Below are 55,788 nucleotides of genomic sequence, written 5' to 3' on the forward strand. Positions count from 1 at the left end.
ATCCGTGCGCGCGGCACGACACACGGCGCAGCCGCAATTCCACTGCGGCACTCCACCGCCTGCGGCGGCGCCCAGGACGACGAGGCGAAGCATGAGCCGTCTCCTGGAATTCAGCTGTGGTGGCGCACGCGATTACCAGCGGCAGGATGACCGACAGGCAAGCTGACCAACGGCCAGGATCGCCCGCAGGGAAGGTGACGAGGGTGGGACATCCGACCCGCGTACGGGCTGGCACATACGCGGTCGCTGATCCCCACCCTCAAGCGTCGACGTCCTGATCGCCGAGACCTGGACGTCACACCCGCGAATTATTTGCGGGCCGCGCAGGCGTACATGTTGATTTCCATGCCGACCGGCACTTCAACGATCTTCGGTGCTTTCCAGGCCATTGTCCTCTCCTTCAAGACGGGACGGTTATCGTCCTCAGCATTAAACTACCGTGCTACGAAAAGTTCGCCAGTGGAATCTTTTTGTTTGAGCCTCTCAGGCCTGTTTATTGCAGTGCGAAGTTGCAGATGCGAGTTGCTGCCGTTTTCGTCGGATTGAGCCGCGAAAACAACGAATTCGTGATCGATGGCTTCGCAACGCCGTACAATTCGGTCCCTAGCTTGAGGGGCTGAGCTGGCCGGATGAAGCAGTCGTGAGATGTTCGAGACTTCAAAACCCAAGCGCGCGACCCCATTGGAAGCTGATGATGCCTAGATATTTCTTCAACACACGGATCGGCGAGGAACTGGTCTCCGATACCGACGGCGAGGTGCTGCGCAGTCCCGACCGCGCCTGGGAAGTCGCGCGCGACATGATCAAGGAACTGCTGCGCACCGAAGGCGGCAATGCGGCGCTGATGACGGCCGTCATCGAGGTCACCGACGAGGACGGCGAGATCGTGCTGGAGTTCCCGTTCTCCGAAGCGATCTTCAGCATGCCGGCGCAATCGATGACGCGCCATTGAGCGCAGAGCGGCCGCATCGCCGCTCCTCGAACGCTCGCATGTTTGCAGCCGAGGTCAGACCGAATGGCGCGGGCGCACGATGTCGCCGCGCGTGCTGGCGATGCCCATCTCGAAGCTGTCGGCGATGCGGCGGGCGCGGACGATGAAGAGCTCCGCGAGTTCCGGCGCGAGCAGGTCCTTCGCCGTCGCCTCGAACAGTTGCAGCCAGCGCTCGAAATGCGGCCCCTGCAACGACAGCAACAGATGCGGCCGCATCGGCGCGCCGGTGTAGCGGCCCGTCTTCAGGAACATCGACGACCAGAAATCGCTGATCCTGCCGATATGTTCGTCCCAATCCTCCACCGCACGGTTGAAGATCGGGCCGATCAGCTCGTCCTCCCGTGCGCGCCCGTAGAAGGTCTCGACCAGCAGGCGGATCGATGCGTCGTCGAGTTCCGGATGTTGAACGGCGAGGGGATGGCGGTCGGGCTGGGCGGCAGGCATGGTCATGCGCTGTATATAGGGGATGATAGCGCCGGTGGAAACGCCGGGGCCGCCACTCACGATCTCGCGCGGCCCTGGCGTTCGGTCACGGCAGGCTGACGAACTCCACCCAGTTCGGCTTCTTGCCGACCGCGTAGGACTTCAGCTTTTCCAGCGCGCCGCTGGCGGCATCGATCCGATACACCGTCATGCCGTTCGACAGCTCGCCGACGGCGGCGAGATAGCGCCCGGTGGGATCGATGGCGAAACCGCGCGGCTGGGTCTCGGTCGGCACGCTGCCGATCAAGGTCAGGCGCCCGCTGGCCGCATCGACCTTGAACCCGGCAATCGTGTTCGAGCCGCGTTCCGAGGCGTAGAGGAACTTGCCATCAGGCGTCACGTGAAGATCGGCCGCCCAGGGTTTGCCGGTGAAGCCGGCGGGCAGGGCGGTGGTGCGCTGCTGCTCGCTCCAGCTGCCTTTCTCGGCATCATAGGCGTAGACGGCGAGATCGGCGTTGAGCTCGTGCAGGAGATAGATGAACTTGCCGTTCGGGTGGAAGATGAAGTGGCGCGGCCCTGACTTCTCCGGCGTCTTCACCGTCAGCGCCTCTTTGGTCGAGAGCGCGCCGGTGGCGGCGTCGAAGGCGAAGCCGAGCACCTGGTCGGAGCCGAGATTGGTCGCGAACACGAAGCGGTTGTCGGGCGAGGGCAGGAAGGCATGGGCGTTCAGCCCGGTCGGGATCACCTGGCTCGGCGCGGCGACGACGCCGTTGGCCTGCACCGGATTCGCCGCGACCTTGTTGCCGCCATAGGAGGCGCTGAACAGCACCTTGCCGGTGCGGTCGAAGGCGATGTTGGCCATGCTGTCGGCGAGCGGCCCGTTGCCGATGTGGGTGAGCTGGCCGTTCCGGGCATCGATCGCAAAGCTCTCGGCCTGGAACGGCTGCGAGCGGATTCCGGCGATCAGCACCCGCTTGTCCGGGCTGACGGCGAGCGGGGTCGACGAGCCCGGCTTGTCGACGCCGACGAAGGCCGCCGTCTGCACCGGCGTCATCTCGCCGCTGGAAGCATCGAGCTTGAAGACGGTGATGTCGTTGCTGTCGGCGTTGCCGACATAGGCGTAGGTCTCGGCGTGGCCTGCGCGCGGCGCCAGCGTTGCTGCAGCGGCGAGAACGAATGTAGCGGCCATGATGGTGCCCGGTCTGATCATGTGGTTTCCCCCTTTGTGATGTTGTTGCTTGAGGTCTTAAAGTCGTTTGTGAAGCTTGACCAAGCTTGTTTCCGGATCGATCGATGCAGGATCGGCATTGATCGTCCCCTCGGTCCCGATCGGCGAGCGGGGGGCAAGACCCATGCGCGTTGCTGCATGGGCTATCCCGGAGTGCCGCGCCTGGACGGCTTTCTCCCATCCAGCCCGCGCGCTAGAACAGCCATCCGTCACCACGGAGCTCCCCATGACCGAACTCTGGCGCCTGCCGGCTGCCGACCTCGCCGCCCTCATCAAGTCGAAACAGGTCTCCGCCCGCGATGCCGCGACCGCAGCGCTGGCGCGGCTCGATGCGGTCAATCCCGCGATCAACGCCGTGATCGACCATCGCCCCGAGGACGTGCTGCAACAGGCCGACGCCATCGACGCCCGCCTGGCGCGCGGTGAGGACCCGGGGCCGCTCGCCGGCGTGCCGGTGACGATCAAGGTCAATGTCGACCAGGCCGGCTTCGCCACCACCAACGGCCTCAATCTGCAGAAGGACGCGATCGCGTCGGCACACAATCCGGTCGTCAACAATCTGGTCAAGGCCGGTGCCGTGCTGCTCGGCCGCACCAACACCCCGGCGGTGTCCTATCGCTGGTTCACCAGCAACCTCATCCACGGCCATACCAAAAATCCGCGCGACCCCGGCATCACGCCGGGCGGCTCCTCGGGCGGCGCAGGATCGGCCACTGCGGCGGGCATCGGCCATATCGGTCATGGCACCGACATCGCCGGCTCCGTCCGCTATCCCGCCTATGCCTGCGGCATCCACGGCCTGCGCCCCACGGTCGGGCGCATCCCCGCCTTCAATACACAGTTCCCCGAGCGCCCGATCGGACCGCAGATCAGCGCCGTCTCCGGCCCGCTCGCCCGCACGGTCAACGACGTCAGGATCGCGCTGGCCGCGATGTCGGCGCGCGACGTTCGCGATGTCTGGTGGATGCCGGTGCCGCTTGAGGGCCCGCCGCTGCCGAAGCGCGTCACGCTGTGCGTCAACCCGGACGGGCTGAACCCGGTGCCGGAGGTCGTGGCCGCCTTGCGCGATGCCACCAGGCGGCTGGAAGCCGCCGGCTGGACCGTCGAGGAGATCGCGGACACGCCGCCGATGCAGGAGGCCGCGCTGCTGCAGACCCGTCTCTGGCTCGGCGACGGCTACGAGGCGCAGCTCGCAGCGGCCGAGAAGGAGGGCGACCCGGGCGCGCTGGCCTGCCTGCGCGGCGTCAGTGACAAGGTGCATCCGTTCGACCTGTCGCAGACGCTCGCGCGCCGCGCCGCGCTGACCCGGCAATGGCTCCTGTTCATGGAGCAGCATCCGCTGCTGCTGATGCCGGTGTCGGGCATGCTGCCGTTCGCCGATCAGCTCGACCGCAAGGACGAGGAGTCGTTCCAGCAGGTCTGGCACGCCCAGCTCACGCAGATCGCGATTCCGTTCTTCGGCCTGCCGGGCCTGACGGTCTCGACCGGCATGGTCGGCCGCGTGCCGGTCGGCGTCCAGCTCGTCGGCCAGCGCTTTCGCGAGGACGCGTGCCTTCTCGCTGGCGAAGCGATCGAGGCCGGCGGTACGCCGCCGTCGCCGATCGATCCGGTGCTGGGCTGATGGCCGGTATCTACGATTTCACGGCGACCTCGCTGTCCGGCGAGGAGGTGCCGCTGAAGCGCTTCGAGGGCCAGGTGCTGCTGATCGTCAACACCGCCAGCGCCTGCGGCTTCACGCCGCAATATCGCGGCCTCGAGGCGCTGCACCGCGCCTATGCTGACAGGGGCTTTGCCGTGCTCGGATTTCCCTGTAACCAGTTCGGCGCCCAGGAGCCCGGCACGGCCGAGGAGATCGGCGCGTTCTGCGCCGGCAAGTACGACGTCACCTTCCCGCTGTTTGCGAAGATCGACGTCAACGGTGCGGACGCGCATCCGCTATACCGGTTCCTGAAGGGCGAGAAGACGGGCCTGCTTGGCTCAGCGATCAAGTGGAATTTCACCAAATTCCTGGTCGATCGCACCGGTCACGTGGTGTCGCGCCATGCGCCGACCACCACGCCCGAGGCGTTGAAGAAAGAGATCGAGGCACTGCTGTGAGCGACAACGAGACGACTGCGACCCCATTTCCTGACCGGCTGTCGGTCGATCCGAAGAGCCCCTATTACAATGCGGAGATCCTGTCGCGCGACGTCGGCATCCGCTTCAAGGGCGCCGAGAAGACCAATGTCGAGGAATACTGCATCAGCGAAGGCTGGATCCGCGTCGCCGCAGGGAACGCCAAGGACCGCCACGGCAACCCACTGACCATCAAGGTCCACGGCCCGGTCGAGCCGTATTTCAAGGATTGAAGGGGCGGGGGTAACACAAGCACCTCCCCATCCTCGTCCCGACGTTCGCGCTTACACCTCAGCTACCGCCGTCATCCCGGCGAACGCCGGGATCCATAACCACAGGCAGACGTTTGAGGCAGCCTCGTCGTTAGATCTCGCGCCCCACACCGGCCGCAGAGTCTGGGTCCCGGGTCGGCGCCGCGCCGCGCTACGCGCGTCACGGCTTGCCCGGGACGACACCGGAGCGAATGGGTCCGGGAGCTCGCAATGAGCGCAAGGTCTGGTCCAGCCAGCGGCCGAATTTTTTGAGCGTCGTTCAAAATATTCTTGAACGTTGCTCAGGTTCCGCTACACTCACCCATATCCGCCCCGTCGGCTCCGGGTCCCGACGCGCGACGCCGCAGGCGTTCGCGCGATCGATCCCTGCATGCCGCCGCGACGGATCACGAGAGGTGACCACCATGTCCTATTCCGACCACGACCTCCGCGCCGCGGCGAGCGCCGGCGCCATCGGTCCCGAGGAGCTGCAACGGCTGCTCGCCTATCTCCAGCAGCGCGCGCCATCCAAGGACACACCCCGCGCCAAATTCGATGCCGCGCATCTGCTCTGGTACGCCGGCGCGCTGATCGTCATCGGCGCCATGGGCCTGTTCTCGACGGTGGCCTTCTCGCAGATGGGTGGCCGCGCCCTGACGGCCTGCGCGCTCGCCTATGCCGCCGCCTTCAGCTTCGCCGGCGACCACCTCTGGCGCCGCGACCTGCGCGTCCCCGGCGGCCTGCTGATCGCCATCGCCGTGTCGATGGCACCGCTCGCCGTCTACGGCGTCCAGGCCGAATTCGGCTGGTGGGGCAAGTTCGGCAAGCCCGGCACGGTCCACGACTTCTACGTCTGGATCAAGGGCAGTTGGCTGTTCATGGAGATCGCCACCATCGCGGCGGGCGCGATCGCGCTGCGCTTCTATCGCGTGCCCTTCATCGTCGCGATCATGTCGGTCGCGCTGTGGTTCATGTCGATGGACCTCACGCCCTGGATCTTCAATGTCAGCCATTTCGACTGGGAGATGCGCCGCATCGTCTCGATCTGGTTCGGCCTCGGCATTCTCGCGGTGGCGTGGATCGTCGACTACAACAGCCACAGCCGCGACTTCGGCTTCTGGATGCACTTGTTCGGCCTGCTGGCCTTCTGGGGCGGCGTCAGCGCCACGGAAGGCGCCACCGAGCTCGGCAAGGCGATCTACTGCCTGCTGAACGTCGGCCTGCTCGCGACCGCCGTCATCATCGTCCGCCGCGCCTACGCCGTCTTCGGCGCTATCGGCATCACGATGTATCTCGGCCACCTCGCCGACGTCGTCTTCAAGGACTCGCTGCTGTTCCCGTTCGCGCTGTCGCTGATCGGCATCGCGGTGGTCGCGGTGGGGCTGGCGTATCACCGCAAGCAGAAGGTGATCTCGGAGTGGCTGGCGGTGAATCTGCCAACGGCGGTGCTGCGTTTGCGGCCGCAGGGCGCGGTGGGGTGAGGCGTCGAAGCCAGTGAATGCTACAGCCATCCTTCGAGACGCCCACCTCCGGCGGGCTCTTCAGAACGGGGTCTGAATTCGCGGCGAGATCTAAGACCCTCATGGGTGAGGAGCGCCCCGCGCGGCGCGTCTCCAACCATGAGGCCCTGTGCAACATGGGCCACAAGCCGACATCGGCAGGCAGGGGGCTCACCTCGCTCTCGTCACAATAAACCCCTCGCTCCATGCGTCTTTTTCGACTTCATACTCGTCAATATGGAAACAATCCGGATAGTCGCGAAAACCTTCAAATTGTAGCTTGTGCTTTTTCGCCTCATTCGCTTCGGCAGCGCTGCTGTAGATCCCGATCAGTTTGTCATCAGTGTCCCTCTCATCGAGACTGTCCGTGGTTGGCCGCATATGCCAAAGCAGGAAAACCCTGCGCATTTAGTGGCTTGTCCGCGCGTTCCACCCGCATCGCGCGGCATCCTCCGAGCTGGGATTGCATTCGAAATTCACCCGCCGTGCCCAGCGATCTGGAGTTGGCCAATGCTATGGAGCCACAGGCCGTACACCAGGGCCGGAGCCGAGCACCAAAGGAAAAAATAGAAGATGAGTCTGAGAAGGTCGTTGTCATTGCGCCGGTAAAAGGAACGGTCCCTATTGGATATCTGCGTCACCTCTCGACGCAACCTGCGGAACCTCCATGCAAACACCAACGTTCCGACCGAAATCCAAATTTGCGACAGAGTGGAGAACCAGTAGGTCATCTTCGTTTCCTGCGTATCGCAGAGCGCACCGCAGTCGAAATTCCATCGGCTTTGACAACGATGTTTTGCCGCCAACAGTACCAACTTGACGCCCGGTTGAATAAGGCAAACTTGTTTAGTCAAGCGCCGAATAAGAGTTCAAACTTGAATCAAAAAGGCGTCCTGAGATGGGCCTTGGGCCAATCGCAGTCCTTTCATTTCAAACCTGCGTTCAAAGTCGAATTTCTTCGTCCTATGAAATTTCGGCGAGTGTGTACAAAACGTCCCTTTGAGATCGATGATGTGGTGCGACGAGTGTTGGGCAGCGCCCGTGAGTGTGGGGCAGCGATGCTTCAATTCGAATGCCGATCCATACAACGCTAAGCGACGCTCGCCAGAACGATTTCCCGGAGCACGCGCGTCGGCGGAATCCACTGGTCGTCGCTGCCGTAGTTTCCTGCCGTCAGGGCGATGACGAGCTGCAGCGCAGGAACGATGAACAGGCGTTGGCCGCCTTCCCCCTGCGCCATCCACATGCGCTCGAGACGCCCCGGTGCCCATCCCCTGGGCTTGCCGAAAGCCACGTCGAGAACGAACCATTGATAGCCGTAACGGCGCAGCTCGTCGGAGCTGACTATCGGCGTGGTGCACCGCTTGATCCACTCCGCGGGAACGATCTGTCGGCCATCGCGCTGCCCGCCGGAGAGCATCAACGCGCCGATCCGTGAGAGGTCACGCACCGACATCCGGGCACCTGATGCCGCGAACGGCTCGCCGTCTGCTCCGGTGGCCCATTGCGTCGGCCCCATGCCGAGCGGATCGAACAACGACTCGCGTGCGAACTCATGCAGTGACTTGCCGGCCCCCTTTGCGATCAGGCGGGCGAGCAACGCGGTGGCTCCGCCACAATAGGTCCAGTGGGCGCCGGGCGTGTCGACAATTGGTCGCTCCAGGATGTAGCGAAAGCGATCGGGAGCGTTGTCCATGGCGATTTCGCTGTTGCGAGGATCGCCGTAAGGCAGGCTGCTCTCGTCCCAATCCAGTCCCAAGGTCATGGAGAGCGCGTGATGCACGGTCACGCGCGAGCGTTCGTCGTTGGCGAGATCGCGATACTCCGGGAATCCGGACAGCAGGCTCGCCTCCGGCGCGGGGACCTTGCCTTGCTGCAGCGCGATTCCATAAAGCAAGGCTACGATGCTCTTGGAACAGGATCTTAGATCGTGGAGCGTCTGCGCCGTAAACTTGACCGTCCCGAGATCGCCAATGCCTCTCTCGCGATCCTGGCCTTCAAAATAGCGCTCGACGATCAGCGTGCCGTTCTGCAGAACGACAAGACCGTGGATGTTCCACACGCGCCGCTCAGCGAGCGCCTGATCGAGTCGTTGGGTGATTCCGGCTGCGAATGTGTCGGAATCGAATGCAGCCTGGTGCCCACGAGCCGGCATGATCGGCGATCCCATGGCGGCTGCTCCTATGGCTGACAGGATCTGGCGACGAGTGGGCACTGCGACAACGTCCTCATCGGGATGTCGGCTTATATCAGGCGGGCGCCTCCCGGTGAACGTCGGTCGACTGGTGCAGCGATGCATCGAACGCTAAGGCTTGTCGGGATCGGCCAGTCTGGATCGTCCTTGGGTGGACACAACTCCTGCACACCTGCAGTGGGATGTCAAAATCGAACCAGGAGCAATGTTTATGAGGATCACCGTCCAAACCACCGTCGCAGCCCCGATCGATCAGGTTTGGCGTGCCTATACGACGCCGGCCGACATCGTGAAGTGGAACGCGGCCTCCGACGACTGGCATACGACCAAGGCCACGGTCGACCTGAGAGAGGGCGGCGCTTTCTCGTCGCGGATGGAGGCCAAGGACGGCAGCATGGGCTTCGACTTCGCCGGCACCTACACGAAGATCGTCGACCACAAGCTGATCGAATACGCCTTCGGCGACCGGAAGGCCGAGGTCCACTTCGAGCCCGGCCCGAATGGCGTTGTCGTTCACGTCGCCTTCGATGCCGAAACGACTCATTCAGTCGAGCAGCAGCAGGGCGGCTGGCAGGCCATTCTCGACAGTTTTGCACGGCACGTGGAGGCGAAGAAGGCGTCATGAGGGCGAGGGGGCCGAGGTCCCGACGGGCGCCGCGAGCGGCGCCCGAATCTTTCACCTTGACAAATTCCGAAAATCAGCAATGATGCGCGTGTCCTGTCCTTTTCGCAGAGGGGCGTACGCGTCGTCACGAACGTCGGGGCAGGGATGCGGTGGCCGTGGAGGTGCTGGTAGACGACCGGCGCCGTCGCGGACGGAGAAGTCGTGTGGTCCTGGCCTCTCGACGCTGAGGTCAAGTCCGCAAGCGTTGCTTGACGGCACGCGCGGGCGATGGGGGCAAGAGCGCCGATCCCCAGGGAGAGCACGAAGGACACCGTTCAAACCATCGCGCAGGGAAGGCCGGAATGCACCGGTCGTACCTGTGGTTCCTGCCCCGTGCACTTTCTCACGCACGGGGGCCATGGGTTGCGGCCAGCACCCGGTCTTCCCTGCGCCCTCTGTATTTGATGAGGGTGACGTGTTTCGCAGCACTCGGGCGTCAGGCGCCGCGAGGCCGCGGTCGCACGTCCTCCAGCTGTTTGAGATGTGAAAGCGGTTTTCCTATAGCGTCGTCCCGGCGAACGCCGGGACCCATACTCCGCGGCGGATGTGGGACGCGAGGTCTAACGACGAGTCCGCCCCAAATCACGTCCTGGGGTTATGGATCCCGGCGTTCGCCGGGATGACACTGACTTTGTGGTTAGCGTGGTTCGTCCCATGCGCCGTATAGGGGACCAATTACGACGACAGCCGCATATCCAGCAGCCGCCGGCCCTCGGCGCGCAGCAGCTTCTTGACCGCGCTGGAGGCGACGACCTCGCCGTCATTGGCATAGGCTTCGTGGTTCTTCTCGATGTCCTCGAGCCGATACAGGTAGTTCACCATCACGGTCGCGGATTCGCGCTGGCCCTTGGACGAGAGGTCGCCGAGCCAGTTGATGCGCTCGAGCCTCGCGCCGTTGCCAAGGTGGAAGCGGGCGACGGGATCGATCACCTTTCCCTTCGACGTGCGCGCCTTCAGGAAGTAGTGCGCGGCGAGCGGCTCGATCACGGGGCGCAGCTCGGCGGACATCTCGGCGTCCTCGACCCAGCGCGGCTCGTTCAGGAGCTTGAGCACGTTGCGATCCTCTTCGGTCGCATCGGCCGTCGACTTCAGCCAATTCATGAAGCCCGGCACCGGCGACAAGGTCACGAAGGTGTCGAGCTTCGGCAGCTCGCGCCTCAACTCCTCCACCACCTGCTTGATCAGGAAGTTGCCGAACGAGATGCCGCCGAGCCCGCGCTGGGTGTTGGAGATCGAATAGAACACGGCGGTGCGGGCGCGGTCGGCCGGCACCGGCGGACGGTCGACCGCGAGCAGCGGCGCGATGGCGCCGGGGATGGTCTCGGTCAGCGCGATCTCGACGAAGATCAGGGGCGCGTCGGGCATCGCCGGATGGAAGAAGGCGTAGCAGCGGCGATCGACCGGATCGATGCGGCGGCGCAGATCGTCCCAGTCGTGGATCTCATGCACCGCCTCGTAGCGGATGATCTGCTCCAGAATGTTCGCCGGCGTCGACCAGTCGATCTTACGCAGCACGAGAAACCCCCTGTTGAACCATGAGCTCAAGAGATGCACCACGTCACGGTCGAGCGCGGCGAGTTCCGGATTGGCCTTCAACAGATCCAGGAGATCGGTGCGCATCGCCACCAGCTCGGGCGTGCCGCCCGGCGCGCGGTTGAGCCGGCGGATCAGCTCCTGCCGGCGCGGCTCGGAGGCGAAATGCAGCGCGCTCGCGCCTTCGTCCGATGGCGCCGCACGCCAGTCGTCGATCGCCTTGGCGAGCCTGGCCTTGTCGGGCCCGAAATCATGGACCAGCGCGGTGAAGAACGCCTTGCGCCCCTCGGGGTCGAGATCGTGATAGCCGTCGAGCACGTCGCGGGCCATCGCCGTGCCCGAGGCCTCGCCGGCGCCGGACACCAGCGCCTCGCACAGCTCGGCCAGGCTCGTCGCATCGTGCTTCTCGACAGGGGCGCCGCCGCCGCGCAGCAGCGTCCGGCCTCGCTCGGAAATTGTGGTGATCAGGTCGGTGAAAAAGGCATTGGCCATCTGATGTCGGTCGAATCCCAGAGCGTGATGAAGGCGATGTTACATGGATTTATGGCAAAGCTGGCGACATTCAAACATAACAAATCGTCAACGCCGCCGTCGCGGTGCGCATATGCGGCCGGCGTGTCATGCACCTGTCTGCTCCGCGAATTCGGTCGGAGTGCGGCCGGTGACCTGTCTGAAGGCATGCGAAAACGCCGGCACGCTGGCATAGCCGAGATCGGCGGCGAGCTGCTTGACGGAGAGGTGACGGTCGGTGGACAGCCGCTCGATCGCGGCGACGATCCGGGCACGCTGGCACCACGCCTTGAAGCTCAGCCGCGTCTCCGCCGCGAACAGCCGCGACAGGGTGCGGGCCGAGCTGCCGACCTTGCCCGCCAGGGTCGCCAGGTCCTCCTCGCTCGCGGGAGAGGCGAGGACGAGCTGGGCGGCACGGCGCGCGCGCGGATCCTGCGGCAAGGGGATGAAGGTCGAGGAATCCTCGGCGCGGCGCAACTCGAGCAGAGCGAGCCGCACCAGGAGCGCCGTGCGCTCGGGCCCGCCGTCCGCCGCGAACAGCGCCAGGATCGCCTGGTGCAGCAGCGGCGAGACCTGCACCACGAACTCGCGGTCGAGCCGCGCGCCCCGCGTCTCCCGCTTCAGCCAGTCCAGCTCGAAATACAGCGTCCGCATCTGGCTGTCGGCCAGCATGTCGATAGCGTGGCCATGGCGCGCCGGCACCCAGACCGCGCGGTCGGGCGGCACCAGCCAGCGTCCCCGCGGCGTCGTCACCTGCATCGTGCCGCGCGAGGCGTAGATCAACTGGGATTCGCGGTGCATGTGCGGATCGAGCCGCGCGCCCTTGTGATAAAGGCGCGCGATCAGATGGACGCCGGGCTCGGTCGTCACCCGGTCGGCGCCGAGCGGCTTCAATGGCGTGTCCACGACGGTCATTGGCGGCTTCTCGTTGGTCGCGTCGACTATAACCGATCCGTCAGGAATCGAGGACAGCTCCCATGAACAGCGCCCGCCGCGTCATCGGCTTCGTCAACGCGGCCCACTTCGTCGACCATTATGCGATGCTGATCTTCGCAGCCGCGGTCATCATCATGGGCCCGGCGCTCGGCATGGCCTATGCGGACCTGCTGCCCTATGCGACGCCGGGCTTCATAGCCTTCGGCGCCGGGTCGCTCCTGACGGGCTGGCTCGGCGACCGCTGGAGCCGGCGGCACATGATGCTGATCTTCTATCTCGGCATCGGCCTGTCGATGGTCTCGGTCGGCCTGGTGCAGACGCCGTGGCAGCTCGGCGCGGCGCTGCTTTCGATCGGGCTGTTCGCCTCGATCTATCACCCGGTGGGAACCGCGATGCTGGTGTCCTACGCCGACCGGCTCGGTCGCGACATGGGGCTGAACGGCGTGTTCGGAAATCTCGGCGTCGCCTCGTCGGCGCTGGTCACCGGCGTGGTCGGGCAATATCTCGGCTGGCGCTTCGCCTTCATCGTACCCGGGGTGATCACGGTGGCGATCGGCGTGGTGTTCGCGCTGTCGGTCGTGCATGAGGACCGCCGCGGATCGAAGCAGGCCGCGGCGCAGGCCCGCGTCGCGCGCGACCAGATGTGGCGCGTGGTGCTCGCGCTGCTGCTGGTGGTGATCGCGATCTCCACGACGTTCAACGCGATCACCGTGGCGCTGCCAAAGCTGTTCGCGGAGCGGCTGGCCGGGTTGACGCAGAGCCCGGCGCTGCTCGGCGTGATCGCGGCCGGCGTCTACGTGTTCGGCGCGATGACGCAGTACACGATCGGGCGGCTGCTCGATCGCCACGCGCTGAAGACGATCGCGCTGCCGCTTTCCCTGGTGCTGGCGCCGCTGCTCTATCTCGCCGCCGATGCGCGCGACTGGGCGCTGATCGTAGCCTCGATCGGCATCGTCATGGGCGCGTTCGGACAGGTCACGGTCAACGACGCGATGGTCGGCAAATACACCGCCGAGGAATGGCGCTCGCGCGCCTATGCGGTGCGCTACTTCGTCGGCTTCACCGCGGCAGGCGCCTCGGTCGGCCTAGTCGCCTGGCTGTATGAGCGCGGCGGCTTCGTCACCATGCTGCAGGCGTTCGCCGTGCTCTGCCTGGTTGCGGTCATCGCTGCGCTGATCCTGCCGCCGGAGCTTCCGGCGGCGCAGCCGGCGCTGCGGGAGGCGCCGGCGGAGTGAGAATGCGATCCACCCAAATTTTCCCAATTGCCAGGCACGGGCTGCCGGCGCAGCCTGGGCCGATATGCGCGTGCTGATACTGATGAGATCTGATTGGCCACCACGCAGGCGACCGCGGTGGCGACGAGAGATTGAAGCACGACACCATTGAGGATCGATCGATGATCAATCGCTTCAGGAGAATGCTGGTGCTCGGGATGGTCGCGGCGGCCGGCCTTGCAGCAACGGAGGCGCTGGCGCAGAGCGATGCGCAGCGCAACGCGATCAAGTCGGCATGCCGGTCGGACTACATGTCGAAATGCGCGAGCGTGCCGCCCGGCGGCACGGCGGCGTTCCAATGCCTGCAGAAGAACATCGCGAGCCTGTCCTCATCTTGTCAGACGGCGGTCAAGGCGCTCGAGCCTGCTGCGGAAGCCAAGCCTGCGGCAGAGGCCAAGCCTGTCGTGCAGGCCAAGCCGGATTCGGCGCCACCGGCCGAGAGCAGGCCGGCCGCCGCCGAGGCGAGCAAGCCTCCCGCCGAGCCTCCGAAGGTCGCGGCGCAGCCGGCCGCGTCCGTCCCGGCCGTGCCTGCCCAGTCCGCCACGGCTGCGGCCAAGCCGGCTGCGTCGGCGCCTGCGGTCAAGCCGAGCGAGGCGCAGGTTGCCGCGATCCGAAGTGCCTGCGGCTCCGATTACCGCAAGGTGTGCAGCAGCGTGCCGCCGGGCGGCGCGGCGGCGCTGCAATGCCTGGAGCAGAACAAGGCCAAGGTGTCCGCTCCCTGCGCTCAGGCGATGGCGGCTTCGAGCGGTGGTGCCGCGTCGACCGGGGCATCGACGGCGACTGCGGCTGTTGCCTCGCCCGCGGCGACAACCACCGCTGGACCAGCGGCGCCGGCGCTGGTGTTGCGACCGCTGCGGCCGCTCGAGGAGTTGCGCATCGTGAGGGCCGCGTGCGGCGCGGACGCGCGGGCGTTGTGCAGCGGCATCGAGCCGGGCGGCGGCCGGATTGCGCAGTGCCTCGCGGCCAATGCCGGCGCGCTGACACCTGGCTGCAAGGGCATGCTCGCGCAGTTTGCGGCCCATCGCTGATGCAGGGCGGCTGCCGCCGTTCACAGTTACCACCGCCGTGCCCGCGAGGACGCACACGAAAGCGAATCCACCCAAATTGTCCCAGTTGTCGGGCGGGGAGGTCCCAGGCAAGGTCGCGACAGGGTGGATATTTGACCAATCAGATCATGATCAGGAGTTTGAAGATGAGCGCCATTGTTTCACGTGCCATTATTTCCACGCTGTGCGGATTGTTCATCCTGGCGGCGATGCCGTTCGTGTCGATGTCGGATGCCAATGCCGTGGTCTGCGCACGCGGCGTCGTGCGGGCCGGCTGCGCCGGTGCGGCGGGCGCTGTGGTGGTTCGCAAGCCGCCGGTGGCGGCCGCGGCGTGCCGCACGGTGATCGTCAATGGCGTCGCGGTTCGCCGCTGCGTTTAAGCGACGCTTATTCGGTTTTCGGTATCGAGTTATTTGAAACCGCAATTGCGACGCGCAAGTTTTGCGCGTCGCATGCTGCTTTGCGTAAGCGAGGTAAGCTGTATTTAACGGTGCTCCCGGCAAGGTGCGGCTCGTATCCAACTTGCAATCCAATGGGAGAGGGCCATGGCGTTTTGGCGCTGGCTGCGTGACGCAGCCCTGGTAGCTGCGGTAGTCACGTTTGCCGGCCACGCCGCGGGCGCAGCCGGCTTGAAGGAAGAAATCGCGCCGACGGGCAAGCTTCGCGTCGCCATTGCCGTTGGCCCCGCCGGCGGTGCGTTCTGGTGCGTCAAATCGGACAGCGGCTATTCAGGCGTTCCAGTCGAGCTGGGCAAGGCCATGGCCGCGCAGGTCGGCGTGCCCGTCGAATTCGTCGAGCATCCGAATTCCAATGCGATCATCGACGAGGCTGCCCAGGGCGCCTGGGATGTGGCCTTCATGCCGAAGGACGCGGAGCGCGCAACCAAGGTCTCGTTCGGTCCGGTCTACGATTCGGTCGAGACCACCTTCATCATCCGCGCCGGTCTCGACGTTGCCAACATCGCGGCGCTGGATCAGGCCGGCACCGAGGTTGCGGCCATCAACGACACGACCGTGCTGCGCGGTGCCAAGGCCTTCCTGAAGAAGGCGACCGTCACCGGCTTCAAATCCTACGAGGAAGTCTATGCGCTGCTCAGCGCGGGCGAGATCGACGCGCTCGCGCTGGCGCGCGATCAATTGAATCTCATCGCCAAGCAGATTTCCGGCACCAAGGTGCTCGCCGAGACCTTCAAGAAGACGGACACCGCGGTTGCGGTACCGCTGAAGCATCCGCAGTCGCTGGCCTTCGTCACCAAGTTCATGACGGACTCCAAGGCGAACGGCCTGCTCAAGAAAGCGTACGGCGCCAACAATCTGAGCGAGTCGACTTTGCTCACCCAGTAGGCGCACCGACGCTACCTGCCGAACTCTCCCACGCCACAGGCGGGGAGAGCCATCGTCTCAGCCGGCGCGCTCTATCGTCAGTTCGGGGCCCGCCTCACGATCGGATCGAGGCCGCTTTCCGCGATGACATGACGCGCATCCGGTGATTGCAGGAACTTGATGAGCGCCTTGCCGGCCTCCGGCTCCTTGGCGTCCGTGGCAATGCCGGCGGAGAACACGGTGATCTTCTGCAGTCCGGCCGGCAGCGGCCCGACGATGTCGATGCCCTTCACCGGCTTGAGCTCGCTGATCTGCTGAAAGCCGATCTCCGCTTCGCCCTGGGCGACGATCTCGCCGACGGGAGTGGCCGGAATCATCCGCGCCTTGCCTTTCATCTCGTCCTTGACGCCAAGCTTATCGAACATCTCGGTGGAGACGTAGACGCCGCTCGCGCTGTCCGAATAGGCGATGGTCTTGGCGGCGATCAGCATGCGTTTAACGGCTTCCGCGTTCGAAATATCGGGATGCGGCGTCCCCGACTTGACCGCGACGCCGATCGGCGAATTGGCGAGGTCCGCACGGCTATCCGGCATCACCTTGCCCTTGGTGGTGAGATCGCTGAGCGCGTAGCCCACCATGATGAGGACATCGGCAGGTTCGCCGCGCTCGAGGCGGACGGGAATCGCATTCGTGGTTGTTCCCATCGACGGGCCGTAGGCAATCGTGACCTTGTGACCCGAGCGCCGCTCGAACTCCGGCACCAGGGATTTGAACGCAGCGGTCATGCCGCCGGAGATCATGACGTGGACTTCTGCGGCTTGGGCCGCAGTGGTCAGGAGGAACGCGGCCGAAGCAGCGAGACCGATGATGCGGAGATGGGGCGAGAGTATCATGGCAGGCTCCGAGGCGAACGGCTGGAGGCCGGGGGCGCTTTGGATAGCCCGGCCTTGCCAGGAAGGCCAGCGCCGGCGTCGGCGCATACGGCCGTCCCTGCAATGCGTCTCGCTTGCGGCGTCACTGTGTTAGTAGTGTGGCGAGGCTGCTCGCCGCTACCTCAGCAGGCCTGATAGGCCGGCGCGGATGCGAGAAAGTCGTTATACGCGTCCGCATCGGGCGGCGTGAACATCTCGGCCAACGGGTTGCGCCGTCGGCGCTGGGCGCCAATGTCTGCAAGCAGTTCGTCGAAATGCTTGAAGTGATAGGGCGCGACGCAAAGTCCGCCATAGACGCCCGCGGCAGGGCGCTCGATCCGCTTGAAATGCAGCATCATCTCGATGTTGTCGCGCATCTCGCGCTCGCTCGGCTGATGCGCCAGCTGCTTGTCGGCATACCGCACCAGCCAGTTGGCGGCCATGTCCGCACAGAGCACGGTGCAGAAGCTCGAATTGAAGCCGACGAAGCCCATGTCGGGAAGATCGGGATTGGCGATCAGCCGATAGAGCCGGTACTGCCCGTCCGGATCGACCAGCTTGGCGCGGTCGGCAGCCGACAGGAACGGGACCCCGAGCTTGTAGCCGATGGCGAGGATCGCGACGTCGGCCGGAATTCGTTCACCGCCGCTGGTCACGATGGTGTTCGGCTCGTAGTGGCCGAAGGTGCCGTAGACAGCCTTGATCCGGCCGTCTGCGACCATCGGGAAGAAGTCGGGCGTCGCGATCGGGACGGAGCAGTTCACGCCGTCCTCGATCCTGCCGTTCGGCACCATGTTGCATTTGGCGAGCTTCAACTGCGTCTTGAGCAGGCTCTCCAGGCCGCGCCAATTGGCCCAGACGAGCGGCTTGGCCAGCAGATGGGCAAGGCGCGAGAGCGGGCCGATGCCCCAGCTTGGGAACATCTGCTCCTGGGCGCGGATATAGAGGATGCGCTTGAAGTTGATCAGACCGCCGATGAAGTAGGGAATGCGCCACACCGCTTCACGAAGCACGATCGTGACCGAGCGCGCGCCGGAGCGCACGGCGTTGACCGCGATGTCGGTTGCCGATTTCGAGCCGCCGAGGACTACCACGTCGCGCCCCCTCGTGAGCGCGGCATCGTTGTATTTCGAGGAATGCAGGATCAAGCCGCCGGCGGCCGCGAACTGATCTTCGCCGGCAAGCGACAACGTCTGCGGCTCGTTGAACTGACCGGTGCAGACGGCGACGAAATCGAAATCCTCCCGGCTCGTTCGGTCCCCGGTCTTGAGGTCGAGGCTCCATCCAGGTTTGCCGTCACTGCGGCGCTGCATCGCAAGGACGGTCGTGTTCAACCGCATCAGGCGGATGAGGTCGTGGGACTTCGCGTAGTCGGCAAGATAGGCATAGACCTGCGGTCCCTTCGGCCATTCGGGGTAGTGATCCGGCATCGCCTTGTCGGTGTAGCGATAGAGCTCCTTGGGGCTCTGCGTCTGCACGTCGGGATAGGATCGCGCGGGCTCCCAGACGCCGCCGAGATCGGCGCTCCGCTCGACGATGGTGACGTCGTGCCCGCGGGCGGCGAATGCTTTGGCTGCAGCCAGGCCGGAGACGCCGGCGCCGATCACACAGACATTCTTTCGATTGATCATGGGACCTCCTTGTTGTCGGGCGCGCGGCCGCGCACCCGCCGCGCCGCAAGAGTTTGATGGTGACGAAGGTCGCCCGGCGCGACCGAGATGTGCGATGCCGACGGACAAGCCAGCTTCGAAATCAGGGCGAGAAGGATCTCGCCGATCGCATGTCGTTCAGGCGCAGCCGTTGCTCATGCTGCAGGCGCACCGGGCCGATAGCGATGATCGCACTCCGTCCGTACCGCAACAATTGAGGAGCGCTCGCCGGGCCCGGCGCTGCCGCCTAGTCGTTGGCCTCCGGCGGCAGGAAGTCGACCTCGTGCTCCGCCGAGATCCGCACCACTTCGGCCGGGTCGGCGAGATTGTCCAGCATGTTGAACAGCGCCTCCAGCTTCTGCATCGGCGACACCCAGAACAGCGCGCGCGCCGGCTTGTCGGATTTGTTGAAGTAGCCATGCGGAATGCCGCGCGGCATGCGCACGAGGTCGCCGGCATTCGCCTTGACCCAGACGCCGTCGAGCTTGAGATCGAGGACGCCTTCCTGCACCAGGATGAACTCGTCCTGGGTGGGATGAACGTGAACCGGCACGAACTGCCCGGGCTCGCTGTTGGTTTCGAAGGCGAACGTGGAGTCGGTGACGGCTTTCGGATAATAGAGCTGACCCAGGATATTCCAGGTCTTGCCGGCATAGCCGGTACCTGCGCGCGTGATGCCTTTTTCGAGTGTGATCATGCCGGATCTCCTTGCTGCACGCATGGCAGGATCAAGCCGGGGCGGCGCCAAGTCTATCCAGAAAACGAATCCCTCGACGTCAGTTGCTAATTATTATAGGTTTCAAACGATCTCGACGGACGACGTAGGCCATGACTGCAGGTGCAGCCGCTGATCGTAGTTGGAAGTCTCCGGCTGTGCCGCGGCTTACAGCCTATGGCCGTGTTGCAACGCACGATGTCGATGAGGCGGCTGAACAAATAGGCCGCATCTTCTGTCCGCATGGGCTGCAACCGGAGGCGGATACTGCGCGCGATTTCCTCGCTCTGCATAATTGCGCGGCATTCGATGGCTTTTCCATCAACTACGTCGCCTATGGCGGTGCGGTAACCATCGATCCGGGCTGTCTCGACCGCTTCTTTCTGCTGCAGCTCCCGCTGGCGGGGACCGCGCGGGTCTTTGCCGGGGCCGGCGAGGTCGCGACGGCGCCAGACCATGCGGCATCACTGCTGTCGCCGACATTGCCCACGCGGATGGTCTGGGACGCTTGCGCTCAGTTGATCCTGTTGCTCGACCGCCGTCTCGTGGAACAGCGCGCAGCAGCGCTGTCCGGGCGCGCGGTGCAACCGATCGAATTCGATCCCGCAATCGCGTTGTCGGGATGTCCTGGCTCGCGGCTCCGGGCTCACATGCTCGGGCTCGCGGACCTCGCCGAGCGTCTCGGCGGTGGGCGCGGCCTGCCACCGGTTGCGGCAGCCAATTGGCGCGAGACGCTGCTGGACATTCTGTTCGAGCAGCCCGGCAATGGCCTGGCGGAGGCGATCAGGCTGCATTCCGGCCGGGTCGAGACGTTGCCGCAGGCCGTCCGCCGGGCGCGTGATCTTCTGGCCGCGCACGCAGCCGAACCGCTCGATCTGGCGGAACTTGCGGCGTCGTCAGGCGTGGGGATCCGGGCGCTGCAGGGCGGCTTTCGCCGCCATTTCGGGATGTCGATCTCCGACATGCTGCTCGACATCCGCCTGGCGCGGCTCAATGCGCAATTGATGGCGGCTCCACCGGAGGCGCGGATCATCGACATCGCCTTCGACCTTGGCTTCACCCATCTCGGGCGGATGGCGGGGGCCTATCGCAACAAGTTCGGGGAGGCGCCGTCGGCCACGCTGCAACGCGTGCAGCGCGGCCGCTTCACGAATTGACGTGCACGAAATCCCGCAGCAGCGGATAGATCTCGTTATTCCACTTCTTGCCACTGAACACGCCGTAATGGCCGACGCCGGCCTGCATGTGATGGACGCGCCGATAGGCACGCACATTGGTGCAGATGTCCTGCGCCGAGAGCGTCTGTCCGATCGAGCAGATGTCGTCGCGCTCGCCTTCCACCGTCATCAGGCCGATACGCCGGACCGCTTTCGGGTCGACGGGACGGCCGCGATGTATCAGCTTGCCCTGCGGCAGCAGATGCTCCTGGAACACGTCGCGCACGGTTTCGATGTAGAACTCGGCGGGAAGGTCCATGACCGCGAAATACTCGTCGTAGAACGTCTTGATGGTCTCCGCCTTCTCGACCTCACCCTTGGCGAGATGATTGGCGAGATCCATGTGCTGTTTCACATGGCGCTCGAGATTCATCGATACGAAGGCCGTGAGCTGCACGAAGCCGGGATAGACCTTGCGGAACGCGCCCCTGCACTGGAAGGGCACGTAGTGGATCAGGTTGTCCTCGAACCAGTCGATCGGCTTGCTCTTGGCGAACTCGTTGACCTTGGTCGGCTGGATCCGCGTGTCGATCGGTCCGGCCATCAAGGTCAAGGTGGCGGGGCGCGACGGATGGTTGTCGTCGCACATCACGGCGGTGGCCGCGAGCGCGGAGACCGACGGTTGGCAGATCGCCACCATGTGTGGGCGCGGCCCGAGCTGGCCGAGGAAGGTGATGAGATGATCGGTGTAGTCTTCCAGCCCGAAGCGGCCATGATCGCGCGGGATGTCGCGCGGATTGTGCCAGTCGGTGATGTAGACGTCGTGGTCCTGCAGCAGCGTCTTCACGGTGCCCCGCAGCAGCGTGGCAAAATGGCCGGACATCGGTGCGACCAGCAGCACCTTGGGCTGATCCGGCGCAGCGTCCTTCTTGAAGTGCAGGAGCGAGCCGAACGGCGTCTTGAACGTGACCTCTTCGGTGACGGCGAGCTCGCGGTTGCCGACCGTCACGCTGTCGATGCCATACGCCGGGCGAGCGTAGGTCAAGGCCGCGCGGGAGATCAGCTCGAGCGCGGCGGACAGACGCCGCATGGCGCGGCTGGATAGCCCTGATGGGATCAGGTTGAGATAGCGCATGGCGGCTGCCGCGCTCTGGCGCCACGGCTCGGTCAGGTCCATGTGGTTCTGATAGGCTTGGTACAGCAGCGCCATCGCGTCCGATCCATTACATGCGTTGCTGTATGCAATATCGGAGCCAGAGTGGCCGAGTCTTGCCTGAAAAACTGGCATGTCGCTTGCTCGCTGAAATCTCTGACGTATCCGGCTCCGCGCATGATGCCGCTCGCACGAGCGGCACGATGGGCGAACGACAAGCGGCAAAGCGGAAAGAGGGTAGGGGCGACATGGCCAAAGCGACGTTGACCATCAGCAGCAAGAATTACTCGTCGTGGTCGCTGCGCGGCTGGCTGCTCGCAAGATTTTCCGGGCTCGATTTCGACGAGGTCGTGGTCGGTCCGGACGACGCATCGGCGCGCGCCGAGATCCTGCTGCTGTCGTCCTCGATCCTGGTGCCGTGCCTGCGCCACGATGGTGCGACGATCTGGGATACGCTGGCGATCGGCGAGTATCTCAACGAGACCTTTCCGGAGGCGGGCCTGCTGCCAGCCGACCGTATCCAGCGCGCGCATTGCCGCTCGATTTCGGGCGAGATCCATTCTGGCTTCACGACCCTGCGGGCGTCGCTGCCGGTCAATCTCAAGGGGCGCTTTCCGGGCTTCAAGGTCTGGACGCGGGCGCAGGCCGACATCGATCGCATCTGGGCGATCTGGCGCGACTGCCTGGACAGATCCGGCGGCCCATTTCTGTTCGGCGGGCGCGGCATGGCGGATGCGATGTATGCGCCGGTGGTGACGCGCTTCGTGACTTATGACGTGAAGCTCGAGCCGCAGCTCAGGGCCTATGCCGACCTGATCATGGCGCTGCCGGAGATGCAGCAATGGATCGAGGCCGCCAAGGCCGAGCCAGAGGAGATCGAGGAGCTGGAGGTCGAGTACTAGGGTCCTGCCGTCAGCGGCCCGTGCCCGCGGCCCTTTGCAGCCGCCGGCTCCGGCGAGAACGGCTCATGCCACGGGCAGGTGCTGCTCAATTTGAAGCCGGATCTGCGTCTTCTCGGCGCGTGGCGTGAGCTGTCAGCACGTCACCATTGCCGTGTGGAGTCGGCCAAAATCCAGTTGTTGGCAATCGGTTCGGCTCGCGATGCCGTCCTGGCCTGTCGATCTTTGCGTTGCGGACGGGGCGTGGCGTGGTTTTCGCATGGCACAATCCGCTTTCGGACGTGGTGGCCGCTGTGGCCGATCGATGGGCCGCAACGGTCGCCGATGTCGGGATCAACCGGTGGAGGCCGTCATGAACCAGCATGCAGTGGTGACCAAGTTCTCGCACGTGAAGCCCGACGACACCGCCTACACGGGCGGTGGGTTGCGCGACTTCTTCCTGTATCGCGATCTGGGCATCGCCGACGCCACCGGCGGGCAGGTGATCTGCCACCTCGTCAAGGCCAATCCGGATTGTCCGCCGGTGGATGGCACCGGCTGGCATCGCCATGATTGCGATTTCCAGATCGTCATCATGATGAAGGGCTGGGCCCGCTTCATGTACGAGGACAAGCCGACCCTGGTGAAGGCCGGCGACGTTGTGCACCAGCGTCCCGGCATCGTGCACTACCTCTACGATTATTCCCCTGACATGGAATATATGGAGATCGTCAGCCCGGCCGACTTCAAGACGGTCGAGATGCCGCCGGCGACCGACAACGTGCCGCCGGTCACGCCGTGGAGCTGAGCGCCTGAGCTCCTTCTCCGTTAATCTTTGGCATCCGCTTGCGGCATGCGGCGCGATGCTTCTCCTCATGATGTGGTGGGTCGTCTCCGACGTGTCCGATATCTAGCGTGAACAGGTCGCGCACCAGATGCGGCATCCGATTCGGACGCGATTCGTTCCAGCAGCGTTCCAAGGATTAAGACTGCAAGGCAGCGCCGTCGCATTTTGAAACACGGCACGCGCGCTGCCTGTCTCGCGCCTTGGTGCTCTACATTGCCCCTTGCGACCGATCCGGCGCCGGTCCATCACCCGCGAGGGGAGCATCGATCATGACCTTGACCACATTGGCTTGGCTCGCGCTCGCGGCCTATGGCGCGCATATTCTCGAGGAATACACGTTCGATTGGCGCAATTGGGCGCGTGCGGTGATGAAGCTGCCGGTCGAGTGGAGCGACTTCTACGTGACGAACGCGCTGGTGGTCGTGCTCGGCGCGGTGCAGGCAGAGCTTGCCGAGACATGGCCGCCGGCCGCGCTCGCCTACGCAGCGCTGATGATCATCAACGCCATCTTCTTCCACATTCTGCCGTTCCTGCGCAGTGGAGGCAGATTCTCGCCGGGGCTGGCGACGGCGCTGATTCTGTTCTTTCCGATCGCAATTGCGATGTGGCGGCGGGCGTGGGGTGACGGTGTGCTCGACGTTGGAACGGCTGTCCTTGCGGTCGTCACCGGCGCGCTGCTGATGGCTTATCCGGTCGTGATGCTCAATCTGCGTTCAAAACCGTATTTTCGGCAAGACCGGCCCTGAGTAGAACTCAGGGCCCGGTGTGATCAATAAGACGAAGCGCGATCGGCAACGAAGCTCGGCTGCGGACGGCGTCCATTGCGCTCATCAAATCGCGCGCGCGGGAAGCGCCAGCCGATGACAGTGGCTTCGAGCGCGCCGCCGGATTCCTTGTTGTGCCATTTGCCATCAATGTAGAAACAGGGGAACGGAAGTTGATAGGTGCCGCTGTGATCTTCGCACAGCACCTCGACCGTCTGCCCCGGCGGCGGCTCACCGCTGCCGTCGAATTGCGCCAGCCGTTTTTCGCGCGTAGCCATTCTGTCCATCTCCCTAAAAACGGGTCCCGGCCGGAACTTCAATGCGCGATTGAGGTCTCAGTATGGTATCAATCAGGAAACTCCGTCAGTTCCACGCAAAATCATGTGTTGGGCAAGCCAATGAGAAAATTGTGATGCGAAAATTCGTTGCCGCGCGAATCATCTTTGCCGCGAGCGTGCTCGCGATATGTGTGAGTTCTGCCGGACATGCGCAGGATATTCCGGGCATCGAAATCTGCACTGCAGAAAAGGCGATGGATCGACGGACATCATGTCTGCAGAGCAATATCGATTTCCTGCAGAAGACGATGACCAAGCAATCGCTCGATCAACAGCAGAAGCTCGATGCGGCGAATCGCCAGATCCAGGCGCTGAAGGCCGCGCTGATCTCGCAGCAGGGCCTGATCGACGAGCTGAAGGCGTCCCAGGCGAAGCTCGCGGACGAGCTGAGGAAGAAGGCCGATGCGCCGGCTGCCAAGGACGCGGCGCCAGCGAAGCCGACCAGCAAATAGCACGGTCCGCAGCGCAATAACGATCAAGCGCACGTGGATCTCCGCGCGCAGGATCGGGCGCTTCGATAGGAGAGAGGGGTGTCCACCAACCCGGCCCAGAAGGCGCTCTGGTTCATCGAGAGCCATCTGTCGGCGCCGTTGACGTTGGATGACGTGGCGGCCATCGCCGGCGTGTCGCGCTTCCACATCGTGCGCGCGTTCGCGGCGGCGACCGGCGTCTCGGTGATGCGCTATGTCAGGCTGCGCCGTCTCAGCGAGGCGGCACGGGCTCTGGCCTCTGGCGCACCCGACATTCTCAGTCTCGCGCTTGAGGCTGACTACGGCTCCCACGAAGCGTTCACGCGCGCGTTCCGCGACCAGTTCGGCGTCACGCCGGAATCGGTGCGCGCCAACCCATGCCTCGATGGCCTGCCGCTTCAGGAGCCGATCATGATGGACCAGACCCCGCTCGACGATCTCGCCGCCCCGCGCTTCGTGACGGCCAAGCCCCTGCTCGTGGCGGGCGTCTCCGAACGCTTCAGCCACGACAATGGGGCCGGTATTCCGGCGCTGTGGCAGCGCTTCCACCAGGTGGTGCACGAGATCCCGGCTCGCATCGGAGATGTCGCCTACGGTGTCTGCTGCAACGGCGACGATGCCGGAAATTTCGACTACGTGGCAGGAGTCGCGGTGACCGACTTCTCCGACCTGCCGCGCAGCTTCGCCAAGGTTCGGATTCCCGCCGCGACCTTTGCCGTGTTCGCCCATCCGGGCCACGTCTCGACCATCCGCCGCACCGTCAACACGATCTGGAATCACTGGCTGCCGCAATCGGGCTGCACGGTCGCCGACGCACCGAGCTTCGAACGCTACGATCAGCGCTTCGATCCGAGGACCGGTGATGGCGGGTTCGAGATCTGGGTTCCGGTGATTCGCTGACCCCCGCCGGAGGCGTCCCGGATTTGTGTCGAGACGCTGCAGGCCAGCCCTGCGGCGCCGGACCCCGCCGATTGCTTGGCAAGCAGCGGCACGTTTGCGATAACCTCACGCCTAACAACAATGCGCCGCAGCGCGGCGACGAAAGCGGGAGGTCGTCCGATGTCCGACATGCGCGTGCTCGCCACCGATCTGGAATTTCCGGAAGGGCCCGTGGTGATGCCCGACGGCTCGGTAGTGCTGGTCGAGATCCGCGGCAAGCGCCTGACGCGGGTGTTTCCCGACGGCCGCAAGGAGGTCGTGGCGCAGATTCCGGGCGGGCCGAACGGCGCGGCCCTCGGGCCCGACGGCAAGATCTACATCTGCAACAATGGCGGCTTCTCCTGGATTCCGACCGGCAAGATGATCATGCCGGGCCCGCAGCCCGAGGACTATCTCGGCGGCTCGATCCAGCGCGTCGATCTGCAGAGCGGCAAGATCGAGACCGTGGTCAGCCGCTGCGGCGAGCATGCGCTGCGCGGGCCGAATGACCTCGTATTCGACCGCCATGGCGGCCTGTGGTTCTCCGATCTCGGCAAGCGCCGCGCTCGCGACATGGATGTCGGCGCGTTCTACTACCTCAAGCCCGGCATGAGCGAGATCGTCGAGGCCGTCCACGGCATCCTGCCGGCCAATGGCATCGGGCTGTCGCCGGATGAGAAGACCGTCTACATCGCGGAGACGCCGACTGCGCGTCTCTGGGCCTACGATCTCGCCGAGCCCGGCACGGTGAAGCCGCGCGAGGTGATCTATCGCGGCGAGCGCGGCCGGCCGATCGCGGGCCTCGGCGGCTACCAGATGTTCGATTCGCTCACGGTCGAGGCGAACGGCAATGTCTGCGTCGCCACGCTGGTGACCGGCTGCATCAGCGTGATCGCGCCCGACGGCACGCTGGTCGAGCAGGTGCCGACCGGTGACCGCGTGACGACCAACATTGCCTTCGGCGGTCCCGAGCTGAAGACGGCCTACATCACGCTGTCGGGCAGGGGTGAGCTGGTGGCGATGGACTGGCCGCGGCCGGGCCTGCCGCTGAATTTTCTGAACAAGTGACGCTCCACGTGATAGTTCCGTCATCGCGAGCGTCAGCGAAGCCATCCACGGCGGCATGTGCGGCCCTGGATTGCTTCGTCGCTTGCGATCCTCGCAATGGCGGACACTGCTGATGCCCTTTCTCGAACCAGTCACCCTCCGCGGCGCGCACGCCAGCCTCGTGCCGCTGTCATCAGACCATCACGACGCGCTGGTCGCGGCGGTCAGCGACGGCGAATTGTGGAAGCTGTGGTACACCGCAGTTCCGAAACCCGAGACCATGGCCAAGGAGATCGAGCGCCGGCTCGGCCTGCTCGCGGCCGGCAGCATGCAGCCGTTCACGGTGCTCGACCCCGACGGCCGCGTCGCCGGCATGACCACCTACATGAACGTCGATGCCGCCAACCGCCGGGTGGAGATCGGCTCGACCTGGTATGCGAAGCGGGTGCAGCGCAGCGCGCTCAACACCCAGTGCAAGCGGCTGCTGCTGGCGCACGCCTTCGAGGCGATGAACTGCATCGCGGTCGAGTTCCGAACGCATTTCTTCAACCACCAGAGCCGGCGCGCCATCGAGCGGCTCGGCGCCAAGCAGGACGGCATTTTGCGCAGCCACCAGATCGCGCCGAACGGCACGCTGCGGGATACCGTCGTCTACAGCATCACCGCGGCCGAATGGCCGACCGTGAAGGCGCATCTCGACTACCAATTGAATGACAAGCCGCGCTGATCGCGCTATGGCCGCTTGCCGCCTGGCGCGGCGGACGATGACGAGACCGGGACGAACGACCAGATGGATACCTTCGACTATGTGATCGTGGGCGCCGGCTCTGCCGGCTGCGTGCTGGCGAGCCGCCTCAGCGAGGACCCCCAGGTCACGGTGTGCGTGCTGGAGGCGGGGCCACGCGACTGGCACCCCTACATCCATCTGCCGGCCGGCTTCATCAAGACCTTCTACATGAAGAGCATCAACTGGGGCTATCAGCAGGAGCCGGGACCCTACACCGCTGGGCGCAGCATCTACGCGCCGCGCGGCAAGACGCTCGGCGGCTCCTCCTCGATCAATGGCCATGTCTACAATCGCGGCCAGCGCCAGGATTTCGATACCTGGGCGCAGATGGGCAATCGCGGCTGGAGCTATTCCGACGTGCTGCCGCACTTCAAGCGCATGGAGAAGCGCATCGGCGCCGGCGAGGATCGGTATCGCGGCCGCGACGGCAGCCTCATCGTGACCACCATGGAGTGGAAGGACACGCTGTGCGAGGCCTTCATGGATGGCGCGGTCTCGCTCGGCATCCCGCGCAACCCGGACTACAACGGCGCGATCCAGGAGGGCGTGTCCTACGTTCAGCGCACCATCCAGAACGGCCGCCGCGTGTCGTCGGCGACCGCGTTCCTGCGTCCGGCCAGCAAGCGGCCGAACGTCGAGGTGCGCACCCACGCCCATGCCACCGGCGTTGTGCTGGAAGGCAAACGCGCGGTCGGCGTGCGCTATCACCGCGGCGGGCGCGGCGGCGTGCCGGTCGAGGTGCGCGCGCGCAAGGAGGTGATCCTGTCCGGCGGCGCCTATAACTCGCCGCAGCTGCTGCAGCTGTCCGGCATCGGCGCGCCCGAGCTGCTGCAGGAGCACGGCATCGAGGTGCGTCATGCACTGCGAAGCGTCGGCGAGGGCCTGCAGGACCACTACGCGCCGCGCACGGTGGCGCGCGTCAAGAACATCAAGACCGTCAACGAGCTCGCGCGCGGCCTCAATCTGTGGGGCGAGGCGCTGAAATGGGCGGTGACGCGGCGCGGCATCCTGTCGCTGTCGCCGACCATGGTCTACTGCTTCTGGCATTCCGGCGAGACCGCCGAAAGCTCCGATCTGCAGCTCACCTTCACGCCGGCGAGCTACAAGGAGGGCGTGCAGGGCCAGCTCGAGGACGAGCCCGGCATGACGGTCGCGTCGTGGCAGCAGCGCCCGGAGAGCCGCGGCTATGTGCGGCTGCGCTCGGCCGATCCATTCGCGCCGCCGCTGATCCAGACCAACTATCTCACCGCCGATCTCGATCGCCGCGTCGTCGTCGCCGGCATGAAGCTGGCGCGGCGGCTGCTCGCCTCCGCGCCGCTCGCGCCGTACTACGCGTACGAGGATTTCCCGGGTCCGAAAGTCCAGAGCGACGACGAGCTCCTGGCCGCGGCGACGCAGCGCGCCACCACCACGTTCCACCCCGGCTGCTCCTGCCGCATGGGCCCGGCGGACTCGACCTGGGCCACGGTCGATGACCAACTCCGCGTCCATGGCCTCGACGGCTTGCGCGTCGCCGACGCCTCGATCATGCCGCGCATGATCTCCGCCAACCTCAACGCCGCGACCCTGATGATCGGCGACAAGGCCGCGGACCTGATCCTGGGCAAGGCGCCGGTGGCGGAGAGCCTGTCGGCGTAGAGCAGGGGACGTCCACATCCAGGGCTTTTGGGAGTCGAGCTTCCGCCGCGGTGACGGTGAGCTCCCCTCCGCGCAAGGGGGGGGAGTGCACTGCCCGTGCGGCAGACAGCTCGTTCCTGATCTACGTTCAGCTGACGCGCGCCATGAACCCACCTACTTCGCCAGCCTGAACCGCCCGCCCTCGACCTTGATCAGGAACGCCGAGCGCTCGTCGTAGCCGTTGTGGTCGGTCGGGCTCATGTTGGAGAGGCCGTTGTTGAGATAGACGTCCTTGCCGCGCTCCAGCTCGTCGCGCAGCGCGGCGCGAAACTCTGCGGTGCCCGGCTTGGCCGCCTTCAACGCGCCGGGGATGGCGCGCTTGAGCAGCGTGGCGGTGTCCCACAGATGTGCGGCGAAGATGTTCGGCTTGTCGCCATTGGCGGCCTGATAGGCTGACACGAATTCGTCATTGGCACGGCGGAACGGATCCTCAGCGGCGAGATCGTCGGCGATCGAAAAGGCCTCGCCGGCGAACACCGCACCCTCGACATTCTCCTTGCCGAGCTTGATGAACTCCTGCGTCGCGACGCCGTGGGTCTGGAAGATCCTCCCCGCATAGCCGCGCTCGCGCAGCGCCTGTTGCGGCAGCACGGCCGGCGTGCCGGCCGAGGCGATGAACACCGCGTCCGGATTGGTGGCGATCACCTTGAGCGCCTGGCCGGTGACGCTGGTGTCGCCGCGGGCATAGACCTCGTGGGTGGTCACCTTGAGCCCGAGCTTCGGCGCCAGCTTCGTCACCTCCTGATAGTAGCCTTCGCCATAGCCGTCGGACACGCCGATGAAGCCGAGTGTCTTCACCCCGCTCTTGGCGATGTATTTGAGCATCGCCGCGGCCATGATGTCGTCATTGGGCACGACCTTGAACGCCCATTTGCGCTTGTCGTCCATCGGCTGCACGATCGCGGTCGAGGCCGCCAGCGACAGCAGCGGCGTCCTGCTTTCGAGCGCGACGTCGAGCATCGGCATGGTGACCGGCGTTAGCGACGAGCCGATGATGACGTCGACACCATCCTGGATCACCAGCCGGCGCGCGTTCTGCAATCCCTTCACGCTGTCGGATTCGTCGTCGAGCGCGATATAGACGATCTTCTCGCCGCCGATCTCCTTCGGCAGCGCAGCTACCGCCTTGATCTGCGGCTGCCCGAGCGCCGAGCCGGGCCCGGTTGCGGACACCACGATACCGACCTTGATGTCGGCGCGCGCGGGCGAGCCGAAAGCCATCGTTGCAGCAATTCCGATCGCCGTGAGCGCGGCTCTCATCGTGGTTCCTCCCCGTTGAGCGTGCTCGGCGCGTTGACTGGCCGAGACTTTGGCCGACGAGCGTAGCCGGACTAGCGGCCCCGTGTCTGTCCCCGTGGTTGGTGACGCGGGGCGGCGCTTCCAGCCGAGGCGGGTTGCTGCTAGGCTTCGGCAAATAAGAGATCCGGGAGGAACGCATGGAGGCTCAGGGGCCTGGTATCGACGCGGCCGGCGCCGTCGGCGCGATGGTGCTCGCGATCGGACAGCCCGAGTTTCCGCAAGTCCTGATCGAGACGCTGCGCACCGTTGCCGATGTCGGCCACTGCATGGTGTTCACCTTCGAGAACCAGCGCTCGGCGCGCTGCCTGCTCAGCACGGGGAACATCGCGATCGGGCCTGATCTCGGCGCGGCCTATTCGGAGCATTTCCATACTGCCGATCCGAACCGGGACACGATCTTCCGCAGGCGCGCGGACGCGCGCCACATCCTGCTGCCGAACTTCGCGCGCCGCATGTACCCGAAGGGCTACCGCAAGCTGTTCTTCGAAGATTCCGAGATCGTCGACAAGGCCGCCACCGCGATCTGGGTCGGCGAGCACTGCACCTACGTGAACTTCTATCGCACCGCTGTGCAAGGCGGTTTTGCGCCCCACGAGCGCCAGCGCATCGCCGCGGTCGCCCCGATCGTGGGGGCCATCGTCGCGCGTCATTGCCAGGATCGCGCCGCCACGATGGACCCGGCCGACAAATTTGCTTCGTTGTTTGCCGCTGGCGGACCGCTGTCGGTGCTGACCGCGCGGGAGAAGGACGTCTGCCGTCGCATCCTCGAAGGCTTCACCTCCGAGGCGATCGCCGGGGATCTTGGCATCGCCCTCAACTCCGTCTTCACCTATCGCAAGCGCGCCTATGAAAGGCTCGGCATTGCCTCGCAGAACGAGCTGTTTGCGATCGCCCTCCGCCTGATGGCGACACCGCGGCCGCTGAACTGAGCGAGGAGGGCTCGCCTGCTGTCACCCATCGCCGGGACAGACGTTGCCGGAGCGTGCAGCTAGCCTGCGCCGTCAGACCGGAGACCGAGAGTGAGCACAGCACCGCGCTTCGATATCGATACCGCCACCTTCTGGGCCGATCCCTATCCGGCGCTGGCGCGCATGCGCCAGGAGGCGCCGATCGCCTTCGTGCCGCAGCTCGGCAGCACGCTGTTGTGCCGTCGCGACGACATCTTCGTCTCCGAGAAGCAGATCGACGTCTTCAGCTCACATCAGCCGCAGGGCCTGATGAACCGGCTGATGGGCCACAACATGATGCGCAAGGACGGCGCGGCGCATATGGCCGAGCGCCAGGCGATCGCGCCGGCGGTGTCGCCGCGCGCGGTGCGCGTGCACTGGCTGGCGCAGTTCCAGGCCCACGCCGACCGGCTGCTCGGTGCGCTCGATCCCACCGCCGACGTGGACCTCGTCCGCGACTTCGCATTGCCGTTCTCGGCCGAGTGCCTGAAGCTGATCACCGGCCTCACCAACATGCGCTTTCAGGACATGAATGCGTGGTCGCAGGCGATGATCGACGGCATCGCCAACTACACCGCCGATCCCGCCGTCGAGGCGCGTTGCAACGCCGCGACTGCCGGCATCGACGCCGCTATCGACGACATGCTGCCGGTGCTGGAGAAGACCCCGAACCAGAGCCTGCTTGGCGTGATGCTCGCCACGCAAATGCCGATGGAGAGCATCCGCGCCAACATCAAGCTCGTCATCTCGGGGGGCCAGAACGAGCCGCGCGATGCGATCGCCGGCACGGTGTGGGCACTGCTGACGCATCCCGAGCAGCTCGCGCTGGCCCTCAATGGCGAGGTGCGCTGGCTGCAGGTATTCGAGGAATATGCCCGCTGGATCTCGCCGATCGGCATGTCGCCCCGGCGCATCGCCAAGCCCTGGACGATTCGCGATGTCGCCTTCGAACCGGAGGAGCGCGTGTTCCTGATGTTCGGCTCGGCCAACCGCGACGAGATGCATTTTTCCGAGCCGGATCGCTTCGACATCCGCCGCGACGTCTCCAAGAGCATCGCCTTCGGCGCCGGTCCGCATTTCTGCGCCGGCGCCTGGGCCTCCCGCGCGATGATCGCCGACATCGCGCTGCCGACGCTGTTCGCGCGGCTCGAGAACCTGCGCCTGCGTGACACCGAGCCGGTGCGCATCGGCGGCTGGGCGTTTCGCGGGCTGCTCAATCTGCCGGTGACCTGGGACGCGACGCAGGATTGATCCTCGCCGCGGCCCTAGCAGGGGAGCGCCGTGCTCAGGCTGCCTCTACGCCCGGCCTGCTGCGATCGCCTGCGCCTCTGCGGCTGCGCGCTGCATGCTGGACGACATCTCGCCGGTGACCGTGCTCTGCTCCTCGACGGCGGCGGCGGTCGAGGTGACGTATTCGCTGACGTTCTGGATCTCGACCTTGATCGCGTTCAGCGCATTCACGACCTCGCTGGATATCCCGTTCAGTCCGGCGATCTCCGCGCCGATCTTGTCGGTGGCGGCCTTGGCCTGCGTTGCGAGATTCTTGACCTCCGACGCGACCACTGCAAAGCCGCGGCCGGCATCGCCGGCGCGCGCCGATTCGATCGTGGCATTGAGTGCCAGCAGGTTGATCTGCCCGGTGATGTTGCCGATCAGTTCGACGATGCCGCTCATTGCCTGTGTCGCCTCGCTCAGGCGCTTGGCCTGCGAATCGGCGGAGGCGACCCGGTCAGCCGCCCCCATTGCGGTCTCGCGCGACTTCGTCATGGCCTCGGAAATCTCGCGCACCGAGGCGTTCAACTCCTCGGCACCCGCGGCGACGGACTCCATCATGCCGCGGACGCGCTCATTGCCCATCCGCACCAGCACCTGCCTGGTGACGTCGGTGGCGTATTTCACGACCTTGAACGGCTTGCCGTTGAGGTCGAGGATTGGATTGTAGGAGGCCTGAATCCAGACCTCGCGACCGCCTTTGCCGATCCGCTTGTATTCTGCGGTCTGATATTCTCCGCGGTTCAGGGCGGCCCAGAAGTTGCTATATGCCGTACTGTCACGCTCCGACGGATCGACGAACATCGAATGATGGCGGCCCTTGATCTCGGACAGCGTATAGCCGAGTGCTTGCAGGAAATTGTCGTTGGCGTTGATGATGGTGCCGTCCAGTTCGAACTCGATCACGGCTTGCGATTTGCTGATGGCGGCGATCTGTCCGGCGAGATCGGAATTCCGAAGCTTCTGGGCGGTCACGTCGGTGGCGAACTTGACGACCTTGAAGGGCCTTCCGCTCTGATCGAACACCGGATTATAGGACGCCTGGATCCATACCTCCTTGCCGCCCTTTCCGATCCGCTTGTATTCCGCAGCCTGGTATTCGCCGCGGTTCAGGGCCGCCCAGAACTCGCGATAGGCGGCACCGTTGCGCTCCTCCGGCGGAACGAACATGCTGTGATGTTTGCCCTGGATCTCCGGCAGGCTGTAGCCCAGCGCATTCAGAAAGTTGTCGTTGGCGGTGACGATGGTGCCGTCCAGGTCGAATTCGATCACGGCCTGTGATCGGCCGATTGCCGCGACCTGAGCGCTGTAGTCGAGGTTCTGCAGCCTCACGCTGGCGTCGGACCACTCGACGACCGTTCCGGCACGGGTTCCGTCCGGGTGTTTCAAGGGCTGTGCGACCAGATCGAACGTCCACTTGCCGATCTTGATGGTGGCCCGGTGCTCGGAGGCGAGGGCCTGCAGCATGCGGCGCTGGTGCGTCGGGTCCTTGTGGAACACGTCGATGTTGGTGCCGATGAGTCCGTCGACGCGGAAGTTCGGCAACTGCGTCTTGAGATCGGCCTCCGCCTCACGCATCAGCGCCCTTACCGCCTCGTTCATGTAGACGATGTTGAGCTTGTCGTCAGCGACCATCACCTTCGCGGTGATCGCGTTTACGGCCAGGGAGGCCAGGGATGCAGCGTTGTTCTTGCGGCCAAACATGATGGTCTCCTGTGCAAACGATCACGTCAGCGATGTCCAGATGCTCGAGATCACGCGTTAGCTGCTGTGATCAGGAGACAGCGCCGACTGCGATCATTCCTGAATTCGATGATCCCCGTAAAATCCCGGAGCTTCATTCAATCTAACAGGTCGTCAGTAAGATTCGGTTAGGCAGCAATCTGCAGCGATTGTTCTGATTGTGCAGGAATGGCCTCGTGACTTCTGCCGGGGGTGCTCAAGTGTCGCAGCGTCGGGATTGCCTTGGATCAAAATCGAGATGATCCTCACCGCTAGGCTCAATGGAAATTGGATGCTATCGGCTTCGACATGCCAGGGAAGGACATTGCCGAAATCATCGCGGTGCCGAGGGTGTTTCTCGACAGCCTCGGCATCGGCATCTCGATCGTCGACAGTGCGACGGGACATATCCGGTTTGCGAACGCCGAATGCTGCCGGATCGTCGGATACACGCTGGAGCAGCTCAAGACCGGTGGGCTGACCTTTGTCGATCTGACGCATCCCGAGGACCGGGAGCGCAATCGGCTGCAGCACGAAAAGCTGCTCGCAGGCGAGGTCGCGACTTATCAGCTCGACAAGCGCTACCTCCGACAGGACGGAAGCGTCGTGTGGGGACGCGTGACCGTCAATCCGATCAGGGACGGCAGGGGCCGCCTGAAGTGGTTCTGCGCCGTGGTCGAGGACATCACGGCGACCAGGATCCTGGAAGAGCAGCTTGCAGCCGCGGAGAAGCTCGCTGGGCTGTCGACGTTCAACCTGATCGTCGAGGCAGACGATTCCAAGGGAGATTTTCCGCCGGCGTCGCCATCGTCGCTGCGCGACATGTTGTGCCACGTGCATCCGGAGGATCGGAACGGGCTCGAGCAGGCCATCCGTCGTGCCATCATGAAGCGAACCGGCTACACGCGCGACTACCGGGTGCTTGGTAAAGCTGGTGCGGTACGCTGGGTCCGTGGCATGGCGACCTCCGTCTACAGCCCGTCCGACGGGCGAACCCATCTCGTCGGCGCGACGATCGACGTCACCACGGATCATCTCGATCGCGACAGCCAGATGCCGGAGTCCATTCGCAGGATCCTGCAGCACATTGAGACGAACTGGGATCAGAAGATCTCGATCGAGCAGCTCGCGGCTCGCTACGGCGTCAGCCCTCGCACGGTCTACCAGTACTTCGCGAAGAGCGGCGTTTCCTTGGCCGAGAAGATCAAGCTGACACGAATCCAACATGCGCACCGCATGCTGTACGATGCGAAAGCAGGTGACACGGTGACGTCGATCGCCCTGCGATGCGGCTTCAGCAATCCCGGGCATTTCGCCAGGGAGTATCGAAAGATCTATGGCGAGACGCCGTCGGAAAGTCTGAGGCAGGCGTCATTGCCGCCGGCCGCGCGGGGTGAAGCCGCCGTTGCTCCGTCCGTCCGCTAATCGTCAGTCGATCTTCACGGCCTCACGTCTGGACGGAGCACCGGCCAGATGTGCCCGACGGGCAATCTCCGCATGCTTTGTATGCGCGAAATGCCCGTCGAGTTAGTTTGCCGCAGCCGCGCGGGCTTGCGTCGTCGGGCAAATCGGGCCGATGGTCTTGCCCAACCCGCCTCGTGCAGAGGGACGTACGCGTCGTCACGATACGTGGAGGTAGGGGGCGATGGACGTGATGGCTGCGCCGGACGAGCGCAGTCGGCGCGTACGGAGAAGTCGTGTGGTCCTGGCCTCTCGACGCTGAGGTCAAGTCCGCGGTCGTTGCTTGATGGCACGCGCGGACGATGGGGGCAAGACAGCCGATCCCCAGGGAGATCACGTATAATTCGTAGAGCCATCGCGCAGGGAAGGCCGGGATGTCTCGGCCGAACCTGTGGTTCCTGCCCCGTGCATTCTTTCCGCACGGGGCCATGGGGGCGGCGAGCTCCCGGCCTTCCCTGCACCCTCTCGTTGTTCGGGAGGGACGTGACTGCCGCATCACTCGGGCCTCATCAGCTGCGAGAGCGTGTACTCATGAGCAGAATGGGCGGATGTGAGATCAGCATGAGCCTCTACAAGCTCCGCCGTCACGCCCGGCTTCGCGGGTGATGACAGACATGGCGAGGATGGGCTGTTGGAAACGTCGATCAGATGTCGGATCGCGACCGCAACGACCGATGTCAGCCTCACGCCTCCAGCGCAGTGCGGATCATGCGCGCAAGATCGGCGCTGACGTAGGGTTTGGCGAGCAGCAGCACGTCGGCATCGAGCCGCCCATGATGCACGATCGCGTTCTCCGTGTAGCCCGATGTGTAGAGCACCTTCAGCCCGGGACGGCGCTTCTCGGCCTCGATCGCGAGCTGGCGGCCGTTCATGCCGCCTGGAATGATGACGTCGGTGAACAGCAGGTCGATGCGTTCCGGATTGTCGATCAGCGCCAGGCCCTCGGCGGCGTTGCTCGCGGCGAGCGTGCGATAGCCGAGCCGGCGCACCTGCGCGACCACGTAGTCGCGCACCAGCGCATCGTCCTCGACGATCAGGATGGTCTCGCCGCCGCGCGCCACCGCCGGACGGGACGTGTCGGCGGCAGGCAGCTCCGGCGCGCCTGCGGCGCGCGGCAGATAGAGCTTCACCGTGGTGCCGTGGCCTTCCTCGCTGTAGATCTTGACGTGGCCGTTCGATTGCTTGACGAAGCCATAGACCATGCTGAGGCCGAGACCCGAGCCCTTGCCGACGTCCTTGGTGGTGAAGAACGGCTCGAACACCTTGTCGAGCAGCGGGGCGGGAATGCCTTGGCCGGTGTCGCTGACCGCGATCATGACGTAGCTTCCGGGCTTGGCGTCGCGGTTCAGTTGCGCGTAGTGCTCGTCGAGCGTGACGTTCTTGGTCTCCAAGGTCAGCTTGCCGCCGTCCGGCATCGCGTCGCGCGCGTTGAGCGCGAGGTTGAGGATCGCCGTCGACAATTGACTCGGATCGATCAGCGCCGGCGCGCTGTCATGGGCCAGCATCGATTCGATCTCGATCTGCTCGCCGAGCGTCGGGCGCAGCAGACGGCCGGCTTCGACGATGAGCGCATTGATGTCGGTGGCGCGGGGCTGCAGCGGCTGGCGGCGCGAGAAGGCAAGCAGGTGCCGGGTCAGATCGGCGCCGCGCTCGGCGGCGGCGCTGATCATGCCGGCGATGCCGGCGAGCTGGGGCTTGTCCTTGACCGCATCGGCGAGGATCTCGATCGTCCCGGTGATGACGGTCAGGATGTTGTTGAAGTCGTGCGCGACGCCGCCGGTGAGCTGGCCGATCGCCTCCATCTTCTGCGCCTGACGGACCTGGGCCTCGTTGGCCTCGATCTCCTGGAATCGCCGCACCATCGCCTCCGCTGCGCGGCGCTGCCGGATCTCCTCCTCGAGCTGCGCATAGGCCTTCTGCAAGGTGATGCGCGTCGGCAGCACCAGAAGCTGCGGCAGCATCTTGATCATGACGACGATGATTCCGATCGAGGTGACGCCAAGAAAGATGTTGATGAGGCCTGTGATGGTCGAGGTCGGCACCCAGAGATCGACGATCGCGAGCAGGCGGGTGACGCCGACGACGGCCACGAAGGTCGCAAGCGCCCCGACGATGCCGCGGAACATCACGTCGCGCCAACGCCGCCGCAGAAACGTGCCGACCACGAAGGCGATGGTGAAGAAGGCGCTGGCGACCAGTCCGTTGGACACGACCTGCAGCCATATCCATACCGGCGCTCCCTGCAGGCCCGCCGCTTGCACCGTCAACGTCGGCATATGCAAATCATCCTCAAGAACGCAACGCGCCAAACCCGGGGGCGGCCCGGCCTGTCGTCGTCTCAACCCGAACGGATCATTCAGCTTTTCGCCTCTGGCGCAAGGGCAATGGCGGCTTCGACGCGGATCGCGGCAGGGCGCCTTCGCGCCGCCGCGAATGCCGCACCGCCGCGCGGCGTCAAAAGCCTGCCACACATCCTTTACCGGCCGGTCACGCGGCTGTTAACGCGCCGACCTAAGTCGCTCGACACCGTCATCACCATGGGGAATGAACGAGATGTCGAACACGATCGCGCACAACCGGCGCGAGTTCCTGCGGCTGCTCGGAGCGTCGGCTGCGACCGCGGCCCTCGGCCAGAGCATCGAGCGCGCGCATGCCATTCCGGCGTTCAACCGCCACGGCAGCATCGAGGACGTCAAGCACATCGTTGTGCTGATGCAGGAGAACCGCGCCTTCGATCATTACTTCGGGGCGATGCGCGGCGTGCGCGGCTTCAACGATCCGCGCGCCGTGAAGCTGCCGAACGGCAACCCGGTGTGGCAGCAGCCGAGCGGCACGGGATCGGTGATGCCGTTCCGCGTCGACAATGCCGGCCAGGTCTATGTCGAGGACGTGGCGCATGGCTGGAACGACGGCCAGAAGGCCTGGAACAACGGCAATTACGACAAGTGGATCGCCAACAAGGGCACCACGACGATGACCTGCTTGAACCGGCAGGATCTGCCCTGGCACTATGCGCTCGCCGACGCCTTCACGGTGTGCGATTCCTATTTCTGCTCGGTGATGGGGCCGACCGATCCGAACCGCTACTACTTGTGGACCGGCTGGGACGGCAACGACGGCAAGGGCGGCGGCCCGGTCATCACCAATGCGGAAGCCGGCTACGACTGGACCACGTTCCCGGAGCGGCTGGAGAAGGCCGGCATCTCCTGGAAGGTCTACCAGGACATCGGTCTCGGCCTGACGGCGGAAGGCTTCTGGGGCTGGACCCAGAATCCGTGGATCGGCAATTACGGCGACAACTCGCTGCTGTATTTCCACCAGTATCAGAACTCGCAGCCGGGCAGCCCGCTGTACGAGAAGGCGCTGCGCGGCAGCAACATCGCCAAGGGCGGCACGTTCGAGAACCTGTTCGACGGGCTGCGCAACGACGTGCGCAACGGCACGCTGCCGCAGGTGTCATGGATCGCAGCTCCCGAAGCGTTCAGCGAGCATCCGAACTGGCTGCCGGGGCCGGGCGCCTGGTACATCTCCAAGGTGCTCGACATCCTGACGTCGAATCCGGAACTGTGGAGCAAGACCGCGCTGCTCATCAACTACGACGAAGGCGGCGGCTTCTTCGACCATGTCGTCGGTCCGTATCCGGCGATGTCGCAGGCCTGGGGACAGTCGACCGTCGATGTCAGCACGGACCTCTTCGCCGGCGATGGCAGCCACGTTGCCGGTCCCTACGGCCTCGGCGTCCGCGTGCCGATGCTGGTGGTGTCGCCGTGGTCGCGCGGGGGTTTCGTGTGCTCGGAAGTGTTCGACCACACCTCGGTGATCCGCTTCATCGAGCGCCGCTTCCATCACAAGGCGCCTGATTTGTTTGAGAGCAACATCCCGGCCTGGCGGCGCGCGGTGTGCGGCGATCTCACCTCGGCGTTCAACTTCACCTCGCCCAACGAAGGCATGGCACCGCTGCCGAGCACGGCCGGCTTCAAGCCGCCGGTCGCGGACATCACCTCCGGTACGCGTTTCGACGACTACCACCCGGTGCCGCCGGCCAAGCAGGTGTTGCCGCTGCAGGAACCAGGCATCCGCCCGGCGCGCGCGCTGCCCTACGATCTCCGCGTCGACGGCGATGCCGACGCCGCGCACAGGACGTTTGCGATCCGCTTCGTCAATCCGGGGCAGGCGGGCGTCTGCTTCCACGTCCGCTCCGGCAACACCGCGGCCGGACCGTGGAGCTACACCGTCGAGGCAGGCAAGTCGCTGCGGGGCGCATGGGACCTCGCGGCCAGCGCCGGCCAGTACGATCTGTCGGTGTACGGGCCGAACGGCTTCTTCCGCCACTTCAAGGGCGGCGTCGCCACCACCGCGGCGCTGGTCGATGTCGATACCGTCCATCTCTGCGATTGGGACGACGGCGACGACACGCGCAGCCTCGCGATCGCGCTCACCAACAAGGGGGCGAGCTGCGTCGTGACGCTGGCCGACAACTACACCGGACGCAGCGAGCGGCACCGCCTGCAGCGCGGACAGCGGCTCGAGACGCGGGTTCGCCTGCAGCAGACCCATGGCTGGTACGATCTGACGGTCACGACTGATACCGATGCCAACTTCAGCTGGCAGCTCGCGGGTCATGTCGAGAACGGACGGCCCAGCATCAGCGACCCGGCGATGGGCAGGATCGCCGCGACCTGATCGCGAACGATATCGGGGTGCGCCCGGAGCGATCCGGGCGCACCCTCAAGATGATGGGGTGACGAGACTTTGCTCGGCGTCGTCGGCATTGGGATCACCCGGCGCGGTGGCCCAGGCGAGTTCGACCAAAGTGACGATGCGGCGGCCGGCGCCATCGAGCTGACAGACGATGAGGCCCTGGTCCTCGATATAGGTCAGCAGGCGCTGCGCCCGGCGCAACGAGTGCGAGCCATAGGCGCGGGCGATCGCGGCATCGCTCGGGCAGGGGCGGCCGTCCTTGGCGGCGCGGGCGATCATCATGAACACGCCTTGCATGTCCTCTGGGAGCAGCGAGGCGCGCAGCGTGACGTCCCGCCAGCCGGCGTCGTCGGCCGTCTCGTCGCCGCCGAGCCCCGCGCGGGCGCGCGTCAGCATGCGGCGGAACTCGTTGAGGTCGGGCACCGCCGTGCCCAGCCCCTCGATGCGGCAGCGGACGACGAACTCCTGATAGAGCACGCCGACGGCGCGGAAGCCGGCGTCGGGCTCGGCCAGCACGGCGCGCAGCACGCGCTCGACGCGGGCGCGGCGCTCGGCGAGCTCCTCCTCGCTGACGGCGGGCGCCGGCGGTTCGGGGCGCAGCTCGAGCGCGGCGGACTTCGCCGCCATCAACTGGTCGAGCAGCTCGGGCTGCGGCTTGCGCTGCGGCCTCGCGTTCGTCTCGGGCGGCGGTGCGGCGAGAATCACCGCGCGGGCGTCCTCGAGCGAGGCCTCCGGCAGCGGCATCAGCCGCGGCGTCGCGTTGCGCGGCTTGGTGTCGGTCGGGCCGATGCGCAGGCCCAGCGGCCTGCGCGACAGCGCAGGGCCCAGCGCCATGAACTGGCCGCGCTCGAGGTCGCGGAACGCCTCGGCCTGGCGCCGCTCCATGCCGAGCAGGTCGGCGGCGCGGGCCATGTCGATGTCGAGGAAGGTGCGGCCCATGAGGAAGTTCGAGGCCTCGGCCGCGACGTTCTTGGCGAGCTTCGCCAGTCGTTGCGTCGCGATCACGCCCGCCAAGCCGCGCTTGCGGCCGCGGCACATCAGGTTGGTCATCGCGCCGAGCGAAGCCTTGCGGGCCTCGTCGGAGACTTCGCCCGCGACCGCCGGTGCGAACAGCTGGGCCTCGTCGACCACGACGAGCATCGGGTACCAGTGGTCGCGGGAGATCTCGAACAGGCCGTTGAGAAAGGCGGCCGCGCGCCGCATCTGATTCTCGGCATCGAGGCCTTCGAGGTTGAGGACCGTCGAGACGCGATGCATCCGCGCCCGTTCGCCGGCGACCTGCAGCGCGCGCTCGGTGTGATCCTCGGCCGCGATCACGAGATGGCCGAATCGCTCGGCGAGCGTGACGAAGTCGCCCTCCGGATCGATGATCGTCTGCTGCACCCAGGGCGCGCTCTGCTCCAGCAGGCGGCGCAAGAGATGCGACTTGCCGGAGCCGGAATTGCCCTGCACCAGGAGCCGGGTCGCCAGGAGTTCCTCGAGGTCGAGAGCTGCAGGCGATCCCGCCGCCGTCTGCCCCATCTCGATCGCAACCGTCATGTGCCCCGACTCAACCCCGCCTCACGCAGAGGCTGGCGCTTAACAAGCGCAGGCGCGCACGTCGAGCGTTTGCGGTGGACTGTCCCAAAATGCGGGATCGGCTGTGGATGGACAGATGGAACCCGCCACGCCGCCGAGTTCCCCGTCGATGCGCTTGTCGCTCGTTCGGGCCCGTGCTTGGCGCCCGCGCGCATTTCGCGATACTGTGCGGCGAAAAAGGGGCCAAAAGGGACCACAAAAGGGACCAGGAGTGAACCAGCATTCGGATGCCGGTCGCGCGACGTTTCAGGCGTTCGCGCGCGGGGCCGACTTCCTGCAGGGTGGCGGCGAGATGGGAGCGCTCATGCGCATCCATGATTGGTCACGGACGCCGTTGGGGCCGCCCGAGAGCTGGCCTCAGTCGTTGCGCACGTCGGTCAGCACCTGCCTGGACTGCGCGTTCCCGATCCTGATCTGGTGGGGCCAGGAGCTCGTCATGCTCTACAATGACGAGTATCGCCCGATCCTCGGCTCGCAGAAGCATCCCGCCGCGCTGGGGGCGCCAGGGCGCGCGGTATGGTCCGAGATCTGGGAGGTCATCGGCCCGATGTTGCGACAGGTCGTTGGGCTTGGCGAAGCGACCCGCTCACGCGACATGCCGCTGTTCATCGACCGCCATGGCTACCTGGAAGAGACCTATTTTTCGTTCTCCTATTCGCCGATTCGCGATGAGACTGGCGGCGTCGGCGGCGTATTCACTCCCGTCATCGAGACGACGGCCCGGGTCGTGGGCGAGCGCCGCATGCGGACCTTGCGCGATCTCGCCGCGCGCGGCCGTGCCGACAGTCTGGCCCATGCTTGTCGCGAAGCCACCGATGTCCTCGCCGAGAATCCGCATGACGTCCCGTTTGCGGTGATCTACCAGCTCAGCGAGGACCAGCGATCGGCACGGCTGTTGAGCGCTGCGGGGGTGCAGCCGGACAGCGCGATCGCGCCGGCGCAGATTGCCCTCGACGGCAACGGAGGCGCGCTGTGGCCGATCCGGGAGGCGGCGCGTGCGGCGGCACCGATTCGCGTCGTGCTGGATCGTGCGAAATTTGCCGGCGTGCCGACCGGCGCATGGCCCGAGCCGCCACAGCTGGCGCTTGCGCTGCCGGTTGCCACGGGCCGGGAGCAGGCGACGGCGATCCTGATCTGTGGCGTCAATCCGCGCCGCGCCCTCGATGCCGAGCACCAGGGCTTCTTCGATCTGATGGCCGCTCAGCTCGGCAGCGCCTTCGCCGAGACGCTGGCCTATGAGCAGGAGCGGCGCCGCGCCGAGACGCTCGCCGAGATCGATCGGGCCAAGACCGCGTTCTTCGCCAATGTCAGCCACGAGTTCCGCACGCCGCTGACGCTGATGCTCGGTCCGCTCGAAGATGTCCTGCTGCGGTCGCAGAGCTTGCCGCCGGCGGATCGCAACCGGTTGGAGATCGCCCAGCGCAATGCCTTGCGGCTGCTCAAGCTGGTCAACACGCTGCTGGATTTCTCGCGGATCGAGGCCGGCAGGATGCAGGCAGTCTACGCGCCGGTCGACCTCGCGAGCCTGACTGCGGAGATCGCCAGCACCTTCCGCTCGGCGATCGAGGCCGCTGGCCTCAGGCTGATCGTGGATTGCCCGCCGCTGCCGGAGCCGGCCTATGTCGATCGCGAAATGTGGGAGAAGATCGTCCTCAACCTGCTGTCCAACGCGTTCAAGTTCACCTTCACGGGCGACATCGAGGTCCGGCTAGTTGTGGTCTTCCAGGAGGTTGTCCATCCGGTCTGAACCGAGGAAGCTGAGGTTGCGAAGCTTCAGTGTTCCAAGGAGAGACCAGATGGACGTCCACAAGAATGCGCCTATGACACCGAAAGGTCGAGAGGCGATGGTGCGGAGTGTCGTTGAGGGTGGGCTGAGCTATGCTGAAGCTGCTTACCAGTACAATACGACGCCGAAGACCGTAGCCAAATGGGTGAAGCGGTTCCGCGAGGAAGGTGTCGAGGGATTGCTCGATCGCTCCTCCAGACCGCACTCATCGCCAGGCCAAACCACTGCTGCCACATGTACCGCTATCGAGGCTTTGCGCCGTCAGCGCCACACGGGCAAGCAGATTGCGGCTGAGGTTAAGGTGTCGCCGGCCACGGTCAGCCGCGTTCTGCGACGACTGGGGTTGAACCGAATCCGTGATCTGGAGCCGATCGAACCCGTGCGTCGCTATGAGCACGCTGCGCCGGGCGAGATGATCCATATCGATATCAAAAAGCTCGGCCGTTTCGCGCAAAGCGGCCATCGCGTCACCGGCAATCGGAACGGCTATAGTCATTGTCGCGGACTTGGCTGGGAGTACATGCATGTCTGCATCGATGACCACTCCCGTGTCGCCTTTTCACAGCTCAAGCCTGATCAGACCGCCGAGAGTGCTGTTGCGTTTCTCAAGGCCGCTGTCGCTCACTACAAGAGCTTGGGCGTTACCGTCACCCGCGTCATGACCGACAACGGTGGCTGCTATATCGGCTTCGATTTCGATAAGGCCTGCCGCGATATTGGTCTCAAGCATATCCGCACCAAGCCCTACACGCCCAGAACCAATGGCAAGGCTGAGCGCTTTATCCAGACAGCGCTCCGGGAGTGGGCCTATGCACACACCTATCCCACTTCCGATCAGCGCGCCGCGCAACTGCCCATCTGGCTGCACCAGTATAATTGGCACCGGCCTCACGGCGGCATAAACTCCCAGCCGCCTATCAGCAGACTCGGTTTAACCGAGGACAACCTCCTGAGGCTCCACAGCTAGTCACCTGCGATCGTCATTTCGAGCTGAGCGTGAAGGACACCGGAACCGGCATCCCGCAGCACGAGCTGCCGCGACTTTTCGACCGTTTCCATCGCGTCGCCGGCGCGCGCGGCCGCACCCATGAAGGCTCGGGCATCGGGCTCGCGCTTGTGCACGAGCTCGCCGAGCTGCACGGTGGATCCGTCGCAGCGACCAGCGAAGCCGGGCAGGGCAGCACGTTCGTAGTCGGAATTCCCAGGGGACGAAGCCATCTGCCGTCCGACCAGGTCGACGCGGCGCCAGCGCAGGAGCCGATGCTCCGCGGTGAGCGCCCCTTCATCGAGGAGGCGTTGCGCTGGCTGCCGGATACGCCGCCGCTCGATGCGCATGCCGTTCGGGACATCGACGTCCCCGCCCCCTCCGCCAACAGGGCCGGGCCGCGCCCCCGCATCCTCCTGGCCGACGACAATGCCGACATGCGCGACTATGTCCGCCGCCTGCTCGCAGCGCGCTACGATGTCGAGACCGTCGCCGATGGTGAAGCCGCGCTCGCGGCCATCGCCCGCGACAAACCCGACCTCGTTTTGTCGGACGTGATGATGCCGCGCATCGATGGCATGCAGTTGCTCGCCCGGCTGCGCGCCGATGAACAGGTCGGCACCATCCCGGTGATCCTGCTGTCGGCCCGGGCCGCAGAAGAGAGCCGCGTCGAAGGCATGGAGGCCGGTGCGGATGATTATCTCATCAAGCCGTTCAGTGCGCGTGAACTGCTGGCGCGCGTCGAGGCGCATCTCAAGATGGCCCGGCTGCGTGCCGAGGCGACGGAGCGGCTGCGTGCCAGCGAGGAGCGCTATCGCGCTTTCGTGACGGCGAGCTCCGACGTCGTCTATCGCATGAGTCCTGACTGGCGGGAGATGCGCCAGTTGCAGGGCAAGGACTTCATTGCCGATACGATGAAGCCGAGCCAGGGCTGGCTCGCGAAATACATTCATCAGGACGATCAGCCGCAGGTGATGGCGGCGATCAGCAGGGTCGTTGCGACGAAGAGCATGTTCGAGCTGGAGCACCGTGTCATCCGGATCGATGGCAGCCTCGGTTGGATCCATTCGCGCGCCATCCCCATTCTCGGGCGTAACGGCGAGATCATCGAGTGGTTCGGAACGGCGCGCGACATCTCCGAGCAGAACAAGGCCGAACGGGAGTTGCGCAAGAGCGAGGAGCGCCTGCGCAGCGCGGTCGAGGTGGGGCGGCTCGGCCTGTGGGACTGGAACGTCGCGACAGGCGAGGTGTATTGGTCGGACGAGCACTTTCGCATGGAAGGCTATGGTGTTGGCGAACTGACCCCGAGCTACGAGGCCTGGGCCGCGCGCATCCATCCCGACGATCGTCCCGCAGCCGAAGCCGCGCTTCACCGCGCGATGGAGGCGCACCAGGAATATGTCAGCGAGTTTCGCGTAGTGCATCCGGGCGGCGCAATTCGCTGCCTGTACGGCCGTGGGCGCTTCTTCTATGACGACGCGGGACGACCGATCCGCATGACCGGCGCCATGGTCGACGTGACCGAGCGGCGCGAATGGGAGGAGCGGCAGAAGGTGCTGGTCGCCGAACTGCAGCATCGCACCCGCAACCTGCTCGGCGTGGTCCGCTCGATGGCCGACAAGACGGCGCGCGCGAGCACCGATCTCGGCGATTTTCGCGCCCGCTTCCGTGATAGGCTGGATACGCTGTCGCGCGCCCAGGGCCTGCTGTCGCGCCTCAAGGAGCATGATCGCGTCACCTTCGACGATCTGATCCGCAGCGAGCTGTCTGCTGTCGCCGGCGGTTCCGAGCGCATCGAGCTTTCGGGGCCGTCCGGCGTTCGGCTGCGGTCGTCGACGGTTCAGACCCTTGCCATGGCGCTGCACGAGCTCGCCACCAACGCGGTCAAGTATGGTGCGTTGGCGCAGCCGTCCGGCCGGCTCTGCGTGGTCTGGTCGCTCGAGTGCGAAGGCGCGGAGGGACGACCCTGGCTGCACATCGAGTGGCGCGAGAGCGGCGTCGACATGCCGCCGCCAGCCACGATGCCCAGCGGCACCGGACAAGGGCGCGAGCTGATCGAACAGGCCTTGCCCTATCAGCTCAGCGCGAGGACCTCATACACTTTCGAATCCGACGGTGTCCGTTGCACGATATCGATTCCCGTTTCGCTCACCACACTGGAGCTCGATGAGCATGCCTGAACGCTCGCTTCGCGACCGTCATATCCTCATCGTCGAGGACGAATACATGCTTGCCGACGAGCTGCGCTGCGCCTTCGGCGGCGCCGGTGGCACGATCCTGGGCCCGGTCGGAACCGTCCCTGATGCGCTCGCGTTGATCAAACGCGAGGGGCGGATCGAAGGCGCCGTTCTCGACGTGAACCTGCGCGGCGACATGGCGTTTCCGGTCGCCGATCTGCTTGTCGAGCGCGGCGTGCCCTTCGTCTTCACCACCGGTTATGACGAATCGATCATCCCGGACCGCTTCTCGAAGATCCTCCGCTGCGAGAAGCCGATTGCCGTCGATGGGATCATGCGCGCGCTCGGACGCCTGATCGAGAGGACGGCGCCGCAATGACGCGTTCGGCCCCGTCGGATTGAGCCGGGCGCCTCACACCTCGCGCCGGCTGAGGAAGGCGAGCCGCTCGAACAGGTGCACGTCCTGCTCGTTCTTGAGCAGCGCACCGTGCAGCGGCGGGATCAGCTTGCGCGGATCGCGCTCGCGCAACTGCTCGGGTCCGATGTCCTCGTTGAGCAGCAGCTTGAGCCAGTCCAGCAGCTCGGAGGTCGACGGCTTCTTCTTCAGGCCGGGCACGTCGCGGACCTCGAAGAAGATGCGTAGGGCCTCCTCGACCAGTCGCTTCTTGATGTTAGGGAAGTGCACGTCGACGATGCGGCCCATCGTATCCGGATCGGGGAACTTGATGTAGTGGAAGAAGCAGCGGCGCAGGAACGCATCCGGCAACTCCTTCTCGTTGTTGGACGTGATGATGACGATCGGGCGCAGCTTCGCCTTGATGGTCTCGTTGGTCTCGTAGACGTGGAATTCCATCCGGTCGAGCTCGAGCAGCAGGTCGTTCGGGAACTCGATGTCGGCCTTGTCGATCTCGTCGATCAAGAGCACCGGCCGCTGCTCGGCCGTGAAGGCCTCCCACAGCTTGCCGCGCTTGATGTAGTTCTTGATGTCGGACACCCTGCTGTCGCCGAGCTGGCTGTCGCGCAGCCGCGACACTGCGTCGTATTCGTAAAGGCCCTGCTGCGCCTTGGTGGTCGACTTGATGTGCCAGGTGAGCAGCGGCGCGTTGACGGCCTTTGCGACTTCCTCGGCCAGCACGGTCTTGCCCGTCCCCGGCTCGCCCTTCACCAGCAACGGGCGCTCGAGCACGATCGCCGCATTGACGGCCACTTTGAGGTCGTCGGTGGCGACGTAGTCCTGGGTGCCGGTAAATTTCATCGCGTCTCGCTCATCGTTCGAACTTGTGTTGAGTGGCTACGCAGCGGCAACGCCGCTGCGGCTTTGAGATGATGGCTGCCATCGGAAGCAGAAATAATCAAGCGCGCCTGATCAATGAGAGGATCACGAGCACGATGACGGCGCCGATCGTGGCGTCCAGGATCGTCCCCAGCGTGCCGCTGGCGAGCGCAATGTGCAGTGCCGGCAGCACGTAGCTTGCGACCAGCGCGCCGATGATGCCGATGACCATGTTGCCGATCAGGCCGAAACCGGCGCCGCGCACGATCAGCCCTGCCAGCCAGCCCGCGATGGCGCCGATGATCAGCGCTGCAATGATACCCATGAAAGCCCCCATTTCGCCTGTTGTTCCAGGGATTGTAGAGCAAAATGCCGGCGGGTCCAGCGCGGGACGTGGAGCGGCCCTTGACGTGCCCTCCCGGCCGCGCGATCTAATGGGCATGTTCCTGCAATTCTTCACAGCGCTGCGCGACGCGCAGGTCCCGGTCTCCTTGCGTGAATATCTCACGCTGATGGAGGCCGTCGACGCCGACCTCGCCGAGCATTCGGTCGAGAACTTCTACTATCTCTCGCGCACCGCGCTGGTGAAGGACGAGCGCAATCTCGACAAGTTCGATCGCGTGTTCGGCACCGTATTCAAGGGGCTGGAGAACCTGCTCGATGCGATGGAGAAGGCCGAAATCCCCGAGGAATGGCTGAAGAAGCTGGCCGAGAAATACCTTACCGAGGAGGAGAAAAAGGAGATCGAGGCCATGGGCTGGGACAAGCTCATGGAGACCTTGAAGAAGCGTCTGGAAGAGCAGAAGGGCCGTCACCAGGGCGGCAGCAAGTGGATCGGCACCGCCGGCACCTCGCCATTCGGCGCCTATGGCTACAATCCCGAAGGCGTCCGCATCGGCCAGGAGAAGAACCGCAACAACCGTGCGGTGAAGGTGTGGGACCGGCGCGAGTTCAAGGATCTCGACGGCAATGTCGAGCTCGGCATCCGCAACATCAAGGTGGCGCTGCGCCGGCTGCGCAAGTTCGCCCGCACCGGTGCGCCCGACGAGCTCGACTTGGACACCACGATCCGCGAGACCGCCAACCACGGCTATCTCGACGTGCATATGCGCCCTGAGCGGCGCAATGCGGTGAAGGTGCTGGTGTTCTTCGACATCGGCGGCTCGATGGATTCGCACGTTGCGCAGGTCGAGGAGCTGTTTTCGGCCGCCAAGAGCGAATTCAAGCACATGGAATATTTCTACTTCCACAACTGCCTCTATGAGGGCGTGTGGAAGCAGAACAAGCGGCGTTTCACCGATCGCACGCCGACCTGGGACGTGCTGCATAAGTACCCGCACGACTACAAGGTCGTGTTCGTCGGCGACGCGTCGATGTCGCCCTATGAGATCATGGTGCCCGGCGGCTCGGTCGAGCACGTCAACGAAGAGCCGGGCTCGGTGTGGCTCGACCGCGTCATTCGCACCTATCCACACGCGGTGTGGCTCAATCCGGTGGCGCAGAAGCATTGGGACTATTCGGAGTCCACCACCCTCATCCGCCGCATCTTCTCCGAGCGCATGTATCCGATCACGATCGAGGGTCTGGAAGCGGCGATGAAGGAGCTGGTGCGGTGATGCTGTCATTCCGGGGCGCCCGAAGGGCGAACCCGGAATCCCGACATTGGGTTGCCACTTCGAGATTCCGGGTTCGATGCTTCGCATCGGCCCGGAATGACGCCAAGAGGAAACGAGAGAATGCCCCAGACCATCACCCGCGGCATCAAGGCGCTGCTCGACGAAGCCAATGCCGAGATCGCCACGCTCTCTGCGGCTGAGGCAATCGAGGCCGCCAAGCGCGATGACGTCGTCATCGTCGATATCCGCGATCCGCGCGAGATCGAGCGCGAGGGCAGGATCCCCGGCGCGTTCTCCTGTACGCGGGGCATGCTGGAGTTCTGGATCGATCCGCAGAGCCCCTATGCCAAGGCGATCTTCCAAGAGGACAAGACGTTCATCTTCCACTGCGCTGGCGGCCTGCGCTCAGCGCTCGCTGCCAAGACCGCGCAGGACATGGGCCTGAAACCGGTCGCCCATATCGGCGGCGGCTTCGCGGCGTGGCGGGACGCCGGCGGGCCGGTCGAGGCCTGGGTGCCGAAGAAGAAGGATTGATCGCTGCCCATCACGCGCGGGCTTGACCCGCGTGTCCATCGCTTGAAGAAGATGGATGACCGGATCAAGTCCGGCCATGAGGACCGAAAGTGACCGCGGAGCCACGCATGACCACCCCCAACGACCCTCTCGTCTCCACCGACTGGCTCGCTGCGCATCTGGGCGATCCCACGGTGAAGGTGCTCGACGCGACCTTCAAGATGCCGGGTGTGCTGCCGCTGCCGAAGGACGATTATCTGAAGGCGCACATCCCCGGCGCCGTGTTCTTCGACGTCGACGAGGTCTCCGACCATTCCAATCCGCTGCCGCACATGTATCCGAGCGCCGAGCAGTTCGGCCGCGACGCTGGTCGGCTCGGCGTCAGCAATGGCGATACGGTAGTGGTCTATGATTCCGGCGGCTGGGTCGCCGCGCCGCGCGCCTGGTGGATGTTCCTGTCATTCGGCCACACGGATGTGCGCGTGCTCGAGGGCGGGCTGAAGAAGTGGATGGCTGAGGGACGCCCGGTCGAGAGCGGACAGGTCACGGCGGCGCTCGGCACTTACAGCGCGAAATTCGATGCCGCGCGCGTGCGCCGGATCGAGCAGATGGTTGCCAATCTCGCTGGCAATGCCGAGCAGGTGATCGATGCACGGCAGGCGCCGCGCTTCGCGGGCGAGGTCGCCGAGCCGCGGCCCGGCCTCCGATCCGGCCATATCCCCGGCAGCCGCAATCTGCCCTATGCGGAGTTGTTCGACGCGACGACCGGCGTGATGAGGCCGCTCGACCAGTTGCGCGAGGCATTCGGCGCCGCTGGAGTCGATCTCGCCAAGCCGATCGTGACCTCCTGCGGCTCCGGCGTGTCGGCGGCGGTGCTCACGCTGGCGCTCTATCGTCTCGGCATCCGCGACACCGCGCTCTACGACGGCTCGTGGTCGGAGTGGGGCATCGAGAACGGCCCGCCGGTTGCGACCGGGCCAGCCTGATCGGCGGCTCCTCTTTACCGTGTGCGCGGCCCGGCCGCCTGCTGGCTGACCGCCTGCGGCTGACCGAACGGCTGCTGTCCGAACGGATCGGGGAATGCGGCCTGTTGCTGTTGAGCAGCAGCAGCAGCTTGCCGTGCCGACCGGAGCCGCTGTGCGATGCGCCGCTGGTTGGCGCGGCGCGCCGCGATCTGCTTCTCGCGGGCCTGGCGCTTCTTGAGGATGCTTCGGCGCAACTGAATGCTCGCGACCTTCACCGAGGCACGATGCTCGCTGGCGGCGGGCCGCTCCTGATGAGCCGGCTGTTCGGCCAGTGCGGCGAGCTTGGCGGCGATCGGGTCAAGTACCGCCGGAACGGGCGCGAGCGCGGTTGAAGCGGCGGCTACGGTCGTCATCATCGGATCGGCGCTGGCGAGGATCTGAGGAGCTGGCGGCGGCGGTGCCACCACGGCGGCCGCAGCTTCACGCGACGCCCGCGGCGGGGCGGTCGCTGCAGTCTCGGGCGAGCTGTCCATGCTCGGCTTGTCGAACGCTTTTTCGACCGGAACGACGATCGAAGCGGTCGTGTCCGGAATGGGGCGCTCCGGCTTGATGCTCTCGATCCGGTCATTCGTCGCGGACGCGGTCGCGACAATGGCGGAGGTGCCGGACGTGTCGACCGTTTCCGCCGGCAGCGAGGGCGTCGGCACATCGGTGGCCACCGCAACGGGTGTCACTTCAGGCGTTTCCGTGAGCGGCGCCGCCGTCGACGGCGCGCTCGGCTGTTCGGACGTTGCCGGGGCAGCATCGGCCACGACCGGCGGCGGCGTCACCGGCGGTGTCGGAATCGAATCCACCCGCAGCACCGCGAGCACCGGCGTGGGTTCGGCCGGCGGTAGGAACGTCGTGAAGCCCGACGCCTGAGTCGTGCGCCAGGACGCGTTGCTGGCGAACTGCTCATGGGCGGCGCGTAACAGGGCCGCAGCGCCCATGCCGAAGATGGTGAGAGAAATGGAACAGACGATCGCGGCGACCAGAAAACGAAAGCCGGGAAGCATTGACGGTAACTCTCGCCACGGCAGCGGGACTGCCGAGACATTCGAGCCAGTAGGGAACGCGGTGATCACAGGGAATAGCCGCGTCCGCGACGAGGCCGGCTTCTGCCGTGCATCGCGAATCAGGCTCAAGTCAGAATACCGGAAGTGTTCCCGCCCGCTCGGCAAATCACGGCATCGATAGGGCCTGCGGGGGCTCCGCTGCACTTTTTCGGCGGCGTGAGACTTCCGTGCAACGACGGAGACATGATCACAAATTGCCGAAGTCGGGCCGCTCTGGCCGGAATTGTCTTGAATGCGCCGCTATCTTCGGCCATCTGGCACAGCAAAGGTCCCAATCGGCGGCTTGGGGATACTGCAAGGGCGATGATGATCAGACAAATCCTGACGGTTTGCGCAGTCGCGGCAGCGGGCGTGACGGCAGCTTCGTTTGCCGAGGCACAGCAGGTCTATCAGACCGCGCCTGGAGCGTATTCACCGGCGCCGACGCCTTACCCGGCCGATGCGCGCGGGCAGGGGCAGGATTTCGACGCGCTCGACGACGAGGATGCGCCTGGCAATTCCGCGGCCCTGCCGCCGCCCGGCCCGGTGATCTCGCCGGACGATCCGCGCTACGGTCGTCCAGCCAATGCGCCGGTCTATGGCGCTGCGGCTCCGACCGGCCCCGTCCTTTCTCCCGACGATCCCCGATATGGGCGTCCGGCCGGTGCAGCGGTCTATGGAGCAGCTCCGAACGGCCCGGTGATGTCCCCGGATGATCCGCGTTACGGCCGCCCGGCTGGTCCGCCCCCGGTGATCTACGGTGATCGTCCCGCCTCCGGCCAACAGGCTTATGGTGGCGCCTACGGCAACAGCGCGCCTGGTGGCGACTCCGGCGCGCCGCGGCCGCCTGGCGCCGTCGGTGGCGCTCCCGCCGTCGCGGGCGCCGCACAGGCTCCGGCCGCCGGAGATCGGCCGATGACGGTGGCAGCTCTGCCGCCTGAGGAACAACCCGATGCGGCGCCGGCGCCGCTGCCGGCGAACCTGCGCCGCCAGGAGGTCGACTTCGTCACCAAGGAGCCGCCGGGAACGATCGTCGTCGATACGCCGAACACCTATCTCTATCTGGTGCTCGGCAACGGCCGGGCGATGCGCTACGGCGTCCGTGTCGGCCGCGAAGGCTTCACCTGGACCGGCGTGCAGAAGATCACCAAGAAGACCGAGTGGCCGGACTGGTATCCGCCGAGCGAGATGATCGAGCGCCAGCCCTATCTGCCGCGCTTCATGGCCGGCGGTCCCGGCAATCCGCTCGGTGCCCGCGCGATGTATCTCGGCTCGACCGTGTACCGCATCCACGGCACCAACCAGCCCTCGACCATCGGCAAGTTCGTGTCGTCCGGCTGCATCGGCATGCTGAACGACGACGTCGCCGACCTGTTCGACCGGGTCAAGGTCGGCACCCGCGTGGTCGTGATGCCGGGCGGTGCGCCTCCGGGGTCCGGCAAGAACATGGCTGCCGCCGCGGCCTCACCGGCTCAGGCGCCTGTCCAGGCGCAGGCGGCCGTGCCGGCTAGCCAGCCGGCCAACATGCAGCCGCTGCCGCCGCCGGTGACGATCCGCTGAGGCGCGTTTGCCCGAGCTGAGCCCGTTGGAAACACCCTCCTCGCGGAGGGTGTTTTGCTTTGTGAGCCGCTCTCGCCTGCCTTAAGCCAGCCGGCGCGGCGGCTCGGACCCGGCGAGCCAGGCGGCGATGCAGTCGACCATCTGGCCGTAGTGAGCGCGAAAGCTCTCCTCGGTGACGTAGCCGAGATGCGGCGTGATCACGACGTTGCCGAGCCCGCGCAGCGGATGGGCGACCGGCAGCGGCTCGACCGAGAACACGTCGAGGCCGGCGCCGGCGATGCGCTTGTCGCGCAGCGCCTGCAGCAGCGCGGCCTCGTCGACGATCGGTGCGCGCGAGGTGTTGACGAGGTAGGCGGTCGACTTCATCCGCGCGAGGTCGGCGGAGCCGACCAGCCCGCGTGAGCGGTCGCTGAGCACGACATGGATGGTGATGACATCGGCGGTCGCGAACAGCTCCTCCTTGGTGGCGTAGCCGACGCCCGCCGCGTTGCAGCGGTCTGGCGTCAGGTTGGGGCTCCAGGCGATCACGTTCATGCCGAACGCCTTGCCGAGCTCCGCCACCTTGGTGCCGAGCTTGCCCAGCCCGATCACGCCCAGCGTCTTGCCCTCGATCTCCACGCCGCCCAGCGTCTGCCAGGGCTCCCCGGCATGCATGCGGGCATTCTCCTGGCCGATCCTGCGGGTCAGCTCCAGGATCAGGCCCATGGTGAGCGGTGCGGTGGGGTCACGGCCATATTGCGTGCCGCAGACCATGATGCCGCGCGCCTTGGCGGCCTCCATGTCGATGGCGGCGTTGCGCATGCCCGAGGTGATCAGGAGCCTCAGCTTCGGCAACCGCTCGATCAGGGAGCGCGGCAATGGCGTCCGCTCGCGCATCGCACAGATGATGTCGGCATCGGTGAGCGCGCCGGCGGCCGCGTCCTCGTTGCCGAACGGCTGTGTGAAAGCTGTCACATCCACTCTGTCGGCCAGCCGGGGCCAGTCGGCCAATGAGAGGGCCGTATCGTAATAGTCGTCGAGGATCGCACAGCGCAGCCGTGTCATCGGCAAGGTCCATTCATCGGGAAACGGCGGCAATCAATCATGAATGCCGTCGGGAATGGAGCCATGCTTGCGCGCAAAGGGCTGGGTGCGCAAGGCGTCGTCCCGCTGTGACGCGGAACCAGGCGATATCAGTCGAGGCGGGTCTTCAGCCGGAACGCGGCGTCATGGCCGTATTTGGCGCGCCACGCGGGGCCGGGGCCACGCATGTAATGCAGCTCCGGTCGGTACGGGTTGAACGCTCGCGTGACGAAGTCGCGCCAGAAGCCGCGGATCTCGTCGACGATCCCGGATCGGTCGTTGCGGTGGGCCGCCGGAGCGGGCAGGGAGGCTGAGGTGAAGGCTGCCATGACGGGCTCTCGCTGTTGTCGGTCGCGGCTTTTGCCGCTTGGGCGCGCGGGGTCTTGCGGGCCGAGACCGAGTGTCCCGCCGAATTAATTAAAAGATGGTTGCAATTGTCGTGATCCGCCACACACAAGGTGACGGACCCGTATTCGTCCG

The 55,788-nt window shown here is 65.4% G+C and carries 53 protein-coding genes (1 of these 53 cut by a window edge); 31 read left to right on the top strand and 22 right to left on the bottom strand.

Annotated features, from left to right (window positions below; genetic code table 11):
* Together pqqB and pqqA are read right to left on the bottom strand one after the other, a co-directional pair.
* A protein-coding gene (gene pqqB / locus QW881_RS07720; protein ID WP_315755278.1) for a pyrroloquinoline quinone biosynthesis protein PqqB crosses the window boundary here: on the bottom strand, positions 1-93 show its 5' portion. The gene continues 837 nt to the left of window position 1, outside the view; only the first 93 of its 930 coding nucleotides appear in the window; it begins with the start codon at positions 91-93; its stop codon lies beyond the left edge, outside the window.
* 215 nt (positions 94-308) lie between these two features.
* Positions 309-389 (bottom strand): pyrroloquinoline quinone precursor peptide PqqA, encoded by an 81-nt coding sequence (gene pqqA / locus QW881_RS07725; protein WP_012029362.1) that lies wholly within the window; start codon positions 387-389, stop codon positions 309-311.
* Positions 390-694: 305 nt separating this feature from the next.
* Between pqqA and QW881_RS07730 the strand changes: the two genes are divergently transcribed.
* Positions 695-952 carry a DUF6894 family protein gene (locus QW881_RS07730; RefSeq protein ID WP_315755279.1) on the top strand — a complete coding sequence of 86 codons (258 nt, stop codon included), beginning with the start codon at positions 695-697 and terminating at the stop codon, positions 950-952.
* 54 nt (positions 953-1,006) lie between these two features.
* Here QW881_RS07730 and QW881_RS07735 read toward each other — a convergent pair whose 3' ends face one another.
* Positions 1,007-1,441 (bottom strand): group III truncated hemoglobin, encoded by a 435-nt coding sequence (locus QW881_RS07735; protein WP_316158147.1) that lies wholly within the window; start codon positions 1,439-1,441, stop codon positions 1,007-1,009.
* Positions 1,442-1,520: 79 nt separating this feature from the next.
* Positions 1,521-2,624 carry a lactonase family protein gene (locus QW881_RS07740; protein WP_315755280.1) on the bottom strand — a complete coding sequence of 368 codons (1,104 nt, stop codon included), beginning with the start codon at positions 2,622-2,624 and terminating at the stop codon, positions 1,521-1,523.
* Positions 2,625-2,868: 244 nt separating this feature from the next.
* Here QW881_RS07740 and QW881_RS07745 point away from each other — a divergent pair, with 244 nt between their 5' ends.
* The 4 genes from QW881_RS07745 to QW881_RS07760 all read left to right on the top strand — a co-directional run bounded on the left by QW881_RS07745 (position 2,869) and on the right by QW881_RS07760 (position 6,489).
* Positions 2,869-4,263, top strand: a complete 1,395-nt coding sequence (locus QW881_RS07745; RefSeq protein WP_315755282.1) for an amidase family protein — start codon at positions 2,869-2,871, stop codon at positions 4,261-4,263.
* Complete coding sequence (locus tag QW881_RS07750; protein ID WP_315755283.1) at positions 4,263-4,739, top strand: glutathione peroxidase; 477 nt, start codon at positions 4,263-4,265, stop codon at positions 4,737-4,739. The genes QW881_RS07745 and QW881_RS07750 overlap by 1 nt, the downstream gene beginning before the upstream one ends.
* The gene (locus QW881_RS07755) at positions 4,736-4,990 is read left to right on the top strand and encodes a DUF3297 family protein (protein WP_315718031.1); all 255 of its coding nucleotides are present in this window, start codon (positions 4,736-4,738) and stop codon (positions 4,988-4,990) included. Before QW881_RS07750 ends, QW881_RS07755 begins: the two co-directional genes overlap by 4 nt.
* A gap of 443 nt (positions 4,991-5,433) precedes the next feature.
* The gene (locus QW881_RS07760; protein WP_315755284.1) at positions 5,434-6,489 is read left to right on the top strand and encodes a hypothetical protein; all 1,056 of its coding nucleotides are present in this window, start codon (positions 5,434-5,436) and stop codon (positions 6,487-6,489) included.
* Between the two features lie 189 nt (positions 6,490-6,678).
* Here the strand turns inward: QW881_RS07760 and QW881_RS07765 are convergent, their stop codons facing one another.
* Positions 6,679-6,915, bottom strand: a complete 237-nt coding sequence (locus tag QW881_RS07765; protein WP_315755285.1) for a hypothetical protein — start codon at positions 6,913-6,915, stop codon at positions 6,679-6,681.
* Positions 6,916-7,597: 682 nt separating this feature from the next.
* Positions 7,598-8,677 (bottom strand): serine hydrolase, encoded by a 1,080-nt coding sequence (locus QW881_RS07770; RefSeq protein WP_315755286.1) that lies wholly within the window; start codon positions 8,675-8,677, stop codon positions 7,598-7,600.
* Between the two features lie 235 nt (positions 8,678-8,912).
* Here QW881_RS07770 and QW881_RS07775 point away from each other — a divergent pair, with 235 nt between their 5' ends.
* A complete protein-coding gene (locus QW881_RS07775; RefSeq protein ID WP_315755287.1) occupies positions 8,913-9,326 on the top strand; it encodes an SRPBCC family protein in 414 nt (137 codons plus the stop codon).
* Between the two features lie 714 nt (positions 9,327-10,040).
* On the opposite strand, the gene QW881_RS07780 is transcribed toward QW881_RS07775, so the two are convergent.
* Positions 10,041-11,390 (bottom strand): malonyl-CoA decarboxylase, encoded by a 1,350-nt coding sequence (locus QW881_RS07780; RefSeq protein WP_315755288.1) that lies wholly within the window; start codon positions 11,388-11,390, stop codon positions 10,041-10,043.
* A gap of 126 nt (positions 11,391-11,516) precedes the next feature.
* Entirely contained in the window at positions 11,517-12,323 is an 807-nt protein-coding gene (locus QW881_RS07785; RefSeq protein ID WP_315755289.1) for a helix-turn-helix transcriptional regulator, read from the bottom strand.
* A 62-nt stretch (positions 12,324-12,385) separates the two neighbouring features.
* Between QW881_RS07785 and QW881_RS07790 the strand changes: the two genes are divergently transcribed.
* The 4 genes from QW881_RS07790 (at position 12,386) to QW881_RS07805 (ending at position 16,007) form a co-directional block, all read left to right on the top strand.
* The gene (locus QW881_RS07790; protein ID WP_315755290.1) at positions 12,386-13,579 is read left to right on the top strand and encodes an MFS transporter; all 1,194 of its coding nucleotides are present in this window, start codon (positions 12,386-12,388) and stop codon (positions 13,577-13,579) included.
* Between the two features lie 161 nt (positions 13,580-13,740).
* Positions 13,741-14,646, top strand: a complete 906-nt coding sequence (locus tag QW881_RS07795) for a hypothetical protein (protein ID WP_315755291.1) — start codon at positions 13,741-13,743, stop codon at positions 14,644-14,646.
* A 164-nt stretch (positions 14,647-14,810) separates the two neighbouring features.
* The gene (locus QW881_RS07800; RefSeq protein ID WP_315718042.1) at positions 14,811-15,044 is read left to right on the top strand and encodes a hypothetical protein; all 234 of its coding nucleotides are present in this window, start codon (positions 14,811-14,813) and stop codon (positions 15,042-15,044) included.
* 165 nt (positions 15,045-15,209) lie between these two features.
* Entirely contained in the window at positions 15,210-16,007 is a 798-nt protein-coding gene (locus tag QW881_RS07805; protein ID WP_315755292.1) for a transporter substrate-binding domain-containing protein, read from the top strand.
* A 77-nt stretch (positions 16,008-16,084) separates the two neighbouring features.
* Here the strand turns inward: QW881_RS07805 and QW881_RS07810 are convergent, their stop codons facing one another.
* The 3 genes from QW881_RS07810 to QW881_RS07820 all read right to left on the bottom strand — a co-directional run bounded on the left by QW881_RS07810 (position 16,085) and on the right by QW881_RS07820 (position 19,243).
* Positions 16,085-16,879, bottom strand: a complete 795-nt coding sequence (locus tag QW881_RS07810; protein ID WP_315755293.1) for a substrate-binding domain-containing protein — start codon at positions 16,877-16,879, stop codon at positions 16,085-16,087.
* 161 nt (positions 16,880-17,040) lie between these two features.
* Positions 17,041-18,528, bottom strand: coding sequence for a flavin-containing monooxygenase (locus QW881_RS07815; protein WP_315755294.1), 1,488 nt, complete (start codon positions 18,526-18,528; stop codon positions 17,041-17,043).
* Positions 18,529-18,793: 265 nt separating this feature from the next.
* Positions 18,794-19,243: a cupin domain-containing protein gene (locus tag QW881_RS07820; RefSeq protein ID WP_315718048.1), complete on the bottom strand. Its 450-nt coding sequence runs from the start codon at positions 19,241-19,243 to the stop codon at positions 18,794-18,796.
* A gap of 131 nt (positions 19,244-19,374) precedes the next feature.
* Between QW881_RS07820 and QW881_RS07825 the strand changes: the two genes are divergently transcribed.
* Positions 19,375-20,418, top strand: a complete 1,044-nt coding sequence (locus QW881_RS07825; RefSeq protein ID WP_315755295.1) for an AraC family transcriptional regulator — start codon at positions 19,375-19,377, stop codon at positions 20,416-20,418.
* Here the strand turns inward: QW881_RS07825 and QW881_RS07830 are convergent.
* Positions 20,408-21,628: a polyhydroxyalkanoate depolymerase gene (locus QW881_RS07830; RefSeq protein WP_315755296.1), complete on the bottom strand. Its 1,221-nt coding sequence runs from the start codon at positions 21,626-21,628 to the stop codon at positions 20,408-20,410. The two genes, QW881_RS07825 and QW881_RS07830, sit on opposite strands and share 11 nt — an antisense overlap.
* 191 nt (positions 21,629-21,819) lie before the next feature.
* Here QW881_RS07830 and QW881_RS07835 point away from each other — a divergent pair, with 191 nt between their 5' ends.
* The 3 genes from QW881_RS07835 (at position 21,820) to QW881_RS07845 (ending at position 24,042) form a co-directional block, all read left to right on the top strand.
* Entirely contained in the window at positions 21,820-22,473 is a 654-nt protein-coding gene (locus QW881_RS07835) for a glutathione S-transferase family protein (RefSeq protein ID WP_315755297.1), read from the top strand.
* Positions 22,474-22,822: 349 nt separating this feature from the next.
* Positions 22,823-23,257, top strand: a complete 435-nt coding sequence (locus QW881_RS07840) for a cupin domain-containing protein (protein WP_315755298.1) — start codon at positions 22,823-22,825, stop codon at positions 23,255-23,257.
* Between the two features lie 308 nt (positions 23,258-23,565).
* Entirely contained in the window at positions 23,566-24,042 is a 477-nt protein-coding gene (locus tag QW881_RS07845) for an HXXEE domain-containing protein (protein ID WP_315738615.1), read from the top strand.
* A 23-nt stretch (positions 24,043-24,065) separates the two neighbouring features.
* Here the strand turns inward: QW881_RS07845 and QW881_RS07850 are convergent, their stop codons facing one another.
* Complete coding sequence (locus QW881_RS07850) at positions 24,066-24,338, bottom strand: hypothetical protein (RefSeq protein WP_315718054.1); 273 nt, start codon at positions 24,336-24,338, stop codon at positions 24,066-24,068.
* 134 nt (positions 24,339-24,472) lie between these two features.
* Here QW881_RS07850 and QW881_RS07855 point away from each other — a divergent pair, with 134 nt between their 5' ends.
* From QW881_RS07855 to QW881_RS07875, 5 genes are all read left to right on the top strand, one after another.
* On the top strand, positions 24,473-24,850 hold the full coding sequence (locus QW881_RS07855) for a hypothetical protein (RefSeq protein WP_315738614.1): 378 nt from the start codon (positions 24,473-24,475) through the stop codon (positions 24,848-24,850).
* Between the two features lie 78 nt (positions 24,851-24,928).
* A complete protein-coding gene (locus tag QW881_RS07860) occupies positions 24,929-25,768 on the top strand; it encodes an AraC family transcriptional regulator (RefSeq protein WP_315738613.1) in 840 nt (279 codons plus the stop codon).
* Between the two features lie 159 nt (positions 25,769-25,927).
* Positions 25,928-26,854 (top strand): SMP-30/gluconolactonase/LRE family protein, encoded by a 927-nt coding sequence (locus QW881_RS07865; protein ID WP_315755299.1) that lies wholly within the window; start codon positions 25,928-25,930, stop codon positions 26,852-26,854.
* A 112-nt stretch (positions 26,855-26,966) separates the two neighbouring features.
* A complete protein-coding gene (locus QW881_RS07870; protein WP_315755300.1) occupies positions 26,967-27,560 on the top strand; it encodes a GNAT family protein in 594 nt (197 codons plus the stop codon).
* 63 nt (positions 27,561-27,623) lie between these two features.
* Positions 27,624-29,258: a GMC family oxidoreductase gene (locus QW881_RS07875; RefSeq protein WP_315755301.1), complete on the top strand. Its 1,635-nt coding sequence runs from the start codon at positions 27,624-27,626 to the stop codon at positions 29,256-29,258.
* Between the two features lie 153 nt (positions 29,259-29,411).
* Here QW881_RS07875 and QW881_RS07880 read toward each other — a convergent pair whose 3' ends face one another.
* Positions 29,412-30,557, bottom strand: a complete 1,146-nt coding sequence (locus tag QW881_RS07880) for an ABC transporter substrate-binding protein (RefSeq protein ID WP_315755302.1) — start codon at positions 30,555-30,557, stop codon at positions 29,412-29,414.
* Between the two features lie 176 nt (positions 30,558-30,733).
* Between QW881_RS07880 and QW881_RS07885 the strand changes: the two genes are divergently transcribed.
* Positions 30,734-31,525 carry a helix-turn-helix transcriptional regulator gene (locus QW881_RS07885; protein WP_315755303.1) on the top strand — a complete coding sequence of 264 codons (792 nt, stop codon included), beginning with the start codon at positions 30,734-30,736 and terminating at the stop codon, positions 31,523-31,525.
* Between the two features lie 90 nt (positions 31,526-31,615).
* Positions 31,616-32,794, top strand: coding sequence for a cytochrome P450 (locus tag QW881_RS07890; RefSeq protein WP_315755304.1), 1,179 nt, complete (start codon positions 31,616-31,618; stop codon positions 32,792-32,794).
* Between the two features lie 45 nt (positions 32,795-32,839).
* On the opposite strand, the gene QW881_RS07895 is transcribed toward QW881_RS07890, so the two are convergent.
* Positions 32,840-34,519 (bottom strand): PAS domain-containing methyl-accepting chemotaxis protein, encoded by a 1,680-nt coding sequence (locus QW881_RS07895; protein ID WP_315755305.1) that lies wholly within the window; start codon positions 34,517-34,519, stop codon positions 32,840-32,842.
* 327 nt (positions 34,520-34,846) lie between these two features.
* Here QW881_RS07895 and QW881_RS07900 point away from each other — a divergent pair, with 327 nt between their 5' ends.
* The gene (locus tag QW881_RS07900; RefSeq protein ID WP_315755306.1) at positions 34,847-35,962 is read left to right on the top strand and encodes a PAS domain S-box protein; all 1,116 of its coding nucleotides are present in this window, start codon (positions 34,847-34,849) and stop codon (positions 35,960-35,962) included.
* 719 nt (positions 35,963-36,681) lie between these two features.
* On the opposite strand, the gene QW881_RS07905 is transcribed toward QW881_RS07900, so the two are convergent.
* Positions 36,682-38,274, bottom strand: a complete 1,593-nt coding sequence (locus QW881_RS07905) for an ATP-binding protein (RefSeq protein ID WP_315755307.1) — start codon at positions 38,272-38,274, stop codon at positions 36,682-36,684.
* 277 nt (positions 38,275-38,551) lie between these two features.
* Between QW881_RS07905 and QW881_RS07910 the strand changes: the two genes are divergently transcribed.
* Positions 38,552-40,681, top strand: a complete 2,130-nt coding sequence (locus QW881_RS07910; RefSeq protein WP_315755308.1) for a phosphocholine-specific phospholipase C — start codon at positions 38,552-38,554, stop codon at positions 40,679-40,681.
* Between the two features lie 45 nt (positions 40,682-40,726).
* Here QW881_RS07910 and QW881_RS07915 read toward each other — a convergent pair whose 3' ends face one another.
* Positions 40,727-42,238 carry an ATP-binding protein gene (locus QW881_RS07915; RefSeq protein ID WP_315755309.1) on the bottom strand — a complete coding sequence of 504 codons (1,512 nt, stop codon included), beginning with the start codon at positions 42,236-42,238 and terminating at the stop codon, positions 40,727-40,729.
* A 250-nt stretch (positions 42,239-42,488) separates the two neighbouring features.
* Here QW881_RS07915 and QW881_RS07920 point away from each other — a divergent pair, with 250 nt between their 5' ends.
* From QW881_RS07920 to QW881_RS07935, 4 genes are read left to right on the top strand one after another with little or no spacing between them, the layout of a single operon-like run.
* Positions 42,489-44,024 (top strand): HAMP domain-containing sensor histidine kinase, encoded by a 1,536-nt coding sequence (locus tag QW881_RS07920; protein WP_316158151.1) that lies wholly within the window; start codon positions 42,489-42,491, stop codon positions 44,022-44,024.
* 49 nt (positions 44,025-44,073) lie between these two features.
* Positions 44,074-45,030: an IS481 family transposase gene (locus QW881_RS07925; protein ID WP_315755561.1), complete on the top strand. Its 957-nt coding sequence runs from the start codon at positions 44,074-44,076 to the stop codon at positions 45,028-45,030.
* A 29-nt stretch (positions 45,031-45,059) separates the two neighbouring features.
* Complete coding sequence (locus tag QW881_RS07930) at positions 45,060-47,228, top strand: PAS domain-containing protein (protein ID WP_410052016.1); 2,169 nt, start codon at positions 45,060-45,062, stop codon at positions 47,226-47,228.
* Entirely contained in the window at positions 47,221-47,604 is a 384-nt protein-coding gene (locus QW881_RS07935; RefSeq protein ID WP_315755312.1) for a response regulator, read from the top strand. The genes QW881_RS07930 and QW881_RS07935 overlap by 8 nt, the downstream gene beginning before the upstream one ends.
* Positions 47,605-47,637: 33 nt before the next feature.
* Here the strand turns inward: QW881_RS07935 and QW881_RS07940 are convergent, their stop codons facing one another.
* The gene (locus tag QW881_RS07940; protein WP_315717852.1) at positions 47,638-48,480 is read right to left on the bottom strand and encodes a MoxR family ATPase; all 843 of its coding nucleotides are present in this window, start codon (positions 48,478-48,480) and stop codon (positions 47,638-47,640) included.
* 97 nt (positions 48,481-48,577) lie between these two features.
* Positions 48,578-48,823, bottom strand: a complete 246-nt coding sequence (locus QW881_RS07945) for a GlsB/YeaQ/YmgE family stress response membrane protein (RefSeq protein WP_315738597.1) — start codon at positions 48,821-48,823, stop codon at positions 48,578-48,580.
* A 115-nt stretch (positions 48,824-48,938) separates the two neighbouring features.
* Between QW881_RS07945 and QW881_RS07950 the strand changes: the two genes are divergently transcribed.
* The 3 genes from QW881_RS07950 (at position 48,939) to sseA (ending at position 51,613) form a co-directional block, all read left to right on the top strand.
* On the top strand, positions 48,939-50,114 hold the full coding sequence (locus QW881_RS07950) for a VWA domain-containing protein (RefSeq protein WP_315755313.1): 1,176 nt from the start codon (positions 48,939-48,941) through the stop codon (positions 50,112-50,114).
* Between the two features lie 120 nt (positions 50,115-50,234).
* Positions 50,235-50,648, top strand: a complete 414-nt coding sequence (locus QW881_RS07955; protein ID WP_315755314.1) for a rhodanese-like domain-containing protein — start codon at positions 50,235-50,237, stop codon at positions 50,646-50,648.
* 107 nt (positions 50,649-50,755) lie between these two features.
* Positions 50,756-51,613, top strand: coding sequence for a 3-mercaptopyruvate sulfurtransferase (gene sseA / locus QW881_RS07960; RefSeq protein ID WP_315755315.1), 858 nt, complete (start codon positions 50,756-50,758; stop codon positions 51,611-51,613).
* A gap of 14 nt (positions 51,614-51,627) precedes the next feature.
* On the opposite strand, the gene QW881_RS07965 is transcribed toward sseA, so the two are convergent.
* Positions 51,628-52,647 (bottom strand): hypothetical protein, encoded by a 1,020-nt coding sequence (locus QW881_RS07965; protein WP_315755316.1) that lies wholly within the window; start codon positions 52,645-52,647, stop codon positions 51,628-51,630.
* 363 nt (positions 52,648-53,010) lie between these two features.
* Here QW881_RS07965 and QW881_RS07970 point away from each other — a divergent pair, with 363 nt between their 5' ends.
* Positions 53,011-54,246: a L,D-transpeptidase gene (locus QW881_RS07970; protein WP_315755317.1), complete on the top strand. Its 1,236-nt coding sequence runs from the start codon at positions 53,011-53,013 to the stop codon at positions 54,244-54,246.
* Between the two features lie 81 nt (positions 54,247-54,327).
* On the opposite strand, the gene QW881_RS07975 is transcribed toward QW881_RS07970, so the two are convergent.
* Together QW881_RS07975 and QW881_RS07980 are read right to left on the bottom strand one after the other, a co-directional pair.
* Complete coding sequence (locus QW881_RS07975) at positions 54,328-55,290, bottom strand: D-2-hydroxyacid dehydrogenase family protein (protein WP_315755319.1); 963 nt, start codon at positions 55,288-55,290, stop codon at positions 54,328-54,330.
* 128 nt (positions 55,291-55,418) lie between these two features.
* A complete protein-coding gene (locus QW881_RS07980; protein ID WP_315738590.1) occupies positions 55,419-55,637 on the bottom strand; it encodes a hypothetical protein in 219 nt (72 codons plus the stop codon).
* Positions 55,638-55,788: the final 151 nt, after the last annotated feature.

This window comes from Bradyrhizobium sp. SZCCHNS3016 (assembly GCF_032484535.1).
Taxonomy (GTDB): Bacteria; Pseudomonadota; Alphaproteobacteria; order Rhizobiales; family Xanthobacteraceae; genus Bradyrhizobium.

Excerpts from the sequence above, each read along its gene's own strand:
- pqqA (WP_012029362.1), bottom strand. The coding sequence starts at position 389 with ATGGCCTGGAAAGCACCGAAGATCGTTGAAGTGCCGGTCGGCATGGAA.
- QW881_RS07730 (WP_315755279.1), top strand. The coding sequence starts at position 695 with ATGCCTAGATATTTCTTCAACACACGGATCGGCGAGGAACTGGTCTCC.
- QW881_RS07735 (WP_316158147.1), bottom strand. The coding sequence starts at position 1,441 with ATGACCATGCCTGCCGCCCAGCCCGACCGCCATCCCCTCGCCGTTCAA.
- QW881_RS07740 (WP_315755280.1), bottom strand. The coding sequence starts at position 2,624 with ATGATCAGACCGGGCACCATCATGGCCGCTACATTCGTTCTCGCCGCT.
- QW881_RS07745 (WP_315755282.1), top strand. The coding sequence starts at position 2,869 with ATGACCGAACTCTGGCGCCTGCCGGCTGCCGACCTCGCCGCCCTCATC.
- QW881_RS07750 (WP_315755283.1), top strand. The coding sequence starts at position 4,263 with ATGGCCGGTATCTACGATTTCACGGCGACCTCGCTGTCCGGCGAGGAG.
- QW881_RS07760 (WP_315755284.1), top strand. The coding sequence starts at position 5,434 with ATGTCCTATTCCGACCACGACCTCCGCGCCGCGGCGAGCGCCGGCGCC.
- QW881_RS07765 (WP_315755285.1), bottom strand. The coding sequence starts at position 6,915 with ATGCGCAGGGTTTTCCTGCTTTGGCATATGCGGCCAACCACGGACAGT.
- QW881_RS07770 (WP_315755286.1), bottom strand. The coding sequence starts at position 8,677 with ATGGGATCGCCGATCATGCCGGCTCGTGGGCACCAGGCTGCATTCGAT.
- QW881_RS07775 (WP_315755287.1), top strand. The coding sequence starts at position 8,913 with ATGAGGATCACCGTCCAAACCACCGTCGCAGCCCCGATCGATCAGGTT.
- QW881_RS07780 (WP_315755288.1), bottom strand. The coding sequence starts at position 11,390 with ATGGCCAATGCCTTTTTCACCGACCTGATCACCACAATTTCCGAGCGA.
- QW881_RS07785 (WP_315755289.1), bottom strand. The coding sequence starts at position 12,323 with ATGACCGTCGTGGACACGCCATTGAAGCCGCTCGGCGCCGACCGGGTG.
- QW881_RS07790 (WP_315755290.1), top strand. The coding sequence starts at position 12,386 with ATGAACAGCGCCCGCCGCGTCATCGGCTTCGTCAACGCGGCCCACTTC.
- QW881_RS07795 (WP_315755291.1), top strand. The coding sequence starts at position 13,741 with ATGATCAATCGCTTCAGGAGAATGCTGGTGCTCGGGATGGTCGCGGCG.
- QW881_RS07800 (WP_315718042.1), top strand. The coding sequence starts at position 14,811 with ATGAGCGCCATTGTTTCACGTGCCATTATTTCCACGCTGTGCGGATTG.
- QW881_RS07805 (WP_315755292.1), top strand. The coding sequence starts at position 15,210 with ATGGCGTTTTGGCGCTGGCTGCGTGACGCAGCCCTGGTAGCTGCGGTA.
- QW881_RS07810 (WP_315755293.1), bottom strand. The coding sequence starts at position 16,879 with ATGATACTCTCGCCCCATCTCCGCATCATCGGTCTCGCTGCTTCGGCC.
- QW881_RS07815 (WP_315755294.1), bottom strand. The coding sequence starts at position 18,528 with ATGATCAATCGAAAGAATGTCTGTGTGATCGGCGCCGGCGTCTCCGGC.
- QW881_RS07820 (WP_315718048.1), bottom strand. The coding sequence starts at position 19,243 with ATGATCACACTCGAAAAAGGCATCACGCGCGCAGGTACCGGCTATGCC.
- QW881_RS07825 (WP_315755295.1), top strand. The coding sequence starts at position 19,375 with ATGACTGCAGGTGCAGCCGCTGATCGTAGTTGGAAGTCTCCGGCTGTG.
- QW881_RS07830 (WP_315755296.1), bottom strand. The coding sequence starts at position 21,628 with ATGGCGCTGCTGTACCAAGCCTATCAGAACCACATGGACCTGACCGAG.
- QW881_RS07835 (WP_315755297.1), top strand. The coding sequence starts at position 21,820 with ATGGCCAAAGCGACGTTGACCATCAGCAGCAAGAATTACTCGTCGTGG.
- QW881_RS07840 (WP_315755298.1), top strand. The coding sequence starts at position 22,823 with ATGAACCAGCATGCAGTGGTGACCAAGTTCTCGCACGTGAAGCCCGAC.
- QW881_RS07845 (WP_315738615.1), top strand. The coding sequence starts at position 23,566 with ATGACCTTGACCACATTGGCTTGGCTCGCGCTCGCGGCCTATGGCGCG.
- QW881_RS07850 (WP_315718054.1), bottom strand. The coding sequence starts at position 24,338 with ATGGCTACGCGCGAAAAACGGCTGGCGCAATTCGACGGCAGCGGTGAG.
- QW881_RS07855 (WP_315738614.1), top strand. The coding sequence starts at position 24,473 with ATGCGAAAATTCGTTGCCGCGCGAATCATCTTTGCCGCGAGCGTGCTC.
- QW881_RS07865 (WP_315755299.1), top strand. The coding sequence starts at position 25,928 with ATGTCCGACATGCGCGTGCTCGCCACCGATCTGGAATTTCCGGAAGGG.
- QW881_RS07870 (WP_315755300.1), top strand. The coding sequence starts at position 26,967 with ATGCCCTTTCTCGAACCAGTCACCCTCCGCGGCGCGCACGCCAGCCTC.
- QW881_RS07875 (WP_315755301.1), top strand. The coding sequence starts at position 27,624 with ATGGATACCTTCGACTATGTGATCGTGGGCGCCGGCTCTGCCGGCTGC.
- QW881_RS07880 (WP_315755302.1), bottom strand. The coding sequence starts at position 30,557 with ATGAGAGCCGCGCTCACGGCGATCGGAATTGCTGCAACGATGGCTTTC.
- QW881_RS07885 (WP_315755303.1), top strand. The coding sequence starts at position 30,734 with ATGGAGGCTCAGGGGCCTGGTATCGACGCGGCCGGCGCCGTCGGCGCG.
- QW881_RS07895 (WP_315755305.1), bottom strand. The coding sequence starts at position 34,519 with ATGTTTGGCCGCAAGAACAACGCTGCATCCCTGGCCTCCCTGGCCGTA.
- QW881_RS07900 (WP_315755306.1), top strand. The coding sequence starts at position 34,847 with ATGCCAGGGAAGGACATTGCCGAAATCATCGCGGTGCCGAGGGTGTTT.
- QW881_RS07905 (WP_315755307.1), bottom strand. The coding sequence starts at position 38,274 with ATGCCGACGTTGACGGTGCAAGCGGCGGGCCTGCAGGGAGCGCCGGTA.
- QW881_RS07910 (WP_315755308.1), top strand. The coding sequence starts at position 38,552 with ATGTCGAACACGATCGCGCACAACCGGCGCGAGTTCCTGCGGCTGCTC.
- QW881_RS07915 (WP_315755309.1), bottom strand. The coding sequence starts at position 42,238 with ATGACGGTTGCGATCGAGATGGGGCAGACGGCGGCGGGATCGCCTGCA.
- QW881_RS07925 (WP_315755561.1), top strand. The coding sequence starts at position 44,074 with ATGGACGTCCACAAGAATGCGCCTATGACACCGAAAGGTCGAGAGGCG.
- QW881_RS07935 (WP_315755312.1), top strand. The coding sequence starts at position 47,221 with ATGCCTGAACGCTCGCTTCGCGACCGTCATATCCTCATCGTCGAGGAC.
- QW881_RS07940 (WP_315717852.1), bottom strand. The coding sequence starts at position 48,480 with ATGAAATTTACCGGCACCCAGGACTACGTCGCCACCGACGACCTCAAA.
- QW881_RS07945 (WP_315738597.1), bottom strand. The coding sequence starts at position 48,823 with ATGGGTATCATTGCAGCGCTGATCATCGGCGCCATCGCGGGCTGGCTG.
- QW881_RS07950 (WP_315755313.1), top strand. The coding sequence starts at position 48,939 with ATGTTCCTGCAATTCTTCACAGCGCTGCGCGACGCGCAGGTCCCGGTC.
- QW881_RS07955 (WP_315755314.1), top strand. The coding sequence starts at position 50,235 with ATGCCCCAGACCATCACCCGCGGCATCAAGGCGCTGCTCGACGAAGCC.
- sseA (WP_315755315.1), top strand. The coding sequence starts at position 50,756 with ATGACCACCCCCAACGACCCTCTCGTCTCCACCGACTGGCTCGCTGCG.
- QW881_RS07965 (WP_315755316.1), bottom strand. The coding sequence starts at position 52,647 with ATGCTTCCCGGCTTTCGTTTTCTGGTCGCCGCGATCGTCTGTTCCATT.
- QW881_RS07970 (WP_315755317.1), top strand. The coding sequence starts at position 53,011 with ATGATGATCAGACAAATCCTGACGGTTTGCGCAGTCGCGGCAGCGGGC.
- QW881_RS07975 (WP_315755319.1), bottom strand. The coding sequence starts at position 55,290 with ATGACACGGCTGCGCTGTGCGATCCTCGACGACTATTACGATACGGCC.
- QW881_RS07980 (WP_315738590.1), bottom strand. The coding sequence starts at position 55,637 with ATGGCAGCCTTCACCTCAGCCTCCCTGCCCGCTCCGGCGGCCCACCGC.